Origin of the sequence: Pseudoalteromonas apostichopi (assembly GCF_030297135.1) — a bacterium.
In the GTDB taxonomy this organism is placed as follows: domain Bacteria; phylum Pseudomonadota; class Gammaproteobacteria; order Enterobacterales; family Alteromonadaceae; genus Pseudoalteromonas; species Pseudoalteromonas apostichopi.
Map to the genome: position 1 here is coordinate 115,343 of NZ_AP028065.1, position 57,671 is coordinate 173,013.

Genomic DNA, 57,671 nt, shown 5'->3' on the forward strand with positions numbered 1-57,671 from the left:
CTAAATGCTCGCTATAAACGTCATCAGCCACTTTATCGATTGTAGTAATCCCTGGCATAATGTTATGACTAAACACGCCTAATGCCATGGCTAATTGATCACCACTGGCTGGAGCAATAGTATGCCCAACATACGCTTTAGGAGCTGCAATCTTCCAATTATCAATAGCAAATGTCTGTGCTACCTTATGGTAAATTAATGATTCTGTTACGCGGTTTTGAGGCGTGCTTGAGCCGTGAGCCAATATAAAGCTACGTTTTTGTACCGCTTCTTGACCAACAATACCACTAGCTAGTGCAACAGATTTTGCCATTGTAATATAGTTACCAGGGCCCGGTGCTGTGATTGATTTTTTTATACCATCAGCATTTACGAACACATCCGCAACGCTACCTAACACATCAGCACCTAACTCTAATGCCAATGCATCATCCATTAAGATAGCAACCTGTGCACCTTCACCAATTGTAAAGCCACAGTTTTCACCAAATGGACGGCTTGTACGGCGATGATCAACGACTTCTGAATTATCAAGGCGCTTTAGGCCCTCTTCATTTGCAAGTGCGCTCATATTACCAAAGCCTTCAACAATTTCTGGTGTAATAGCACACTCTACTGATGCCACAATCGCTACTCGCGTGCGACCTGCTTGAATATCGTTTACTGCTGCACGTAGGTTATATAAAAACGTGGCACACGCGCCCGATGTGGTAAAGGTCGTACCCACGTTACCTGTTACATAAGCATTGATAAAGTCGGTCGACATGGTGTTTAAGCCAAGTGCAAGCTGTTTTGTACTAACGCGATCACCTTGTTGACGCGCACGAATCAAACCACCAAAACCTTCATCATCAACTTGGCCAGCAACAGAGGCTGAGTAAGTACCAATTTGATCAGGCTCAACACTGTTCATTACCTGCTGCCACGGCAGACCAGTCGAACGAATTGCATCAGTTGCAGCAAAGATAGTTGCTTGTAGACCTCTAGGCTGGTAGCGGCTGTTATACATAGCTGAAGGTTCGAAACCTGTCGGTAGTTGACCCGCCGCTTTAATTGGATTATCGCGGGTACTGTCATGTTTAATAGCAAGATCAGCACTAATAGTTACTTTTACTTTTTTATCGCTCAACTCCTCAATGTGCCAGCTACTAGGCACAGGGGTTGGTAAATCACGGCGACGCGTTTCAAAAACTATTTGTTGTTCATCTGACGCTGTTAACGTCATTTTTTGCTGCCACGGAGTCGCATCAACATCGAAGTGATTTTTTTCAATTTTACGAATAAGTGTGCCAGCTAAAATTTGTTCACCGAACTTAGCTTCGATATCTTTTTCAGCAACTGTATTGCCTTGAGCATCTTTAAGTACACCTTCAGTAAGGGTGACTAAGTTCATTAAAGTCGCTAAGCCTAAAAATGTCTCCTGACGGGCTTTAGCGTCCAAGCTGTCTAACACGATACGACGATAACCTTGATGAAAAGAAGTGCGGCCAGCGGCATTAATACCACCCATACCAACAATAACGGGTAATGCTGTCATAAAAAACCTTGAGAAAACGTGTTATGAGAATTAAACCAAGTTTAAATGGATTAACTAATACACTTTGTGCTTAAATAGCCAAATAACCTGCATAAAAGGCCAAAAACAACTGGTCGGAGCAATTTCAGTGACGAAACTTCAACATCAAAAAGCCATAGAAATTAGTATTTTGGTTTATCCACACTTACTAATAACTAGTTTAACCTTACCTATAGAAATGCTTAGAGCCGGCGAGGCCTTTGCCAAAAGCCATCATCAGCATAACGAATTTAAACCTCTCAACATCAACTTAGTAGCAACTAGCATAAAAGCGATCCCCAACCGCACGGGGCTAGCAATAATGCCCGATTGCGAAACTGCCTCAGCGCCAGCTAGTGAGTTAATTATTGTCCCTGGTATTTGGCGCAACCCGCGACCTGTAGTAAGCAAACAGCAAAGCTTGGTTGACTGGCTTGGCGATTCTTGGCGGCAAGGCAGTCATATCATTGGTGTAGGTACTGGCAACTGTTTAGTTGCTGAGGCTGGATTACTTGATGGTCACCCTGCTACCACCCACTGGCATTACGCAGAGCAATTTAAACGTGACTACCCTAAAGTGCAGCTTAAACCTGACTTTTTTATTACTCAATCTGAGCGTATGTATACAGTTGCCAGTTTAAATGCCCTTGCAGACGTTATAGTCCATATTATTAGCCAATATTATGGTCGAGCAGCAGCGCAACATGTTGAACGTAATTTCTCTCATGAGATTCGTAAGCCCTATGAAGATCAACGTTATCTAGAAGGTGCGGTTGATAAGCACCCTGATGAACTTATTGCGCAAATTCAATTTTGGCTGAAAAACAATTTAACCTCCGAACTGACCCTGCAAGAAATTGCGGCGCAATTTAGTTTAAGCTACCGCACCTTTACACGCCGCTTTCGTCAAGCCACCAGCCAAACACCCGTTGAATATTGGCAACAGCTGCGTGTTCAAACGGCAAAAGAGTTATTAGCCTCATCAAATTTATCTATTCAAGAGGTAGCACTAGAAGTCGGATATAACGACCAAGGTCATTTAACAAGGGTATTTAAGAAAGTGCTTTCACAAACACCAAGTGAATATCGCACAGTAGTTAGGCGTAAACTGTTTGGTTAATTAATAAGAAATTACTGATTGAAGAACAATAAAATCTGATATGGAGCATTTATGTTGCTCAATTAGAATTTGTTACTAAGCTATCACTTAGTAGTATTTGTATTTAATTGAGTTCAAATAATGTATCAGCCTGATTATGATGAATTAGTTGAGAGTTGGAATAAAACCCTTGAAGTATTAGCACTGTTTGCCGATGTGCCTGTCGCTTTAGTAATGAAGGTCGAAAATAATATTATTAGTGTATTTTCTAAAAATGCAAACCAATTAAACCCATACGAAATAGGCGACAGTGAAAAGTTTAAGAATTCAGGCCTTTATTGCGAGCATGTTGTAAAAAACCAGAAACTGCTGAATATACCTAATGCACTTATTGATGATGATTGGAAAGAAAACCCTGATATCAAGCTCAATATGGTTTCCTACTTAGGTTTGCCCATTTCTGCTGGCGATACAACGCCATTTGGTACAATATGTATCCTTGATAGCAAGCCCCATGAATACAACGAGCCAGTGATAAAACTACTCGAAACAATAAAACAAAGCTTTGAGACCCAACTAAAATTACTTTACCAACAGAAACAATCGCTTGAACAAAACCAATTTACTGAACTTGCCACTTTAATTCGTGGCATTGCCCATGAGGTCAATACTCCTTTAGGTAACTGCATAACAGCCGTTGATTTCACTCAACAAACAGTGACAGAAACTCAAAATAGGCTTACACAGAAATGCTTGAGTCAGCAAACACTGCAAAATACACTAAACACTTTGTTAGACACTCATGAACTAGTAAGTCGCAATTTAACTACTTGCGCCTATAAGATAAGAATTTTACAGGATTTGCTCTATACAAAATCACAATCAACTAAAACAATCATGACGTTAACTCAGCTTTCGGAGTCATTGTATAAGCATTTAGAAGAGCAAATAAAACATCGTGGTATCAAATTAGATATTAATTATCAAAACCCTCATAGCCAATTCGAAGTTGAAATAGACTTGCTAAAACAAGTACTTTTTATTTTGCAGCAAAACTCAATTGAGCATGCGTTCAACAACATCGAAAACCCTGCTATAGAAATTGATATTTATGATTTTGATGAGGTATTAAAAATTCACTACTCCGATAATGGCACCGGTATCAGCATAAGTGAACAAAACTCCATTTTCACCCCATTTTATAAAGGTAAAAACAACCAATCAGGTATTGGGCTTGGCCTCAGCATTGCGAAGAAAATAGTTACTCAACAACTACAAGGTGAAATCTGTGTTCAAGAAAGTAACAACGGCGCTCACTTTTTAATTAGTTTGCCGAAGTAAGTTGGTTTAAATGTCTTTTGTAAACATAATCTTGCTATTTTGTGGGCTACCTCTGTCCTCATAACCCACTATTGCATAACCATTTTTGATAAGCATATTCAGCATTGCAGGAAAACGGTTCATAGACTTAACCATTATAACTCGGTAATTATTGGTCTTAACCCAAGCTTCTTGCGCGTTTAATAATGATTGAGCTATGCCCTGCCCTCTACATTTTGGCGCAACTGCACCAAGCCAGCTATAAAAGGTGTTTGAATCTAGCTCATAACCCAGTTTGTAGGCTACAGGCTCATTTTCGATATAAGCAACTAAAGCTAGATGCTCAACATCTGCACACCGTGCTTGTAATTTACTGAGGCTATTTCGGCCATCAAACTCAGGAATTTGACTATCAACAAGTAACAAATCTTCTAAACAGGACGGCTTTATTGTGTAACAAGGCTCCATGAATCACTCTAATCTAACTTCTATTATCTAACTTCACTTTTCTTTTCGATAATACAACTTTGAATAGCGTTTTACACGAACATGCACACCGCGACCTAAGCTCTTAAATTTAGCTTCAAGTACATCTACGCCATATAAAATAACGACCACTAATACCGAAAGTTTAATTGCAGCTAACAAGTTATCAGTGGCAATCACAACACCTATAGAGGCTAATACCCAAATAGTTGCTGCGGAAGTTACTCCAACAACCGCACCATCTTTCGCAAGCATCACACCCGCACCTAAAAAGCCGATACCGGTAATAATTTGGCCTACAACACGTGAATGGTCTATCACATCGCCATGTAACATAAATGCTGTAGCAAGAAATAAATAAGTACCTAACACAATCAATGCGGAGGTACGAATACCAACAGGCTTACCTCGTAATTGACGCTCCATACCAATAATTGCGCCGCAAAATGCGGCGCTACCAATTGCTGACCAAGAATAAGGGGCAATATCAAATAAACTACTCAGAGTCACTGTACTTCCAAATCAAACTAACAATTAAAATTATAAATAAAAGGCCATCGCAGTGCTGAGTCTTGATGAACCAAAACTAGCCATTTTGTTAAAATCGGCTTTGGTTATTGGGACATGCTGACAATCAATCGCCAATTGTTTTTCGTTTTCACAAAACGGGTCATGCACGTACAAGCAATGCTCATCAATATGCGTTACACACACCCAGTGCGGTGACTTTTTACCATCAAATCGATAGGTACTGATCAATAACACCACCGCTTTACCCTCCGCAAGCCAATCTTCAATGGAGGCCAAGGTTAACTCTTGATACCTCACAGGCAGTTTTGCAGCGATTGCTTCAGCCACAAACTGATTGTGTACGGTATGCAAAATGGCTTTTTTCTTTTCGCTTCTTACCCCGTCAATAAACAAAGTATCACGGGTATTTAAAACTACATCAGCTTTAAAACCACGTTTCATTGCAGCAAGCGCTAACCCTAGAGGGTGACAACCGCCATGCCCTGAAGTCATGAAGATAGTCGTGGCTTCACGCCATATATCCAGCTCTTTGAGTTGGCTCATTGCGGTATCATTCAAGGATGACATTGCCATTAATAGCGCCGCAGGACCACAGGTAAACTCGGTTGTTTGCTGATACCAAGGCGTGTGTTTATCGGCATTAAACTCGATATTACGTCGAATGTTTTTTTGCATTCGATGGGCATCACTATGGTCATCATAATAATCACTGTAATGACCAAACACCTGGTAACCCAGTTTTTCATATAAGCAAATTGCCGATAGGTTGTTTACCGCAACTTCTAGACGCATATATAAACGGCCGCGTTTAGCTGTTTCGTTTTCAAGCGCAAGCAGTAACTTTGAAGCAATGCCTTTGCCTTGCTGAGATTGCAAAACCGCCAGTGAATATAGCCGAGCAAGACGCGTCCCCTTGTGACACCAAACCAAGCCATAACCAACTAGTTGGTTCTCGATCTCGGCCACCATCAGTAAGCCATGCGTTGCGCTGATCCAACGTTTTAAACTACGACTACTTAATCTATCTTGACTAAAGCTTTGTTCTTCAATGGCAACAAGGGCCGCCAAATCCGTTGCCTGAGCAAAACGGATTTGACAAACAGAGGCGTTCATTAACCACGGCCTCGTGCTTCTAAGCGTTGTTTAAACTCATCCATAATGATCATATAAAGCTCGTCACCTAAATAGGCATCTTCGACTTTATGGTCGATACTTGGGTTGTCATTCACTTCTAACACGTATGCTTTACCTTGATGTTCTTTAACGTCAACACCATACAAACCTTTACCTACCGTTTTGCAGGCTTTTAACGCCGCATCGAGTACCACTTTAGGTAATTCAAATGTTGGCAAGGTTTCAAAGCCACCAGAAAAGAAACGTTTTGCATCATGGTTATAAATTTGCCAGTGATTACGCGCCATTAAATAACGACACGCATAAATTGCACGGCCATTTAACACCCCGACACGCCAGTCGTATTCGGTGTACATGTACTCTTGTGCAAGCACAAGTGCACTGAACTCAAACAACTCTGTTAATTTAGCAACTAACTCATCACGATTAGCAACTTTAAATACGCCTTTTGAGAAAGAGCCTTCTGGCATTTTTAATACCAGTGGGTAGCTGAAGTTTGCTTCTAAACTTTCAATTGTCTCTTCACTTGTATCAGCCACAACGTGAGTTTTTAAACTCGGCACTTTTTGATAATTAAAAGCATCGTGCAAATACACTTTATTACAGCAGCGCAGTATCGACTCTGCATCATCAATCACCACTAACCCTAAGCTTTGTGCTTTACTCGCTAAACGATAGGTTGGATGGTCGATGGCCGTTGTTTGACGAATAAACAACGCATCAAATTGTGCAATATTGGTAATTTCATCAAATGTAAGTGCTTGAGCATAAATACCATGTTTAGCGGCTGCTTTAATAAATTTAGCAATGGCATCTTTATCACTTGGCGGCACTTTTTCTTGGTGATCAACCAATATGGCCATATCCCAACGGTAACGACGTTTTTTATCGTGAATGCGCCATACTGACATCGTAAAGCTACTGAGTTGCTTTACAAACTCTGTAAAGCCCGTGTCATCTAATGATGCAATCGCACCTTGCTTCACAACACCTTGTTCATCACACACCAAAATAGGCGCAGGATATTGCGAGAATAATGCTTTAGTTGCTTTGCTTTGCTGCTCTTGATCTGTGTGACCAAAAAATACAGTACAACCAGCAAGCTCTTTATGACGCGTGCTATGCTCATCGCTACGTAGCGCATTAATTGTTTTTACACTCGGTAATACCTGATGCTTTCTTGCTTCAGCAAGCAAAGAACAATAATAACCTTTACTTAAATACTGCCCTGTATCACACAAGTTTAAAATGCGTGTTTTTGGCTCATTATGTTTTGGGTAATCACGTAAGTAGGTGTCAAAGGTAATGACATTTTCGAAATTTTGAGCAATACGTTGCTCATTGTTATCAACCACAATCAAGGTTTTAAACACGACTTTTCCTAAATTAAGTCTTATGAAAAAAATGAAAACACCCAGCCGATTAAGTGAACGCATGAGGCTAAACTTCACTTAACTAGATGGGTGCTTATAAGCATTAAGCTTGATGTGATTTATAGAGGTTTTTTTACTTTGTGACCAACGAGTTATTTTTTACTTGAAGATGAAATTTACTGATTAATAAATTTTCTTGATCAGACTATTTCTGTAACGCTATAAAACTGTGCGTTACCTGCAATTGTCAGTGTTACTTCGTCATCAATTTGCTTGCCAATCAGCTGTTTACCTAACGGCGCTTCACGGGTTACAACATATATAGGCTGTTCTTTTACGTTGACTACTAAGCCACCTACACTTGGGCCCATAAAAAACCACTTTGAGTTATCTTGTTCATCGACAAGACACACTAATGCACCTTCACGAACCTTATTAAATTCGCTTTCTTTAAACACTGTATTGAATGCTTGTATGTCACGGTAGCACTCATTAACTCGTTCAGCTTGCCCTTGCGCTAAATAAGCGGCTTCTAAACCCAAGGTATCGTATTGAGTTTCAGCAACACTTTCTTCGTGGGTTGCTGCATCATGAGCCGCTTTTGCCGCTGCTTTGGCGTTTTGCAGTTGTGCCTCTAGCGCAAAGCGTAAATGTTCAATTACGTGTGTTTTATTCATATCAAAGCAGTTAAAACAGAAAAGCCGCTATTCTATGGAAAAATAGCGGCTGATGAAAGTAAGTTATAAAACTGACTTATGGCATATCCATATAGGCTTTGGTTTTATCATCCAGTGTTTGGGTGTAATTGTCTGAACTTAACCCTAATAATTGCGGTAAGGTGGCGGCGATACAAATCGATGAGAAGGTGCCCACCACAATGCCTGCAAATAACGCGATAGCAAAACCCGTTAATGCAGCGCCAGCAAGCAGCCAAATACAAGCAATGGTCGCAAGTGTTGTGCCTGAGGTGATCAATGTACGCGTTAACGTAGAGCCAATTGCATCATTAATCACAACATGGGTATTAATGCGTTGATTGTCTGGCTGAATACGTAAAAGCTCTCTAACTCTGTCGCCAACAATAATTGAGTCATTTAATGAATAACCAATAATAGCCAGTAAACTCGCCAGCACGGTTAAATTAAACATAAGCCCTAGTAACGAAAACAAGCCTAGCACTAAGATTAAATCATGTAACAGTGCAACCACTGAGCCTACCGCGAGTCGCCATTCAAAACGTACAGCTAAATAAACCATAATGGCAATCAGTGCTGCAAATAATGCTAAACAGCCTTGCTCAAAAAGCTCATCACCGACTTGTGAACCTAAAAAAGAACTTGAAAGCACGGTAAATTCTACACCTTGCTCATTCAGCTCTGATTGCCAATTGCTGGCTTCACTAAGCTCTGGCGCTTCTCTTAAAACAAAGTGGTATTCACCCGCTTTAGTTATGGTTAATTTGTTTGCAATTTCAGGACTTAACTTTGCCTTTAAATCAGCAATAGTTGTTACTGACGTTGTGTTTATCTCAGTGATGTAGCCACCTGTAAAATCAAGGCCAAAGTTTAGCCCTTTGACAGATAAAACACCTAAGCTCGCGATGACTAAAACACAGCTTAGCAATAACCCTAAAACGCGCGATTTACTCGCTGCAGTTAATGTTGACCAACTCATTCTTTAGCCCCCGATAAATTTGTCAGTTTAATGTAAAGTGTTTGGCTAAGCGCTTTTGAAATGTAAACACCGGTGAATACGCTGGTTAATAGTCCGAGCGCTAATGTAATTGCAAAACCTTTCACAGGCCCATAACCAATGGCGTATAGAATGATAGCTGTGATCATGGTGGTCACATTGGCATCAAAAATGGTCGTAAATGCTTGGTTATAGCCTTGCTCTATTGCTTGATAGGTAGGTCGACCTTTACGTTTTTCCTCTTTTATTCGCTCAAAGATAATTACATTAGTATCAACTGCCATGCCTATTGTTAATACAAGCCCTGCGATGCCCGGTAATGTCAACACCACGCCAGGTAATAACGACATTAAGCCGACTAAAGCGGTTAAATTAAGTAACAACGCAATGTTGGCAATCAGGCCTAAACGACGATACCAAAGCGCCATAAATGCAAGGGTAATACCGATACCAAGCATTAAAGCAGCTAATCCGTGTTCAATGTTTTCACTACCTAAGCTTGGACCTATGGTTTGTTCTTGAACGATTGTCACTGGTGCAGTTAGCGACCCTGCACGAAGTAAAAGCGCTAAATCGTAAGCTGCTTGTGGGCTTTTCATATTCGTAATACTAAAACGAGAACTTAAATGCTGTGCAATGTTTGCCACATTGATCACTTCGCTTTTTTTCACAACGTCGCCATTTGCATTCCGGGAGTATTCAGAATACACCGTGGCCATTGGCTTACCTATATTGTGCTTTGAAAAAGCAGACATTGCATCGCCACCTTGAGAGTCTAAGCTAAGCTGGACTAAAGGCTTGCCCCATTCATCTTTACCAACACTGGCATTATTGATGTGATCACCTGAAAAAATCGCCACAGGATTTAAATTAACAACACCACCACCTTGCACATTAAACGCTTTACCACCCACTTCGACGACCTGATAAAAATCTAGGGTCGCTGTTGCACCAATAATGCGTTTAGCTTCTGATGGATCTTGTACCCCTGGTAACTCGATTCGAATTCGTTGTTTACCTTGCCTTTGCGTCACCGCTTCTGTGATGCCAAGCTCTTCAATACGTCCACGCAGGGTTGTTAAGCTTTGTGCCATGACTTGTTTATTGAATTCGCTTTGGCTTTGCTCATTAAAATGCAGTAATACTGTGGTTAGGTTATTACTCGTTGATTTAGTTTGCATCAGGCCTTTGAATTGACCTTGTAAGGTTGAGATGAGTCCTGGGAGTTGCCCTTCACCGCTTGGTAAAATTTGCAGCTCAACCCCTTCTTTTACTTCACTGGCTCTAATACCACGAATTTTGTCTTTTCGAAGCGTCAATTTAGTTTGTTGATACACACTGTTTAAGTGCTCTTGCATTGCTTTATCTAGGTCAACATCAAGCACAAATAGCACCCCACCATTTAAGTCAAGTCCTAACTTAATCGGTGAAAGACCAAGCTGCTGAAGCCATTGTGGGCTTGTCGCATGCTCAACAATTTTAGCTTCCAGCTGTGGGTATTGAGTTTTTATAAAACTCAGTGCATTGGCACTTTGAGTAGGCTCAGCTAATAAAATAGCCAGTTGTGCTTGGCTATCATTAGCTTCAGACACTTCAAAACCATGTTGATTTAGTGAAGTTGTCACACTTTGCAGCGTCACAGTTTGATCTGGCAAGCTAATGTGCAACCAAGATTTGTTAGGGTAAAGATTAGGTAGTGCGCTAACCGCTAATAAAATACACGCCGCTATCATAGCGACATAACTCATTTTTAGACGACGCCATAGCGCCGGCTTTGATTTATGTGACATACATGACTTCCTTCCAGCATTTTCAGCCGGTAAAAAATTAATTCCAAAAATAAAAAAGTAACGAAGGAAGTCGTTTAGCTATGGTAGGTCGTATTCGCTTTGTACAAGAGATTAGCGTCTTTCCAGCCACTAATGCGGGATTTACGTTGCGTGGCTAACGCAAACCATGGGATCATGCGCACAGCACTTGGTGGCGCTAAAAAGTGCTCTTTTCTCCAATCTTCAGCAAAGAATTCAATTAATAGCTCGTAATCAGGGTCAACCTGACTATGGTAAAGAAACAATGATGAATTACTGGCAGTTAAACGCGGCACAAGGGTATCAAACCCCGATGGTTCTACCGGTTTAGGATGCTTAGCTGTATGAGTTTGAGAAATAACTGGGGTTTTAGTCAGCTCGACTTGGAACAATTTAGTGGCAGCATAGTGTGAGTGAGTGTCAGGCATAGCCATGCTCTGTGCACTAAAGAACACAGTAAATAGCAAGATAATGACTGAGAAAAACCGTAACAAGAACTGACCAATAAATTAAGTGGATAACACAGCTATAATGAGGGTAAAAAAATAAAACACAAGTTATTACTTAAATAAAAGTAACTAAAATAAAGCGAGCCTAACTCGACCCGCTTATTAATTTAACTTTGTTAAACAAGTTAAACTTCTAATGATGACATGTCGATAACAAAGCGTGAGGCCATATCACCTTGCTTTAATTTATCGAAAGCGTCATTAATTTGTTCCATTTTGATCATTTCAACTTCTGGCAGAATATTATGTAACGCACAGAAATCGAGGATCTCTTGGGTTTGTGCTATACCACCTATCAATGAGCCAGCAACACGGCGACGTCCAAGCAGAAGTGGAACAGAGTTTGATTCTGCAAGTTCACCAACTTGGCCAACTAGCACTTGGGTACCATCTATATCAAGTAGTGGCATATAAGGTGTAAAGTCATGTTTAACGGGTATGGTATTAATAATTAGATCGAATTGATTAGCATGTGCTTGCATCACTTGTTCATCACTTGAGACTAATAAGTCTTTCGCACCATAATCTAAAACCTGTTGTTTTTTCTTATCACTGCGGCTAATTGCCGTAACATGTGCACCCATTGCAGCTGCGATTTTAATTGCCATGTGACCCAAACCACCTAGACCAATTACCGCAACACGGCTGCCTGGGCCAACATTCCACGTGCGTAGTGGTGAATAAGTTGTGATACCTGCACATAGAATTGGCGCACATTTCGCTAGGTCTAAACCTTTAGGTACATTGAGTACGAACTCTTCACGAACCACAATGTGTTTTGAATACCCACCTTGAGTAAGTTCGCCACTGATACGATCTTGCCCTGAGTATGTACCCACCATTCCTTCGCGACAAAACTGCTCTTCACCATGATGACACTGGTCACAGCTCAAACAGCTATCTACCATACAACCAACAGCGACATTATCGCCCACTTTGTATTTAGTAACGCCGCTACCCACTTCAAGAACGCGGCCAACAATTTCATGACCCGGTACTACTGGGTACTGAGTCCAGCCCCAATCGTTTTTTGCTGTGTGTAAGTCTGAATGACACACGCCACAATAAAGAATTTCAATTGATACATCTTCATCACGAAGTGCACGGCGTTCAAAATGATACGGCTCTAATGGTTTTTCTGAATCATGTGCTGCATAACCGACGGTTTTCATGCTTACTCCTTAATTTTCTTCGTGTTTAACTCATGCAATTAACAAATTTGCTAATGCGCTGGTGTATACTGCACTCAGTATAGAGGTAAATTTGCAAATTACACTTGCCTAAAACACGAAAGCTTTTGCCTATTTTTATCAAATTGATTTAAGAGACCCCCATGCGTGGAATGAGCCGCAAAGAACAGGTGACGAGATCGCCTGATGCAATGAACCTATCACAAAGCATCAAAACACTCTGGCCCTATTTAATGACCTTTAAAGGCCGAGTTATTTTGGCTGTACTAGCTCTTATTGCAGCCAAGGGGGCCACATTGCTGATGCCTTGGGCACTAAAAGAAATAATCGACGCAGTAGATTCTAGTATCAACCCGATATTAAGCGTTCCTATTGCCCTGCTCATCGGCTATGGTTTGCTGCGCTTTGCCAGTGTGTTTTTTGGTGAAGTTCGCGATGCATTGTTTGGCCGTGTTACTGAGCACGCTATGCGCCATATTGGTTTAAAAATATTTAAACACTTACATAGTTTAGAATTAGCCTTTCACCTTGATAGGCAAACAGGCGGTATTAGTCGCGATATAGAGCGTGGTACAAATGGCCTCAGCTTTTTGATGCGCTTTTTGATGTTTAACATCGTGCCAACCCTATTTGAAATAATCACAGTCGCCATTATTTTTGCGACCTTGTTTTCACCTTGGTTTGCATTAGTCACTGTTATCGCTGTCGCTATTTACATTGCTTTTACTGTAATAGTAACTCAGTGGCGTAACCGATTTATACGTGAAGCAAATACTGCCGATAACAACTCAAATACTCGTGCTATCGACAGCTTACTAAATTACGAAACCGTTAAGTACTTCAACAATGAACATTATGAAGCAAACACCTACGACAGCTTTTTAGCTAAGTGGGAACAAGCGAGGCTAAAAAATCGTTTATCGTTACTTGCGCTAAATTCAGGGCAAGCACTTATTATCGCCGCAGCTATTACAGCACTAATGTGGCTAGGTGCCAGTTCAGTGGTCAATAAAGAGCTGACCATAGGTGAGCTTGTGATGATCAATGCTTACATGATCCAGCTATTTCTTCCTCTTAATTTTTTAGGCTTTGTGTATCGTGAAATACGCCGTGCACTAACTGATCTTGAAAACATGCTCGGCTTATTAAATCGAAAAGCCGCTATTAGCGATGACAAAGATGCAAAACCATTAACTACAACAAAAGCAGCTATTCGATTTGAGAATGTCTCTTTTAGTTACGACAAACAACGGCCTATTTTAAATAATTTAAGTTTTGAGGTTACTTCAGGCAGTAAAGTAGCGATTGTCGGTGCCAGTGGCGCAGGTAAAAGTACCTTAAGCCGCCTGCTTTACCGCTTTTATGATGTGGATGCGGGCAAAATTTATATTGATGAGCAAGCAATCAACACAGTTACACTTGAAAGTTTGCGCCAAGCTATTGCCATCGTACCGCAAGATACCGTGCTATTTAACACCAGCATTCGCGAAAACATCGCCTACGGAAATCCAACGGCAAGCGAAGATGATATTGATAAAGCTATAAGCCTTGCCCACTTAGATGGGTTTATTGCAAGCCTAGATAAAGGCGATAAAACCCTTGTTGGTGAGCGCGGTTTAAAAGTGTCGGGCGGCGAAAAGCAACGTATAGCAATTGCCAGAGCCATTTTAAAGGGTTCACCTATTTTATTATTTGATGAGGCAACATCAGCGCTTGATTCGCATTCAGAGCAAGCTATTTTAAGTGCTATGCGTGAAGTCGCGCAAAAGCACACCAGCATAGTCATTGCTCATCGTTTATCAACAATCACCGACGCAGACAAAATTATTGTTATGAAACAAGGACAAGTTGTTGAACAAGGTCAGCACCAACAGCTACTTGCGGCGAATGGCGAATATGCTCGAATGTGGCAGTTACAGCAAAGCGACGAATAAACACTGTTAACTACTAGGTTAAATGATTAGAATAACGGCTTTATTTTTATCTATAACAAAAAGGCAACACGCAGATGGGCAGAGCTTATCAAAACAAAAAAGACTCAATGGCAAAAACTGCGGGTGCAAAAACCAAAGTTTATTCAAAGTACGGAAAAGAAATTTATATCTGCGCTAAGAATGGTGGTGTTGATCCCGATGGCAACTTAGCACTTCGTCGCTTAATTGAGCGTGCTAAGAAAGACCAAGTACCTACGCATGTAATCGAGCGTGCAATCGATAAAGCCAAAGGTGGTGGCGGCGAAGATTACGTAGCAACTCGCTATGAAGGTTACGGCCCGGGCAACTGTATGATCATTGTTGACTGCTTAACCGACAACAACAAACGTACCTTCGCTGACGTACGTGTTTGTTTTACTAAAGCAAATGCAAAAATTGGTGCGCAAAATTCAGTATCACACTTATTTGATCACCTCGCTATTTTTGTTTTTGACGGTGATGATGACGAAGCTGTATTAGAAGCATTGATGATGGCAGATGTCGATGTAACAGATGTAGAAGTTGAAGACGGTAAAATCACCGTATTTGCTCCACACACAGAATACAACAACACCCGTACAGCACTTGAAGAAATGGGAATTACTGATTTCCACGAAGATTTAATTGCCTTTGTGCCGCAAGTAGAAGCACCCATTGAAGGTGAAGACGTTGAAGTCATGGAACGCTTTTTAGCCATGCTAGAAGACTGTGATGACGTACAAAACGTTTACCATAACGCACAGTTTTAATTAAAAAGGCCAACCAAGTTGGCCTTTTACCTTTTAGCACAAAGGAATCAACATTGAATACCCTCGAAGAGTTAAAAGCCGGTTCTCTACAAGGTAGTACACGGCTTCAGCTTGTTGCAGAACTAACTGAATTCCCAAAAGAAATTTATACCCTAGCCGATACGTTAGAAACCCTTGATTTATCTAATAACCAGCTAAGTGATTTACCTGACGATTTTTACAAATTAAAAAATCTAAAACGACTGTTTTTATCATTTAATCAGTTTAAACACATACCTGACGTGCTAAGACAATGCCCAAACTTAATCATGGTGGCATTTAAAAGTAATCAAATTACTGAATTTAAAGCACACTGTTTGCCAACGAAAATTGAATGGCTGATCTTAACTGATAATCAAATCCCCGCTTTGCCGGATACATTTGGTGAGTACAGTCAGCTTAAAAAGCTGGCACTGGCCGGCAATCAGTTAACACATTTGCCAGGGTCAATGGCTAATTGTAAAGAGCTTGAGCTAATACGTTTAAGCGCCAATAAGCTTACAAAAGTTGAAGATTGGCTTTTAGCCTTACCGAAACTTGCTTGGCTTGCCTTCTCTGGTAACGATTTAAATCGTTCAACCAGCTTACATTGTGAGCTGTTTAGCCAAATAGCACTGGATGAAATCGATGTTAAAAAGCAGATTGGCCAAGGCGCATCTGGGGTTATTCACTTCGCAAACTGGCATCAACGACCTGTTGCCCTTAAGTTATTTAAAGGCGAGATCACCAGTGATGGCTACCCACTCGATGAGCTTAATTGCTGTTTACAAGCAAGTGAGCACCCAAACCTAATTAAAGCGTTGGGCTATGTTGATGAAGAGTCACAACTGGGTTTAGTAATGGAGCTGATCAATAAAGAGTTTACGAACCTTGGTTTACCACCATCACTTGCAAGTTGTACCCGTGACACATTCGAAGACAACTGCCAGTACACGCCTGAAATGGTGTTAAAAATCGTTCAACAAATGACAAGTACCCTCGCCCATTTGCATAAAAAGCAAGTTAGCCATGGTGACATTTATGCCCATAACAGCATGATCAATTCACAAGGCGATTTATTGTTTGGTGACTTTGGTGCCGCAACCGATTTATCGATGCTAATGCCAACTCAACAACAGCTATTAGAAGGCATTGAAGTACGTGCCCTCGGTTATTTTATCGATGATTTACTGACTGTTGTGACTGAACAAAACAACATTACAAAGATGCTTGCCGACATAGCCCAAGAGTGCTTGGTACTCAACTCAGAAAAACGACCTCGCTTTTCTGAGCTGCTTGCGCGATTATGATTTAATACTAATTTGCCTATAAACAAAGCCTCACTGAGGCTTTATTTTTGCCTGTTAAACGGAAACAGCTGCTGCTTTAACATTCCTTCGGGCATGTAATCGCCAACCACACCATATTTATCGGGCCACTCTGCTTGACCTTTTACAGCGGTGCCAAATAGATAATCTAAAAAAGAAAAATGCGCTGCATAGTTACGGTCAATGGCCGCTTTATCAGATGAATGGTGCCAATGATGAAACTGAGGAGTAACCAGAAAATACTTTAACCAACCAAAATTTACGCGAACATTGGCATGGTTAAACACAGCCTGAAAGCCAACAATAATCACATAAAGGCTAATGACTTCAGATGGAAAGCCCAGTACAAAAATAGGCGTAAGTACTAAGCTACGCGTCACTAATATTTCTAAAATATGCTGACGTGAGCCTGCGAGCCAATCCATTTCTTTTGCACTATGATGCACGGCATGAAAACGCCAAAGCAGAGGTACTTCGTGATAAGCCCTATGCACAAAGTATTGCATTAAATCGGCCACTAAAATAATTAAAAAGAGCTGGAGTAAAAATGGCATTTGTATAATAAAGCCTTGCACAGTATCAGATACAGCCCAGCCAAATGCGTGATGCACAAACTGATTGGTTGCAAGAAGCACAAAACCGATAATTAAATGATTTACAAAGAAATGATTTAAATCGCCTTGCCACTCAGAGCGGAGAATTTTTTGCTCTTTGCGGTGCGGTAGCAGCTTCTCAATTAAAATAAAAATCAGTGTGGAGCCAAGTAAATCAAGAATGAACCAATCAAGCCCTAGGTATGGCGTATTATCTCTAAAATCGCCCACTTGAACATTCGGGCCACCAAATGCAATAGCAAGAAGTATCAGCACCCAAGCTGTTGCACCGAGTCGTTTGTTAGTGTTACGAACAAAGTTCAACAAGCCTAAACTGCCTGAAATAATTAGTGCCACGAACATTAGCTGACGCAAAAACTCAACGCTGTAGTTTTGTCGAAGCTCTGGCGTCGTTAAGTACTCAGGAAAGTGAAAAGCTAATACTCCTAAACAGGATAAAATCGCTAAGAAGCAGGCAATATAGCCACTGATATTTCCTTCACCCACTTGAAACTGCTCAGCCCGAAATAACCGATGATAAAGACGAGTCATGATATAAAAATCCATTTATCAATTTTTTGCAGCATAACACAGAAGAATTTAGGAACAAATATACGCTAAGCCATCACTATCATGTGTACACAACAAATTGATACTAAGCTAATAAAACCTAAAACTAGGCTGCGTTCAGGTAGGAAATGAATAATCAACGCAGGCATTTCAATAATGTGTGAAGTCATTGGCCTATAGCATAAACTATGTTTTTCAAAGTTCATGAAAGCGTTTTTTAGCCTTTCAAGGTAGAGCATTAATCCAGCTAAATGAATAAGCACAAATGTCGATGGACCTAAAAACTCTAGTAGTGCCATAAGCTCATACCCCATCATTAACTCAGGTCCTGCAATGAGAATTACTAAAACCAGCGCGATTGTTTTATACAGCTTATTAGCGAATAACTGTCTAATTTTATTAAACATCCATATCCTTATGAAACGATTTAGGCTTATAAAAGAATAAGCCTTTTAAATATTATTGGAATGCTTTATCAAACTTATCTTGATCAAGGTATTTATCAAATGCACCTAAAGCATTACCAACACTTGGCTCAGCCATTAACTCTTGCATTGCAACTTCACCCACAATACCGAATGCGTTTTCCATTGCTCCCTGACCGCCGACTTCAATCGCCGCCCTTGCTTGCTTTGGACAGTCTTCGGTTAATAAACGCGTAACTAACGCACCAACATAGCGATTAGTTTCATCCATATCTTGTTCTGTCACGTTCGAGAAAGGCTTAATTATACTGTGCGTCGACATACCTAGATAAATCCACTTAGCGAGGTTCTTTCGTTCTTTGCCATTTAGTGAATCAGTTAAACACACTGCAAGTTGCTGTGCTTCTTGCGATGCGGATACATAACTAGGCAGTATCGACGATAAAAAGAGTGACGTAGTTAATAAGATTTTTTTCATTATCTTTCCTTGAAAACAATTACGCACAATAAAGTAATGTGAATCCAAATTAATTTCCAGTAAAAACCAAAAAAGCCACGATAAACGTGGCTTTGTTGGATAAAGCTTAAACTTTTACTGTTCTATTATAAGAACTGACCTAGCGCTTTAACTTGGTCTAACATGCGGTTTGAGAAACCCCACTCGTTATCGTACCAAGCCATCACTTTAACAAGCTTACCATCTACTTTAGTTTGGGTAGAGTCGAAGATTGAAGACGCTGGGTTGTGGTTAAAGTCGATAGAAACAAGCGGTAGTTCGTTGTATTCAAGAATACCTTGCATTGCACCTTCTGATGCTGCTTTAACTACTTCGTTGATTTCTGCTGCAGTTGTTTCACGCTTAGCAACGAACGTTAAGTCTACTAAAGAAACGTTGATTGTTGGTACACGTACTGCCATGCCGTCTAGTTTACCCGCAAGTTCAGGAAGTACTAAGCCAACTGCTTTAGCAGCACCTGTTTTAGTTGGGATCATTGACTGAGTTGCGCTACGTGCACGATATAAATCTGGGTGATAAACGTCAGATAAGTTTTGATCGTTTGTGTATGCATGAATTGTCGTCATGCTACCTTGCTCGATACCTACTGTGTCGTTGATTGCTTTTGCAATCGGCGCTAAACAGTTTGTTGTACACGATGCATTTGAGATAATGTTGCTGTCAGCGTTTAATACTTCACTATTAACACCATGAACAACAGTTGCATCCATATCAGTACCAGGAGCAGAAACGATTACTTTTTTAGCACCTGCTTCAATGTGTTTAGCCGCTGCCTCACGTGAAGTGAATAAACCAGTACATTCTAGAACGATATCTACGTTTAGAGCTTTCCAAGGAAGGTTTGCAGGATCACGCTCTTGCGTAAGGGTAATTTCGTCATTACCAATTAGCATGGTGTTTTCAGCAAGTGTTACTTTTTGAGAAAATTGACCGTGAACTGAGTCAAATTGAGTTAAATGCGCGTTAACATTTGCTGGTGCTAAATCGTTAATTGCAACGATTTTGATTTCGTTGTTTTGAGCTGACTCATAAAGGGCACGTAATACGTTACGACCGATACGTCCATAGCCATTAATTGCAACATTAATCATTCTAATATCTCCCGTTAATTATTTTACTTCACTTGCTTGGCGAGCAAGCGCTTCAATGGCTTGCCAGTCTTTGTTTTCAATAAGTTGTTTGTCTAACATCCACGTACCACCCACACAGATAACGTTTTTAAGTGCGAGGTAGTTAGGTGCTGTTTCTAGGCTAATGCCGCCTGTTGGACAAAATGTTACTTGTGGTAAAGGGCCACCAATTGATTTCAGCATTGCAGTGCCACCCGCTGCTTCTGCAGGGAAGAACTTTAGAAACTTAAAGCCTTGGCTTGCTAATTTCATTACTTCACTTGGTGTCGCAGCACCTGGTAAAAATGGAATATCAGACTCTTTAGCCAGTGCTAATAATTCGTCGTTTACGCCAGGGCTAACCATAAAGTCAGCACCGGCTTCAACTGATGCATTAAATGTCGCTTTATCAACCACAGTACCTGTGCCAACGTATGCTTCTGGTACGGCTTCTTTCATTAGCTTCACTGCTTCTGCCGCAATTGGCGTACGCAAAGTAATTTCTAATGCTTTTAAGCCACCGTTATAAAGCGCACGTGCAAGGGGTGCTGCATCTTCAAGTTTTTCGATAACAACAACCGGTACCACAGGTGCCGATGATAAAATTTTCTCAATGCTCATTGTTTGTTCCTCATAGCCCAGTAACGGCGTATTATTATTCTAAACCAAAGGCGCTAGCGCCTAGGTCTGCACTACTTACTATATTTCTGAAACCTGCAAATAACTCTCGACCTGTGCCGTATGTTTGGCTTGGTTGGCTAAGTTGTAATTCACGTTTTGCTAATTCTTCATCGCTTACATGTACTTTCAATACACCTGCTGGTGCGTCAAGCGTCACTAAATCACCTTCGTGAATTTTAGCGATTACACCACCTTCAACAGCTTCTGGTGCTAAGTGGATTGCAGCAGGAACTTTACCAGATGCACCCGACATACGACCGTCTGTGACAATCGCCACTTTGTAGCCTTGGTCTTGCAGTGTTGCCATTACTGGCGTCAACTTATGAAGTTCAGGCATGCCTTTCGCTTTCGGACCTTGCTCTTTAATTACAGCAATAAAGTCTGTGTTTAATTCACCGCGGCTATACGCTTCTTGTAATTCACCTTGTGAGCTAAATACTTTAGCTGGTGCAGAAACAACTTGGTGTGACTCTGCCACTGCTGATACTTTAATAACTGCTTTACCAAGGTTACCAGTAAGAAGCTGTAAACCACCCTGCTTACTAAACGGGTTATCAATTGGGCGCAATACTTCTTCGTCGTGTGACTTTTCAGGACACGACACCCATTTAACTTTGCTTGGGCCTGTGCTGTTAGTCATAATCACTGATGAATCTTTATCTAACATTGGCTCCGTGGTGTAAGCTTCTAGGCCATCACCGACAATCGTTTTCACATCGTTATGTAAGTAACCTTTGCTAAGTAGTTGCTTCATTAAGAAGCCCATACCGCCAGCTGCTTGGAAGTGGTTCACATCAGCTGAGCCGTTCGGGTAGATACGCGTAAGAAGTGGCACAACTTCAGATAAGTCAGCCATGTCTTTCCACGTTAGGATCACACCTGCAGCTTTCGCAATAGCCACTAAGTGGATTGCGTGGTTTGTTGAGCCGCCTGTTGATAACAAGCCAACTAAACCATTAATAATTGTTTTTTCACTTACTACATCTGCAAGGCAGTTAGCATCTTTTGTTTCGATTAACTGCTTTAACATAGTTTCTACAGCATGACCTGTTAAACCATCACGTAGTTCTGTGTAAGGGTTAATGAAAGAGCTACCTGGTAAATGTAGACCCATGATTTCCATTAACATTTGATTCGAGTTTGCCGTACCGTAGAAAGTACATGTACCGGCACTGTGATAAGATGCGCTTTCAGCTTCAAGAAGCTCTTCACGACTTACTAAGCCTTGTGCAAATTTTTGACGAACACGAGCTTTTTCTTTATTCGGGATACCCGATTGCATTGGACCTGCTGGTAAAAAATACGTTGGTAAATGACCAAATGATAAAGCACCAATTAAAAGTCCTGGGACGATTTTGTCACAAACACCTAAACAGAAAACACCGTCGAATACATCATGCGATAAAGAAACCGCAGTAGACATTGCAATCACGTCACGTGAGAACAATGATAACTCCATACCGTCACGGCCTTGTGTTACGCCATCACACATTGCTGGTACGCCGCCAGCAACTTGTGCTGTTGCATCGTACTTAGTCGCAAGGTTTTTGATGATTTCTGGGTAATCTTTGTAAGGGACATGCGCAGAAAGCATGTCGTTATAAGCGTTGATGATAGCTAGATTTGGTTGCTCGTCTGCTTTTAAACGATCTTTGTCATCGCTGCTACAAGCAGCCATAACATGTGCAATATTACCACAGCCTAAACCTGCACGAACTCTTGTTTGTTTTTTTGCGTGCGAGATTCGCTCTAAATAAGCTTGGCGGGTCTCTTTACTGCGTTCGATAACGCGTTCGGTGACTTCTTGAATACGAGGATGCAACATATAAATTCGACTCATCTCTATAGTTAGAGGATAAAGGCTCAGTAACAATTACAGACTCCACGAAAATAATTGTACTGAGCATCTTTGATTTACCCGTTCAAAGGTACGCTGACAGGCTGTCTCTCACAACCAACCTGACACCGGTGTCACTGTATTAACTCATGACTGTGACACCGGTGTCAACCTTATCTGTTAAATTTAGTTTAATTTTTTTAAATGACCAAATAATGAACAACTTTATTTTAGTAGAATCTGAGCAGAATTCATATGAAGTACTACTATCAAAGGCGTACCCTCTAGCCTAAGTTTGTAGTTAGTTCTATTTTAAAACAATGAGTTAAAGTGTTGTTATCCATTTTACCCATCTGAAATAAAAAAGCCCGAGAACGCGTCACTCATTCTCGGGCTACTGTGAAAAAACAAGATGAAATTTATTTAATTGCAGCTGTCGACTCACGAGTAATGAGTTTTGCTTCAAGGGTTACTTGATAAGGCGACTCTTGTGGGTCACTAATATGAGTAATCAATTGCCTGACTGCTTGCTGAGTCATTTCTTCAACTGGTTGAGCAATGGTAGTTAACCCTGGCCAGATATGACGAGCAATTGGAGCGTTATCAAATCCAGCGATAGAAATATCATCTGGCACTCTTAACTGCATTTGCGTAGCAAGTTTTAACACCGCTGCTGCCATGTAATCATTTGAAGCAAATACCGCCGTTGGCCGAGGATTTAAATCTAGAATAGTACGGGCACTGTCAACACCTGAGTGATAACTGAAGTTACCTTCTTCAACTAAGCGCTCATCAAACTCAATGCCGTTTGAAGCAAGTGCTCTTCGGTAACCTTTAAAACGTTGCTCTGTAGCACTGTGATCAGGGTGACCTTTAATGAAAGCGATTTCTTTATGACCAAGCTTAATAAGATGCTCAGTTATTTCAAAAGCTCCCTGCTCATCATTACTTCTTACAGAAATAGAGTCGTCTTCAAGTACCGCTGATGCGACGCGAGCATACGGGATCTTTTTCGATTTTAAAAAGCTTACAAGTTCAGGAAAATCTGAAAATGGGGGGGTCAGTACAATACCGTCTAAACGCGAGGTTTGAATCAACTGCTCAATATTACTAATTAATTCGTCGCCACGTAACTCACAAGGATGGATCAATAAGTTGTAATTAAGCTCATGACAGGCAGCTAAGGCACCAGTTTGGACACGGGTAATATAGCTTTTACTAGGATTATCGTATAAGCAACCAATAATAAAACTACGGTTTTGTGCCAAACCTCGTGCAATTGGGTTTGGCGTGTAATCAAGCTCTTTAAATACTTTAAGTACTTTTTCGCGCGTTGCATCACTCACGTTTGGCTCGTTGTTGAGAACGCGAGATACTGTTTTTTTCGATACACCGGCATAGCTGGCGACACTGTTGATGGTTACTTTCTTCATCCGCTCTACATCCAACTGCTAATTACGCGTTACTTTTAACATGTATACACGCAGCAGCACCAATGAATGGAATGTTGTCTTGTGTTACAAGCGTAACAGGGATCTGTGAAGTATATTGCGACATTATGCCTTTGTCTGCAAAACGTTCAACAAATCGACTAGATAATAGACGTTGTTGCATGCGAGGTAAAATACCACCACCAATAAATACGCCACCTAATGCGCCAAATGTTAGGGCTAAATCCCCTGCTACGCTACCAATCCAATCACAAAATTGATTTAGCGTTGCATCACACACTTCACATTGACCTGTAGTTGCCAACTCACTGATTTGTGCTGCATCTAAATTCTTAGCTTCAACGCCTTTTACTGCAGCCATAGCACGATATAAATGCGCTATACCAGGGCCTGAGAACACAGTCTCTACAGACACATGATTTAATTGCTTTTTAAGTTCAGTCATTAGAAACCGGTCTAATTCAGTTACTGCTGCAAGAGTAATATGGCCTGCTTCGCAGCTAAGAACAGCGCTGCCTTGAGATGTTCGAACTAAACACGCAGCACCAAAACCTGTACCAGGTCCCATTACGGCAATATTAGCATTTTCATCAGCTTGGCCTGCTTTAACGGCCATATTTTGTGAATCATCTAAATAAGGAGCCGCATAAGCAAATGCAGCAAAATCGTTGATTACTTCAAGTTGCTCAAATGCGAATTCAACTTTTAAGTCTGCAACATTAAAGTGCCAGCCAAGGTTTGTTAAATGTACTTGACCTGCTTTAATCGGACCCGCTACCGCTAAACATGCACGGTTTGGCTTTGGAAATGAAATTTGGCTGAAATACTGAGTAATTGCACTTTCTAAAGAGCCAAAGTCAGCACTTGGGAATGTTAAATTATGCTCGATAACAAACTGGTTAGTTTGTGCATTAAAGTCAGTGATTAAAGCGAAACGAGCGTTAGTGCCGCCAATATCGGCAACAAGAATAGGAGCGAATTCTGTCGTTGTCTGTGTGTTCATGTTGTTTTCTCTATTTGTCTAAGCTAGTTGCCGCTTATTTTTCTAGTTTTCAATGGCAAAGCCATTGTGTCTGCTAAACTTTGGGTCATTGCCTCAAGGAAGCTATCTTTTGTATTAAAAAAATGCTGCCCAATTGAATGGGCAGCCAAATACGTTTTGACAACAAAATGATAAAACAGTGACATTATGACACCGGTGTCAGATTGGGATCAATAAAAATTTTCATTATTTGTGCATGCATACGTATTTATTAAGAAAACCTGCGTATTAAGTATCGAAAAAGCATATATATACGCATAAAAAATGCCTAGCTGTGTACAGAACAGTCACACACACGCCGCTTGTCACAAATAGCTTGAAAAAAATATTAAATAGCCGAAAATGGAAATACTTCTTCTGTTATTTGGTAACCATATGAAAGGTAAGGCGACATCATTTGACATTGCACATTATGCGGGTGTGTCACAGTCAACCGTGTCTCGCGCGCTGCGAAATAGCCCTTTGGTCAACGAAGAAACGCGTCGACGTGTTCACGAGGTAGCAAAGCAGCTCAACTATAAAGTTGATAAAAATGCCAGTAACTTAAGAACACAACAAAGTAGCACCCTGGCACTTTTATTATTTGAAGATCCAACCTCGGATGAATCACAAATAAATCCTTTCTTCTTAGCAATGCTAGGCAGTATTACAAGAGCCTGTGCAAAAGAAGGCTACGATTTACTCGTATCGTTTCAGTCTAGCAGCTCTGATTGGCAAGCTGATTACGAAGACAGCCACCGTGCAGATGGCCTAATTTTGCTTGGTTATGGTGATTACCTCGATTATCAACCTAAGTTTAAAACCTTAATTGACCAAAACACTAAGTTTGTATGTTGGGGTGCAAGCGTAGATAACCGCCCAGATTTAACTGTCAGCTGTGATAACTACGGCGGTGGTAAATTAGCTGCTGAGCATTTACTCGCAACCGGAAGAACTGATTGTGCATTTATTGGTGATGCCTCTGATCATAGCCCTGAGTTTTTTGCTCGCTACCAAGGTTTTAAAGATGCATTCTTAGCCAAAGGCGTGGCTTTAAACGAGCGTAAGATGGCTAATGCTATTTCAACAGAAGAATCTGGCTATCACGCGACTCGTTCCCTCATAGCAAATAACATTCGTTTTAACTCATTATTTGCGGCCAGCGACTTGATTGCTATTGGTGCTATTCGCGCGTTAAAAGAAGCAAAAATCAAGGTCCCCGATGATGTACATGTTGTTGGTTTTGATAACATTGCGGTTGCCAGCTTTGTAAACCCACCACTTACCACTGTTCAACAAGACACTACCCTCGCCGGACAAATGTTGGTAGATAACCTGCTCAAACTCATTCGGGGTGAAGATGTAGAGAATACCCTTTTACCACCACGGTTAATTATTCGTGGTTCGAGTGTTTAATTTTTAGCGATAACAGCTTTGTTATCGCCTACTCCCTTCCCAACCAGAAACTTATTGCATTAAAATTAGTTTTTTTTCGATTTACCCAAGACTATTACTTCGAAAAAGCAGATAATTACACCTATTATGATGAAAACGCTTATCTGGCACACAAAGCTTAGATAGCAACGCGCACAAAGGTGGAATTTTTTAATGGAAATTAAAGTTAATTTTCTCGACAACCTCAGGCTTGAAGCTAAGTTTGATGATTTCTCTGTCATTGCAGACCAACCTATACGCTATAAGGGTGATGGCACTGCACCAAGTCCATTCGATTACTTCTTAGCTTCATCTGCATTGTGTGCGGCTTACTTTATTAAAGTGTATTGTAATTCACGCGATATCCCGACAGATGGTATTCGTGTTGCACAAAACAATATCGTTGACCCAGAAGACCGCTATAACCAAATTTTCCAAATTCAGGTTGAATTACCAGAAAGCCTTTCTGAGAAAGACCGCACGGGTATTTTACGCTCTGTTGAACGCTGTACAGTAAAACGTGTTATTCAAACCGGCCCTGAATTTAAAATCGATACTGTTGAAAGCATTGAAGCTGATGCGCAAGCAATGCTGATGGCAAAACCAGGTGATGACAGCAACACGTTTATTTTAGGTAAAGATTTACCGCTTGAAGAAACCATCGCAAATATGACGACCATCCTTGAAGAGTTAGGGATGAAAATCGAAATCTCTTCTTGGCGTAATATTGTGCCAAATGTGTGGTCTTTACATATCCGTGACGCTGCGTCGCCAATGTGTTTTACCAATGGTAAAGGTGCAACTAAAGAAAGCGCGCTATGTTCTGCTTTAGGTGAGTTTATTGAGCGCTTAAACTGTAACTTCTTCTATAACGACCAGTTCTTAGGCGAAGACATTGCCAATAGCGAGTTTGTTCATTACCCAAATGAAAAGTGGTTTGCACTAACTGACGATGACTCGCTACCAGAGGGTATTTTAGATAATTACACCCGTGAAATTTATAATCCAGATGGTGAACTTTGTGGCTCACACCTAATCGATACCAACTCTGGTAATAAAGATCGTGGTATTTGCTCTATTCCTTATGTTCGCCATTCAGACGGTGAAACTGTTTACTTTCCTTCAAACCTGATCGAAAACTTATTCTTAAGTAATGGTATGAGCGCAGGTAACAATTTTGCCGAGGCAAAAGTACAATGTTTATCTGAAATTTTCGAGCGTGCCGTTAAGCGTCAAATCATTGAACAAGAAATTGTTTTACCAGACGTACCACAGGAAGTATTAAATAAATATCCAGGTATTGTTGCGGGTATTAATGGTCTTGAAGAACAAGGTTTCCCTGTTGTAGTAAAAGATGCCTCGCTAGGTGGTCAGTTCCCAGTGATGTGCGTAACACTCATGAACCCTAAAACAGGAGGGGTATTTGCCTCTTTTGGTGCGCACCCAAGCTTTGAAGTTGCGTTAGAGCGCAGTTTAACTGAGTTATTACAAGGCAGAAGCTTTGAAGGCTTAAACGATGTACCTAAGCCAACGTTCAATAGCATGGCGGTTTCTGAGCCTGAAAACTTTGTAGAGCACTTTATTGACTCAACGGGCGTGATCTCATGGCGTTTCTTCAGCGCTAAACACGATTATGATTTTGTTGAATGGGATTTCTCTGGCAGCAATGAGGAAGAAACAGCGAGCTTATTCGGAATTTTAGAAAGCTTAGGTAAAGAAGCTTACATTGCTGAGTTCTCTGACCTTGGTACTGCTTGCCGCATTTTGGTGCCCGATTACTCAGAAGTTTATCCTGTAGAAGACTTAATCTGGGACAATACCAATAAAGCACTGAACTTCCGCGAAGATATCTTAAACCTACACCGTTTATCAGAAGATCAACTTGCCGATTTAGTTGAACGCCTAGAACAAAGTGAACTAGATAACTACATTGATATCATCACCTTAATCGGCATTGAGTTTGATGAAAACACAGTGTGGGGTCAGTTAACGATTCTTGAGCTTAAACTACTTATTTACTTAGCACTTGGTGATTTAGAAGCAGCAATGGAGCTTGTTGAAGCTTTCTTACAATATAACGACAATACCATTGTTGAACGTGGCCTATTCTACCAGGCAATGCACGCAACGTTAGAAGTAGCACTAAGCGATGACCTTGAGATTGAAGATTACATTCACAGCTTCACTCGTATGTTTGGTCAAGAAACCATGGATGCTGTAGTTGGCTCAATTAATGGCGATGTGATGTTTTATGGCTTGACAGAAACCAGCATGAAGCTTGAAGGTTTAGATAGACACCTTCGTTTAATCGAAAGTTACAAAAAGCTACACGCTGCTCGCGCGAAAAAAGCGGGCTTATAGACAAGTATCTAGAGCTGTAAGTAACCAACTTACAGCTTCAACTTTATGTTTAATAAAAGAATTAGTTTATTTCTCAATAAAACGCTAACATTTTTTGTATTCACTCCACCACATAGCTCCACCTTGTCCCGTTGTTTTTAAACTGGTAAATTTAGCCGAAATTTCACTCTACCAGTAAGTTAAATGGATTTAAAAAGCTCTATTACTGCCGTTCTTATCCTACTTGCAATGCTTTGTTGTTATTCTTGCTTTGCAAAAATAACAATTGGTGTATCAAGTGAAAATGGCGAGTCGTTAAAGTACTCACGTAAACAATTTCAGGGTGAATTAAAATCAGCCTATAGCTGTGTGATCAATCAACTTGATAGCAACTACGACGTAATCACTGTACCGCAAGCACGACTTATCAAAATGCTGAAAAACAATGAAGTAGATATTGCTATGCCACTTTTATTGTTGCCAACGAGGGATCAATTTGCGACCCGCTCAGCGACAATTTATCAGGTTGGATATGAGCTGATTAGCCACAGTACTGACCCAGATTTGAGTATCGAGAATTTACGCAGGCAGGCTAACTTGCATGGTATCGTGTATAAACGCGGCACCGGGGCACGTACCTTAATGCTTAAATATTTAGGAATTAATGAAAATGAATTTCTAAGTCATGAACACCAAGTCAGTACATGGCAACAAGCCGTTGATTTTGTAGGTAAGAACAGAGCTGCTATTACAGCCCTTCCTTCAGTGATAGCAAAAGATATCGAGCCTCACCACTTTGATGGCGTTACACGTATTAAAATGCCAGACCACCAATTAGGGCTATATATATCATCACATTTTGCCAAAAGCGCTGAAGCATCGATAATCAATGATGCATCAAAAACCTGTAAAGAGTTTAGATAATAATGAGTTATTTACTTTGATTTGTATTAAATTCAGACAAACGATTTTCAACTTGCAAACGCTCTTGCTCGGTTAGTTCACCATAAAACTTAGGGTACGGCCAGCCATAGCCCCAACGAAAACTGGTAGGTAAAAAAGGTGTACCACCTACTCTGACACCAGCAAGCATCAATACCGCAACTTCTTGCTCACCTACTTTTGCAACACACTCTTTTAAATCTATATCAGCTTGCTCACGTTGTTTAAAGGTTCCACCTTGCCAATAAGCGAGATCATGGGCAGTGCAGCAAGCTAACCATAAGTTTTTATGTTCTATTGTTCCATCAGGAAAAGAGCTGCAACCATCTGTAGTGAAGGGTTTTAGTTCAGCACTACTCGTATTAGAAACATGAAAAAGTAAGAACAAACCTAGCATAACATTAAGATAATTAGCCAAAGTTCTGACCTCAAGAAACTAGATTGCAATAGTAAAAATTTTCAATATTCAACTTGGTACGCAAACCCTTCACAACTAAGCGCTTTTTGGCAATCGGTATCTGCATGAGCACTGATATAACACTGCCCATAGACAATCGCGTTGCCCCCCCTTTGCTGTACTTTACTTTTAAGGGTTTCTTGGAGTTTACCTCTAGAACCATCAATATCATCAAACGGACCAGCTTGTGGTAAATGCATATCACTTTCTAATTGGCAATAATAGCTCGAAACTTGGCCAAGAAATGTTGCTCTGTGACTCACTAATTGGCGATCGGTAAATACTTCAACATTGTGGCCTCGTACTGATGTTTCAACATCACCAAGCACATACTCACCCACGTTTGTATTTATTGCACATGAACACAATAAGCCAACACTCAACAAAGTAGATAAAAACCTGAACATATTTGCACCTTCCCTGAATTTATTGATCAGCTACAAATTACGCCAAATATAAATGGCTCTTGTTTACTGAGCTAAAGATAAGCCATCTTAACGTACCCATGTAAGGAAAACATACTTAAATTGTAAAAAAGTGCAATACAAAAAAAACCGCCGAGATTAATCGGCGGTATTTTTTAAATTCCATTACTTCAATGCATCTTCAACAACTGGGTAATGATCCCATACTTGTTTATCGCTCACTGAACGAAGTAACTTGATGTATTCAGCATGAGTCCAAGCAAGCGGTGTTGCCGAGTTTGTGCCCTCACCTAGCTGATAACCAGCTTTATTGTTACCTACGCCATCCCAAACTTGTTCAGGTAACATCATGCCTTCATTGGCAAAAGCTTCCATTCCTTTTACGTAGGTGTCTTTAATCGCTTGTTGCTTCATTGCATCTGGGCTATTGGTTGCGTTTGCCGCAGCGATTTCATAGTGACCACGCTCACCTGTGAAAAACGGCCATACACGCCCACGTTGACCAGGGGTGTTGTTACCACCTTCAGCGTAGTTGTTACCTGTCATTTGGTCTTCACCGTAACCATCGTTACCATAGCGGCGGTAGCCTGGGAATGAGCCCGAACCATCAGCAAAGTTAAAGGTATAGCGTACTTGAAGGTTATCAACTAAAGTTTCGTCATCATACTCTGGTAATGTTTTTACAATGCTCGGAGCAAGTGCATCACGTACACCATAGCGTACAAGCTCTAAGAAACCACCATCAAGGATTTGCTTTTTGTCAAAGCCTTCACGACCGTTATTGGCGTTAAGTGTAGTTGATGAGTTTGGATCTTTGTCTTGACCGATACGAATGAAATATTCACCATCGCTGTTTTCAGACTTAAGGTTACCTTGGGTCGTAAACATCGTGCTTTCAATTTCACTGTTGTAGGTTTTAGCCGTTGCTAGGTAACGCTCTGCATTTTTAGTGTCACCTGCTTTTTTAGCAATATCAGCAGCTGTCACTAGACCTGCAACAACCGCAGCTGTTGTTGATGGAGAAAAACCATTTTGTTCTTCCCAGCGCTCTTGTTGCGTTGCTGGAGGTGTAATTTGCGTGTCGTTCCAAAGAATTTTGGCAAGGCCACCATCAACCAAGAAATCAGCAGCTGGTTTTAACATTTTGCCATACCAATCTGTCAGCTCTTGATCGCTAAGTACGCCTGCTTGATGAAGTTTCCAAGCTAACATAATTGGCATTGCTGTTTGGTCAAGCTGTACACCTACCCACTCAAGTTCACCATCAACATGTGTCTTTTGTAAGAACCAGCCAGTGTCACCACCATTGCCTGGTGTGTTATCTGTTACTTGTACTTTTTCTAGATACTCAAACGCCGTTTTAGCAGTACGTGCATCACCCATGGCCATAAATGCCATTGCAACTTGATAGAAATCACGAACCCAAACCGCTTTATAACCGGTAGAACCTGTTTTAGCCGAAACCGTTTCACCCCAAGGGTTAGAAAGTGACGCAATTAAAGCACCTGCATGAGTTTTATCTTCTTGCGCTTTTAACACCATAGCACTGGTATAGAGCAGCTTACCATTATCAGTAGTGCTGTTAGTTAATGTGCTCAAAGGTTCAAGGCTTGTTAAGTAGTCTTGCCAACCAATGGCAGCACCTTCACCGTTATATGCAGCAAGCACTTTTTGATAGCCTTGGTTTAAACTTGCTTGACCTTCTTTTAGGCTTGCAGCTTCAGATTTACCAAAGCTTAAAGCTAAATCAAAGGTGGTGTTTTTTGATACTTCGCCCAGCTCTGCAAGTAAGCTTACATTACCCGACTTATCACCGGTATTTTGGTAAGTAGTTGGTAATGATTGCGATGCTCTCAACTCTTTTAAGCCATCACTTACACCCGTAAAGCCAACGCTTGCTTGTTTGAATGGTTGAGCGGCTTGTAAAGATAAAAAGTTATCATCTTGCCAAGCAACTAGACCCTTGTCAGTCACTTTTGCAAAATCATCTAAGCCATTGTTATCGATATAAGGGTTCACATTAACGTAGGCTTTCACATCTTCAAGGTCTGTATTAAATACACTACGAACAAACAGTGTTTGCCCGTTAGGATCTGTAAAGATATGTTTTTCTAGGGTGAAACGACCTTGCTTGTCTTTACTTACTACTTTGTACGCAAGCGATAATGGGCGACCTGCGTCATCTTTATATAAATAATCAATGCTTACATCCAGATCATCGTTCTCTGTTACGGTAAAATCTTTACCAACGACAACAAATTGCATATCTTTGATTTGTGCTTGGTGAATTAAACCAAACATGGTTTCTGTGATCATGCCTTTAGCAATTGAAAACCAAACTTTTGATACTTTGCCGGTAGCAGCTGCGTCGCTATAGTGACCGTCTTGGTATTGCTCATAAGAGGTACCAATACCTGTTTTACCAGAGTATGCCCAAAAAGGCTCAACACCCGGTGCACCCGGTGCAGAAACTTGGTCTACCGCTAGATTTGCTGATTGTTCTGAACTACAAGCTGTTAAACCTAATGCTAAAAAGCTTGCTGTAATTAGATTAAATTTTTTCATTGTGTGTCCTTATTATTGTTGCTTAACGCGCAGTACGGCGACCGCTGCTAGTACGAATGACACTGCACCTAGCACTAACGCATAAATCGGTTGATTATCAAAAAGGTGGCGTAAAATTAGGCCTAATACGCTTGCCGCTAAAAGCTGCGGGATAACAATAAAGAAGTTAAAGATACCCATGTACACACCCATTTTCTTACTTGGTACTGAGGTACTTAACATTGCGTATGGTAAAGAGAGAATTGACGCCCAAGCAAAACCGACCCCAATCATTGGCCAGATCAGTAAACTTGGATCTTTAATAACAATAAAGCTGACCAGCCCTAATGCACCTAACACTAGGTTGATAGCATGGGCCATTTTTAGTCCCACTTTTTTAACGACAATCGGAATACACAGTGCTGCAATGGCAGCAAAGCCATTGTAAGCGGCAAATAACACACCAACCCAATCCGCACCATTGTTGTATGCAAGTGAGCTTGTATCACTGCTGCCATAGTGGAAACTTGTTACCGCCGAGGTGGTATAAATCCACATTGCAAACAATGAGAACCAGCTAAAAAATTGTACCCAAGCCAATTGTTTCATTGTTTCTGGCATAGTGAATACATCATTCACAACTTGATAAAAGCCACCACTGGTTGCATTTTTAGCTTTTAGAGCACCGGCTATAAATTGAATAACACCAAAACTAATCAAACCACCAGCAAGCAAATAAAGCTCTTTTTCAAGAGATAGACCTGTAACAATTCCAAGAACGACAAGGCCAAGAACCGTAAAAATTGCTGCCCCTTTGTTAAAATTCACATCGCTTTGAACATCGCTCGAGTCATTGCTTTGCTCTTGCTCATGAAAACTTTCTAGCTCTTCTGGGGAATATTCTTTAGTGGTAAACACAGTCCAAAACACTGCAATAATTAAAACTACTGCACCAAAATAAAACGAAAATTTTACAGAATCTGGGATTTGTCCAGCTGGTGCTGTATTGGCAATATCGAACCAGTTAGTCATCATCCAAGGTAATGCCGACGCGACAACCGCACCGATACCAATGAAGAAGCTTTGCATTGCATAACCAGTTGCACGTTGCTTTTTAGGCAGGTTATCACTAACAAGTGCACGGAATGGCTCCATGGTCACGTTAATTGACGCATCCATGATCCATAGCATACCCGCTGCAATCCAAAGGCTTGGTGAGTTAGGCATAATGAATAACGATAACGTTGTTAGAATAGCCCCATAAAAAAAGAACGGACGACGGCGACCTAACTTATTCCAAGTTTTATCGCTCCAATAACCGATGATCGGTTGTACAATAAGACCTGTAAGCGGCGCTGCAACCCAAAGGATTGGAATGTCATCAACATTGGCACCTAAGGTTTGAAATATACGGCTCACATTACCGTTTTGTAATGCAAAGCCAAATTGGATCCCTAAGAATCCAAAACACATATTCCATATTTGCCAAAAGCTTAGCGTTGGTTTGTTATTATTCATAATCAGCCTTTAGAGTAAATACTGCACTGCTTAAACCATTCATTTGTAATTGAATTGGCCCATTCGTTGTTGCCTCAGAAATCACAATGTCGGCATGATTTTCTAGGTTATCAGTTAACGTTAAATCACTGTGGTTAAGCTTAGGTAACAACGCTTGGTTAAGGTTAAGCTCAACATTTTGTGGGTTCTCTGAAAAATTACTTACTACAAGCACCAGTTGTTGGCCAAGCTTACGCGTAAAGGCAATGACTTGCTCTGAACCCGTCAATTCAACCGCTTGCATGTCACCACCAACAATGGCAGGAAGCGTGTTTAACGACATTAACTTAGTGTAGTAAGCGCGTAGATCTGCTTGCTGCTTTGAAAGCGCACCACCATCGAATTTACCATTATTCATCCACGCTTGATGCGCAGGTACACCCATGTAATCGAAGATACTTGTGCGGGTTGGGTCGCCAAAGCCACCATCTTCAGAGCCATCTTCACCGACAGCTTGACCAAAATAAAGTAATGTTGGCGAACGCGACATTAATGTAGAAACCACCATAGCCGGCTTACCTTTTTCACTGCTGCCCGCGAAATCTGGGCTAGCAATACGTTGCTCATCATGGTTTTCTAAAAAGTGCAGCATGTGCTCTTCAATATCAGCCACTTGGCTTTGGATATCGAAAATAGTATCCGCTGATTGCTTGCCTTGCATCACAGCTTTAACTGTGTCGTAAAAACCGACTTTGTCGTAAAGGTAATCCATCTTACCTTGCTGGATATATGGGCGGTAAAGCGTTGGGTTATAAACCTCAGCCAAAATAAAGGCATCGCTTTTTTGCATCTTGATTGATGAATTTAAAAAGCTCCAGAACTCAACAGGCACCATCTCTGCCATATCATAACGAAAACCATCGACACCTTTATCTAACCAATAAAGCGCGATATCGCGGAATTTATACCAGCTATTTGGTAGCTCTTTATCTTGCCAAAATGCGTAGTGCGCACGGTAATCTTTATCAGCGTAATCAGCAGGTAGCGTCGGGAAATCGTAGCTGCCATCTGGTTTCACGCCGTAATTAATTTTAACTGTTTCGTACCAATCATTGATGTCAGGTTTAGCGGCACGTGCCCCATTACCCGTCCATTTTGCCGGTGTTTCAGCAAACTGATTATCTGCTAGAGGATGGGGGTTACCACCTAACACTTGGTAGCTATCGCTGGTAGGAACTTGAAATGACTGCCCTGTTACATAGTAAAAGTTATTATCGCGAGCATAAGTTTTCGTCGTGTCATCTTCAGCACCAAAATCTTTAACACCTTCAGGCTTTGCGACCGACTCATAGTTACGCGCTACGTGGTTTGGCACAATATCAATAACAACTTTCATACCGTGCTCATGAGTGCGATTGATTAGCTCTTCGAACTCTTCTAAGCGGCGCTCAGGGTTAATTGCTAAATCAGGATTAACATCGTAATAGTCTTTCACTGCATAAGGTGAGCCTGCACGGCCTTTTACAACATCGGGGTCATCTTGTGACAAACCGTATTCGGTATAGTCAGTTACTAAAGCATGACGCGGTACACCTGTGTACCAAACATGTGTTGTACCTAGCTCTTTAATGCCTTGTAATGCAGCATCATTAAAATCAGCGAATTTACCTACCCCATTTTCTTCTAATGTACCCCACGGTTTATTGGTGGTATTTGTATTACCAAATAATCGAGTGAATACTTGATAAACCACAGGCTTAGAGATAGCTGCTTGGCTCGATTCTGATTGCTGCTTTTGCGTGTTCTGCTGTACTGGCGCATCGTTACCACAGGCAGTTAAACCTAAAACCGAAGCCACTACTAACGCAGTTAGTTTGTATGTTGTCATCATTACTTCATTTTTCTGTAAATATCAGTTAATACTAATGTTAAGGGCTGCATACGGACAGTAAATGCATACGTATTCAGCCTATTAGTTGCAATTATTCAAGCTCGATTAAGCGTGCTTGCATAGCTTTTAAGCGGATTGGCGCTGCAAGTTCAACGCGTTTTTTGCTGATTAAATCTCGTCCTTTATTATTGCCTTTCAGCACTTCTTGCATGTAGCTTAAATCCCAATCAATAGCTTGTTGGTTTTTGTTAAGAACGACCAATACAGTTTGGCCATTATGCTCTCTCACATAGCTGTAAACGCCTTGCTTTGGTGAAAAATGCATTAAACGACCTTCACTTAGCGCTGGTTTTTCTTGGCGCAGCTTAAGCAGTTTTTTAATAGTACTTAACATCTCTTGCTGATCAGTTGAAAGGCCTTTGCCTGTGAATGCATTTGTTTTTTGACCCGTAAACCCACCAGGGAAGTCAATGCGAATATCACCGTGGTCATTACTTGGCGTGTTATCAAGCAAAAGCTCTGTACCGTAATAGATTTGTGGAATACCGCGAGTTGTTAACAGCAGCGTCATGGCTAATTTAGTTTTTGCAAGGTCTTGACCAAGCTCAGTGTAAACACGGCTCATGTCATGGTTATCAGCAAACACTAAAATGTTATCTGTATCAGCATATAAAAAGTCATTCGCCAGCGATTGATACACTTTTATCCAACCTGTATTCCAGCTTTCTTCTTCGTTAAGTGCTTGGATCAACGCCTCTTGTAATGAAAAGTCCATCACACTTGGTAAATCAGAGGTATATCCATCTTGATTGACTTTGCCGCGCTGCCAATAAGATGCAATTGCCGGGTTGGTTGTCCACTCTTCGCCAACAATATTAAAGTTTGGATACTCGGTCATAATCGCTTTAGTCCAATCGGCTAAAAACGCTTTATCTGAGTATGAATAGGTATCAACACGAATGCCGCTTAAGTTGGCGTATTCAATCCACCAAATGGCATTTTGAATCAAATAAGTTGAGAGTAACGGCTGGCGCTGATTTAAATCAGGCATCGACTCAACAAACCACCCATCATTAAATTGACGTTTATCGTATTGGCTGGCATGAGGGTCTTGAATTGTTTGTCTGGCGTGGCTTGTGGCATTTTTACCGTTTTCAAACTTGCCATCAAAGTTAACCCAATCTGCTGTTGGCATGTCAGCCATCCACTGATGCGATGAACCAAAGTGGTTAAGTACCATGTCCATCACTAAGCCGATGCCATGCTCTTTCGCTTCTGCGGATAAGGTTTTGTAAAGTGCATTACTGCCCATACGCGGATCAACCTTGTAGAAGTCAGTAATGGCATAACCATGATAAGAATAACTTGGCATGTCATTTTCAAGCACAGGTGTTAACCAAAGTTGCGTTACACCTAAGTCCTCAAGATAATCTAAGCTATTAATAACACCTTGAATATCACCCCCATGACGACCTCCTTTGAAGCTCGGATTTGCAGCCTCCTGCATACCTGCAACGCTGTCGTTACTTGGGTCACCATTTACAAAGCGATCAGGATTGATTAAATACAGCGTATCTTTGTTTGTAAAGCCATCGCGGTTGGCACTTTGCTTATCTCGAGCATTTAATGGGTAAGTAAAGGTTGTGCCATCTTCAGCTTTAAAAATCAGTTTTCCCGGCTTTGTATTATCGCTGATGTTTAAATCTAAAAAAGCGTAGTTAGGGTTATTTGTTGTTGTCACCCCTTTAAACTCAACGCCCTTGTAAGGCATCATTTGCCACGCTTTGTTAGCAATATTGTTATCGTAAAGCATTACTTGCAAAGAATCGTTTTGCATTCCAACCCACCAATTTTCTGGTGAAGCGGTAAGTGCAAAACTCGCTGTCGAGTTAAAAAGTGTAAATGCGGTCGTTAACGCTAAAAATGTCTGTGTTTTTTTCATAATTAATTTTGTACTTTTTCTAAAAATTGACTGTGACTCGGTAGCTGCTCTACGGTGTTATTAATCAACGTTTTTAAATTACTAAATAACTCATTTAACTGCTCATCAGATAAGGCATCAGTTAATGGATGATGATCGTCTGCAATAAGACCTTGCCCTATCATGACTTGCTGCCAAGCAACTTCAGCAAATAGCTCTTCGTCTTCTCTTACGAGCTTGCCGCTGGATTTAAATAGCTCAATTTTATTTTTGAGGCTGCTTGGAATATCCATGCCTTTACAAAAACGCCAAAATGCAGTGTCATCACGTTCAGTTAGCTTGTAATGAAGGATAATAAAGTCACGAATTCGCTCAAATTCTGTTTTACTTTGTTTATTAAATTCATCAACTAAGCTTTGCTTAATACCTTGATGAGGAAAAAACTTAATTAAACGAATGGCTGCACTTTGAATTAAATGAATACTGGTCGATTCTAAAGGCTCTAAAAAACCACTCGATAAGCCAACCGATACCACATTTTTATGCCACTGCTTTAAACGACGCCCTGTTTTAAATTTAATAATACGTGGCTCTGTCAATGGCTTAGCTGGTAAGTTGTCCAGAAGCTGTTGTTTAGCTGATTCATCAGATAAGAAACGAGACGAATATACAAGGCCGTTTCCTACACGATGCTGTAATGGAATTTGCCATTGCCAACCAGAGTCTTTTGCAATTGACCGTGTATAAGGAATTGCATCCGTAGCGGATTCACTTTGCACTGCAACAGCACTATCACAAGGTAGCCAGTGTGACCAATCTTCAAAACCTGTATTGAGTGTTTGTTCTATCAATAAGGCACGCAGGCCTGTGCAATCAATAAATAAGTCGCCATCTATTTGCTTGCCATTTTGCATCAGCAAAGAAGAAATATATCCGCTTTGATGGCATTGATTAATCGATTCAATTTTGCCTTCGATACGTTTTACGCCCCGTGATTGCGCTAATTCTTTTAAGAACTCGCCATATCGTGTGGCATCAAAGTGATAAGCATAATGTAAGCCTGCTAATTGGGTATTAGGAATATGACTAAGGTGGGAAAATTTATGTGCTTTTGCAGCTTGGTAATTAAGTGAGAAATCCCAAAAATCAGGCGCGTTTTGTGTTTGATTTGCTTTTAGCCAAAAATGATAAAACTCACAAAACGGAAAGTCTTTACCTATCTCACCAAAGGCATGCATATAGCTATGGCCTTGGCTGCGCCAATTTTCAAACTCGATACCTAGTTTAATCGTTGCGCCAGTGGCCTTTATAAATTCTTTTTCAGAAATGCCAAGCGCACCATTTAGATGCAAGATAGGTGGAATGCTCGCTTCGCCTACACCGACAGTGCCGATCTCTGCTGATTCAATAAGCGTGATATCAAGCACTTTCCCAAGCACTTTATTAAGTAACGCAGCGGTTATCCAACCAGCGGTACCACCACCGGCAATCACTACCTTTGTAATTTTTTTTGATTCCATAGTACACCTAACGCCAAATTCAATTCATTGAGTGTAGCTCACTGATATAAAAAAGCCCTTGTAAAACAAATCACAAGGGCAATTTTCTATCGCTGTTTTAGCTAATTACAGCTTATAGCTGAAGCCTAACAGGAATGTACGACCGTAGTCTTGGTAATCACGTACTTGAAGTGAGTTATCACCTTGTAGTGATGTAAACGGCTCTTCAGTGATGTTTTGCACTTGGAAGGTGACAGATAAACCGTCAAGGCTCTCTACACCACCTTCGCTGAAGTCGTAACCAATTTGAGCATCCCAAATTGTTTCGCCTTTAATATCAACTTGTGTAGTAGCAAAACCTAAACCGTATACGTCACCTTTAAAGTCGCTACGCTTACGCATGCTGGTACGCGCTTGGAAACCATTACGCTCAAAGTAAACTGTTAAGCTATCGATTTGATCAGATAGGCCAGGTAGCTCATAGTCGTTACCATTTTGGTCAGTTAAGTCTTGCTCAACACCTGTATGGCTTGCGATTAGGCCAAAACCGTCTAAAGATTCGCTGAACATTGTGAACGGTAGTGTTAATGAAAGCTCATAACCCCAAAGGTCACCAGAACCACCATTTACTTTACCAGAACCAGTACCAGTTGAAGTCGCAGGGATTTCACCAGTAGACGGGTCAGCTACACCACTCATATCAATTTCATAAGTACCATCGAAAATCCACTGAGTGATATCTTTGTAGAATACAGCTGCAGCGAAATAACCTTCTTCATGGAAGTAATTTTCGTAGCTTAAATCAAAACCAGTTGCTTCTTTAGGCTCAAGCTCTGGGTTACCACCAGATACACTCCAGTAGTTACCGTTTTCATCTGGTTGTTGATTATAAGATGCATTAACTGATGAGTTCATTTCGTCTAAGCGAGCACGAGAAATCGTTTTCGCTGCGCCGAAGCGTACAGTTTGCTCTTCATCAATTGCAAACGATAAATTGATGCTTGGTAAGAAGTGGCTGTAGTCATGGCTTACATCGGTCTCTGATACAACAACTAAACCATCAACAGTGTTTGCAGCAAAACCCTGTGAAGACTGTTCAGTTTTCACATAACGAACACCAATATTACCTGTTACAGGGATTGAACCCAGCTCAGCATTGATATCAGCTTGAGCAAAGAATGCTGTTACTTCTTCTTGTACAGTCCAAGATTGTGTTTTGTGCTTTGAATCAGTAAGGCTTTCTTGAAGAAGGTTATAATAACCATCATTTACTAAACCATTGGTATCATAAGCAACCATGTTACCCATGCCGATGAAATCAAGACTCGCTGTACCTAAGCGGTATTGCTCCGGGATTGATACCATGCCAGGGTTTGATAAAGAGAAGTCTTTTAATGTCATGAAGTAACCTTCCGACAACTTACTCTTTTCACGGTCACGGTATGACATACCAAATGACACTCGGCTGATGTAAGCATTATCAAGTACTTTGCTTGCAGCAAGTTTTAATGTGCTTAGTTCATCATTAATTTCTGGCGCATTAATAAAGCCATCTTGCGCTGTATTTTGATACTCAGTACCTGTTAAACCATACTTGTCATTAAGTGCAGCACTTGCACCCCAAGATAATGGGCCACCAAGTTGAATTAAGTCGTAGTCACTGTAATCAAGGTTGTGGCTGAATTGTGCGCCAGTGTTACCACCGTCAAACTCATAGCCGATTGTATCAGCAACACCATTCGCGTCACCTCGACCTGTACCTGAGTAGCTTTCGATACTCCAAATTTGACGTTCAACCTCAGAACGGCTTACGTCAAATTCTACTGACCAATCATCGCTAATGTCATATTTTGCATTAAAACCAAACTGAGTAAGCTCAGCATTACGCTCTTCGTAGTCATTACGAACAACAACACGTTGGCCTTCTGTTATTGCACTAGTAATGAAACCAGTGTCAGCGTCAACAACTGCTGAACTTGGGTCGATTGAACCTTGGCCCCATGCGAATGGAACTTCTATACCACGTAGGATTTTTTCATCTGAGAAATCTACATATAAGGCATCAAATGTCATGTTTAAGCGATCAGTCGGCGCAGCTTCAATTACAAGCATTGCTGTATCACGCTCAAGAGTCGATGAACGTACAAATGGCTTAGCACCACCTAAAATTGAGTATGTATTGCCATCTTCACCCGTAAACTCAGGATAACCCCACGAGTTCCAACGTTTTTCTTGGTTTGGTGAGCTCATCGTGTTGTATGCAAATGCAACACCGATTGTGTCATCAGCAAATTGGTCAATGTATGAGAACGTACCGCGGAAACCTTGGTCGTCACCGTCTGGATTTAATTTATCAAAACCTGTTTGCTCATATTGACCGTTGAACATGATAACTTGTTCACCTTTACTTAAAGGTTTCACAGTTTGCATGTCGATTACACCAGCAATACCTTCAGCTTCAATACCTGCACTTGGTGTTTTGTATACCGTTACGCCACTCATAATTTCTGATGGATAAAGGTCAAATTCTACACCACGGTTGTCACCGATTGATACTTGCTCACGACCGTTGAATGTCGTTGCACTTTCGTTTTCACTGAAACCACGAACACTTACACGGCTAGCTCGACCGTCTAGGCGTTGTGCTGTTAAACCAGGAAGGCGTGCGATTGATTCTGCAATTGATGAATCAGGTAATTTACCGATATCTTCTGCAGAGATTGACTCAACAACTTCAGGAGTGAAGCGTTTAGTATTAATAGATTCTACAACACTGCCACGAAAACCTTTAACTTCGATAACTTCAACGTTATCGTTTTTCGCTTTTTGGTCTTCTTCTGCAGCATACGCTACAAAGCTATTTAAACCTGCGGCTGTTAAAGCCAGAGTTAATATACTTGGTTTGAACATAGACATGATGTTTTCCCATTACCCAAATTGTAATGCCAACGTGTTGCAGTTATTCATTAACATAATAGCTGAAATTCGCTGACTGATTTTGTTGTCGAATTGAATATTAACGCTCTGATTATTTTCTTAACAAATTTATGCATACGTATTCAGCGTAGCTCACCCTCACAAAAATTAACAACATTTTTACAAAACCAACCTTCAAGCCACTGAATTTAAAGTGTTTAATGATTTTTACGTCTTAGTTAATAGTAATGAAACATTTTTGCTATATTTAAGAACCTAATTTGGTTACAGAAATGGATACTAAGCCATTTATCTCGCTTAAATAGCGACATGACGCAATTATATTAGGAACAGACCTGCACCAATGATAATTGGTCTTACCAATTGTGATGGTGCACCATTCTGGTGTAATCCAGCTATTTTATGCACCAAGCTGGAGTTTTCATTTGTTGATAAGAGAAGGAATATCTAATTGGTAAGTTTTATTAATTGATATTCGAGTTGTTTACTTTTAAATCAAGTTAATGAATTTTACTGAGCACATAGATGAATTTGGCGTGCATACGTATGCAGAGTTTTTACAGTATCTCACCCTTCACGTATGCTTTTGACATTCCGGCAACATATTGCATTAACGGTTGCCTAACAGTTTACATACACTGAGTGTCACGATGGAGAAAAACATGGCTCAAAAGCAGTGGTATAAAGGTGCGGTTATTTATCAAGTTTACCCGCGCAGTTTCCAAGACACCAATGGCGATGGCATTGGTGATATCAAAGGTATCATTGATCGCATTGATTACATTAAAAGCCTAGGTGTTGATGCTATTTGGGTTTCACCTTTCTTTAAATCGCCAATGAAAGACTTTGGTTATGACATCAGTGACTACCGTGATATCGACCCATTGTTTGGTAACCTTGATGATTTTGATGAACTCATTGCACAAGCGCACCAACGTGATATTAAAATCATTATAGATCAGGTATTGAGCCATACCTCAGATCAACATCAATGGTTCCTAGATAGCCGTGAAGATAAAACTAACGACAAAGCTGATTGGTATGTATGGGCTGATGCAAAGCCGGACGGTACACAACCAAATAACTGGTTATCTATTTTTGGTGGCCCTGCATGGCAGTGGGAACCGCGTCGTGGTCAATATTACTTACATAACTTCTTTGCTGAGCAGCCAGATTTAAACTTCCATAATCCTGAAGTACGTAAAGCGGTATTAGACAATGTTGAGTTTTGGCTTAAGAAAGGTGTTGATGGTTTCCGCTTAGATGCCATTAACTTTTGCTATCACGATGCTCAATTACGGGATAACCCTGCTAAGCCACCAGAGAAGCGTCAAGGCCGTGGCTTTAGCGAAGACAACCCATATGCGTTCCAGTATCACTACTACAATAATACGCAACCTGAGAACCTGAGTTTTATGCAAGACATTCGTGCCCTATTAAACAAATACCCTGGCACAGTTGCATTAGGCGAAATCTCATCTGAAGATTCACTTGCAACCATGGCTGAGTACACATCAGGTGGTGACAAACTCCATATGGGTTATAGCTTTGAGCTGCTTACCAATGACTATAGCGCTGAGTATATTCGTACAACTGTAAGCACCCTAGAGCAGCGCATGACTGAAGGCTGGCCGTGCTGGGCTTTTAGCAATCACGACGTAGAACGCGTTGCTAGTCGCTGGAGTAAAGGCGATACGATTGAGCCACAACAATGTAAGATGCTAACAGCCCTACTAGCCTCTTTACGTGGCAGCGTATGTATGTACCAAGGTGAAGAGCTTGGCCTAGGTGAAGCTGAAGTCGCTTTTGAAGACCTACAAGACCCATATGGCATCACATTCTGGCCAAACTTTAAAGGCCGTGACGGTTGTCGTACACCGATGCCTTGGGATGCAACGGATGCAGAGCAAGCTGGCTTCTCATCAGTAAAACCTTGGTTACCTGTGGGCGATGCGCACAAATCAGTTGCGGTAAATACGCAAGATCAAGATAAAGATTCGATTTTGAATGCCTACCGTGAATTTATGGCATGGCGTAAAGATAAAAACGTTCTCTTAGAAGGCGATATTGAATTTATAGATACGCAAGAGCCTGTGCTTGCTTTTTATCGAACGCTTAACGACACTAAAATGCTTTGTGCATTTAACTTGGCTGCGCAAAGTAGTGAACTGACAATCTCTGACTCTGTGTCTTCACAGCATACTGAGATCTCTCATCACACAGCTGAATTAAACAATAATACAGTCACTCTGCCCGGGTTCGGTTGCTTTTACGCAACCCTGAATTAAGAATCAGTTGTTAAAAACCAAGCCCTGCTATTGCAGGGCTTTTTTATGGAAGATTGCTATCAATGGTTCATGGTTTTACTATTTATGTAATCCGTTAGCGCAAATAACACCCCCGACACCACAAAAGTAACATGAATTAACACCTTCCAGAGTAACTCATCTGTGGAATGATTGTTTGAGCTGATAAACACTTTTAAAAGCTCGACAGCCGATATAGCAACAATTGCACTGATCAATTTCATCTTAAGACCCGAGAAACCAACCTTACCCATCCAAACAGGTCGATCTTCGTGATTTTCTATATTTAACTTTGAAACAAAGTTTTCGTAACCACTGAAAATGATAATAAGCAAAAGCCCTGCTAGTAGCGCAGTGTCAACTAAAGTCAAAATGCCCACCAAAAGCTCTTGGTTTGACGCAGTGAAAGTATTTAAGGCCATACTGTATAAGTATTTAAAGAACTTTAGCAGCAGTAATACCACAGCGACTAATAAGCCAATAAAGAATGGCGCTAATAACCAACGCGAGCGAAAAATAAAACTCTCAACAACGTGTTCTAGCTTGCTTGGTACTTTCTTTATTTTTGAATGAGTCACTTGTTCAGACATAACTTAATTCACTTTTCTTTTTAAAATTAGCGCGATAATACGTGTATTAGCCTCACCATTGCTAGCCTTAGAGGTAAAAAGAGTGGTTATTTTTTGCTTATCTTTACGATAAAAAAATTTCGTTATCTTTTTTTGAAATTTAGTTTATAAATTCACTCAAGCAAAGTGAGATACACATTGCGCACCATTACTGTGCAATTGAGCCGGTAATAATTACTTTTGTTGATTAGGAATAATTAAATGAAAAAAGCATTGCTAGCACTAATTTTGGCACCTGTTTTAAGCGTGTCAGCAACGAATGCAATCGCTAATGAAGCACCAGAAGCATCAGCTGAAATGATCAAAGAATACACCGAAATGTGTTTAAACTGGGCAAAAGATGATGACATCAGCAACGAAGAATTAAAGCCATACGTATTAAAGTGTGTGAACGATGAGCTTGAAGCTGAAGGCTATAAAAAAGTAAAAGACGTACAAATCTAATTTTACGCCAGCTTAGAATATGGAAAACCGGAATGACACAAAGATGTGCGCTCCGGTTTTTTGTTATTAATGGCTGTAATAATCAGCGAATGCACTTAATAAAAATAATAACGAACCTATCATGAATAACACCACCCCCAATGTGGCATATTCTATAAATGCAGGTAAAAATAAGGTACTACCAAAGAAAAAGGCGCATGCTGATAATATATTTACCAACGCATTAACCCTAGGTGCGAGTGTAAACTTCATGATTATTCTCTACTCCGTTAACTCAGGGATAAAGTGAAACGCTTTAACGATACGGTTCCAACTATTAATCTCTAACACAATTGCCGTCAGTGCCACGACATCTTTTTCAGTAAATATTAAAGACACTTGGTTGTACACATTGTCTTCAACATGCTTATCAATGATATTTGTTAATGCTTCTGCCCAGGCTAATGCTGAAACTTCTTCCTCTGAGAACACTGGAACTTCACGCCAAGCAGCCAATACATCTAATCGTTGCTGATGCTCTCCATGGCGTCTTAACTCTGCTGAGTGCATATGCTGACAAAATCCACAGCCATTTATTTGCGACACTCTGAGTCTTACTAGATCTACAATCCTACTAGTTATTTTTGAATCTTCTGGTAGTGTGCTCAGTCCAGTTAAATGTTCAACAAGTCCTGGGTTAAGTGAATATACCTGCTGTTGGGATAAACGAGTTTGCATTATAAATCTCCTATCTTAATAATGGAGACAGGATAGCAACTGATTAAAAGCAGAGATTGGTAAAAAACGACATTAGCAAATGTCATAAAAGAACAAAAAAAAGGATTGCAACAGCAATCCCTTTTTATGATCTAAATAGATGTAAACTTACTTTTTAGTCGCCGCTTTTTTCTTAGGCGCTTTCTTTTTACTCTCTTCTACCCATTTTCCATTTTGGTAGTGAGCAGTCCAGCCTGTGGCTTTGCCATCTACTTCACTCATTACATACTGCTCTTTATTTTTACGGCTGTAACGTACAATTGAAGGATTGCCATCAGGGTCTTGTGCCGGCGCATCGGCAAGATAGTAAAACTTTTCAGAAATTCGGTCTCTGAAGCGTTTTAACTCTTCAACTTTAGGCGCACGCGTTTCACGTGATTTAGGGAAGGTATTTGCAGCTAAGAAAATACCCGATGCACCATCACGCAGTACAAAATAAGCTTCTGATTTTTCACACTCTAGCTCTGGTAAATGAACCGGATCTTCCTTCGGCGGTGCAGCTTCACCATTTTTAAGTAATTTACGAGTATTTTTACACTCTTCATTACTACAGCCAAAGTACTTACCAAAACGACCTGATTTTAACTGCATATCTGAACCACATTTATCACATTCGATAATGGGGCCGTCGTAACCTTTAATTTTAAAGGTACCTTGCTCAACGACATATCCTTTACACGCAGGGTTGTTACCACATACATGTAATTTGCGTGTTTCATCGATTAAGTATGAATCCATTGCCGTTTCACAGATTGGACAACGCTTCATTTGCATCAGTGATTCTGTTTCGACGTCTTCAACATCTGCAGCAATTGCTTCATCGCCTGGTACCAAGTTCATAGTTGTTGTGCAACGCTCTTTTGGTGGCAGGTTGTAACCCGTACAGCCTAAGAACACACCGGTTGATGCAGTTCGGATACCCATCTTGCGACCACAGGTTGGACAATCGATGTCGGTTTCAACCATTTGATTTTGGCGCATACCGCCGTGCTCTTCATCACCTGAGGCAACTTCAAGCTGGGTTGAAAAATCCGCATAAAACTTATCTAGTACTTGTGTCCAGACACGTTCACCTTCTGCGATATCATCCAGACGACCTTCCATCTTAGCGGTAAAATCAAAGTTCATTAGATCTTCGAAGTTTTCAACTAACCGGTCCGTAACAATCTCACCCATTTTTTCAGCGAAGAAACGACGGTTCTCAACACGCACATAACCACGGTCTTGAATTGTTGAGATGATAGATGCATACGTAGAAGGACGACCGATACCACGCTTTTCTAATTCTTTAACTAAGCTTGCTTCACTAAAGCGCGCTGGTGGCTTTGTAAAATGTTGTTTAGGGTCTAACTCTACTAGCGTGAGTACATCACCTTCTTTAACTGCAGGCAGTGACTGATCTTCTTCGTTTTTCTTACGAACAGCTGGCTGAACTTTTGTCCAACCGTCAAAGCGAAGCACACGGCCTTTTGCTTTTAATTGATAATCACCCGCGCCAACCGTTAAAGTTGTTAAATCGTATTCTGCAGGGACCATTTGGCAAGCAACAAACTGACGCCAAATTAGTTCATATAACTTTTTAGCATCGGCCTCAACACCATCTAAATGACCAGATAACACAGTGACACTCGAAGGACGAATCGCTTCGTGCGCCTCTTGTGCATTGCCTTTAGAACTATAGCTGATAGGTGCTTTAGGTAAATACTTTTCACCAAATTGCTCAGTCACGTAATCACGACACATTTCAACGGCATCTTTCGATAAGTTAGTTGAGTCGGTACGCATGTAAGTAATGTGGCCAGCTTCATACAAGCGTTGAGCCAACATCATCGTCTTCTTAACACCATAACCTAGGCGCGTACTTGCTGCCTGTTGCATGGTTGAAGTAATAAATGGTGCACTCGGTTTACTCTTGCTTGGCTTTTCTTCAACACTAATGACCTTGTAGTCAGCTTTTTCAAGTTGACTAACGGCAGACATCGCCTGCTCTTCATTAACTGGCTTAAAAGGCTTGTCAGCGTGTTTGGTAACTTCTAACCTTAAAGCTGCTTCAGTATTTTTTACATCAGCGTGGACATCCCAAAACTCTTCAGGAATGAATGCTTTAATCTCACGTTCGCGCTCAACGAGTAGACGCACCGCGACAGATTGAACACGACCAGCTGATAAGCCACGAGCAACTTTTGCCCATAATAGCGGCGACACCATAAAACCTACAACACGGTCAAGGAAACGACGTGCTTGCTGCGCATACACCATATCAGTGTTTAGTTCGCCCGGTGTTTCGAATGCCTGTTGAATAGCATTTTTCGTAATTTCGTTAAAAACAACTCGCTTATATTTTTCAGGCTCGCCACCAATAATCTGTTCGAGGTGCCATGCAATGGCTTCCCCTTCTCTATCCAAATCGGTTGCGAGATAGATTTTATCTGCATTTTCAGCAAGTTTTTTTAATTCTTGAACAACTTTCTCTTTGCCGGGTAAGACTTCGTAATGTGGCTCCCAGCCTTTTTCAGGATCAATACCCATGCGGGCAACAAGATTTTTATAATCGCGTTGCTTTTTGTAGGCAGCTTTTTCTTCTGGTGACATTTTTCGAACTTCAGCAGGCGTTTTCGTCGCTGCAGTTTTCGTTTTGCCTGAACCTGAAGTTGGTAGATCACGCACATGCCCAACACTGGACTTTACGATGAAATCGTTACCTAAGTATTTATTAATTGTTTTTGCCTTTGCTGGAGACTCTACAATTACAAGTGATTTGCCCATAGCTGCCTATTTCTGACCGAATATTTTAAAAGTTTTTTGCCCTTATAAATGTATATCCATCACATTAAACAAATAAGTATGATTTTTAACATTGGAGCACGAATATTTATAGGTATATCTACAAACACCAATTGTTACAAGCTTTTAATCGAAACTTTTCTTCATTGACTGAATAATTAAACAATTTTTGTTGCTAATTTAGTCAATGTGGCGTTTTGCGGTAATTTCAAGGGGAATATATAGAACAGCAACAAAAATGCCAACCTTCTGGTTGGCATTTTTTTAAATTTAAACAAATAACTACTTATTAGCCATCATCAGTAATTGCAATTCGAGCAGTTGAAATGTTGCCTTTTCCAGTTGTAAATTCAACAGTTAAAAAGCCTTCAGTTTTATCATTTCCTTCTGACTCTCGACTTATTGATAAAACTTCTCCAAACGCTGCTGTCGCAGCTGAATTTCGAAGCTCAAAGCCATCAGTGCCGCTGTATTCTCCATTATCTGCAGTTACTGAAACACTAGTCCCTGCAGGCATTGGATTATTAAAAATATCAGAGTAATAAACTGCAAAAGTTAATGCGGCTAATTGATTACCTGAATCTGCAGTAGTTATGTTAATCGAACCAACATCACAGTAATCTGTATTATCTGTTGGCTCTAAACTTAGAATAATTGCCCCAGATTGTGTATCAGCTTGGCGGTAAATGTTATTACATTCTTCGATATCTTGCGCTAGTTGCATTGCATTATCTGTGAAAACTGTAGGATCATCTTCAGTCGTTTCAGCAAGAGCAGCTGCAAATCGACTACGCAGCTCATTTTTTGTAACTACAAATCGACTGTACGCAGTACTACCAGACATAATAATTTCAAACGAATCTCGAATATCAACTAATTCTTTAGTACATAGGCTTTCAAAAGTATCACCATCTGTTGGCGTTGTTGCCTCTGACTTACATACTAAACCATTATATTTTCCATCCGCTAGTGTATGCATGCCATTAAGGTCAATATCCCAGCTTTCTTCGAAGTGTCCGGCATTCGTATTTTCTGGACTACACGGATCATCAGTAGCACCTTCTTGACAATTTTCAGCAGCCTTTGTCACTGATGCAGTAACTGGGTCGTAAATTGCTGCTAAACCATCATAAAAACCATTTTCATTATGATCGATAAATGCTTCTGTCAGGTCATAGCCACTGTAATACTCGTTGGTGTCAAAACGGCCGTTACCATTAATGTCGATGAATGACTCTTGACCTTTTGCAGTTACAAGTACTGTGGCACGGCCTCCTAGCGGTACGCCATTTTCATTGAATGCAGCGTTTAAAATACCTGCCATACAAGGGGCTGCGGCTCCAAAGTAAAGATCACAGTTAATTGCATCAGTTTTTGGATTAATGCTGTTGATTCTGTTACCCCACTTAGCTTCTGTAAATGGTTTTGGATTTTGTGAACGCCACTGGGCAACACATTGTCCATCAACTGTATTACACTCAAGCTGAGGGTTAAACTCTGTGCCATCAATTGTTCCTATAGCACCGCCTTCTGTTGTTAAATATACAGATGTGCCATCAGGTACAGGATTATTAAAATGATCTGCAAGATAAACGTTAATTTCCTCAAGATCACCGTTATAATTTAATGCTTCGACATTAAAGTTTGTTGGGGCAGCCGTAAAACTATTACCATCAGGTAAACCTGAACTAATTGAAACAAGATCAGATACGGTTGTTACTTGCTCATCTAATGAAACTAAAGAAAGCTGACCTGTTGGACATGAAACATTGTTATCTCGCTCAGATTCATCAAGAAGGCATTCGTCATAAAGCTCTTTCCAACAAGTTACATTATCGTTTTGGTTTTCAGGAATCAGTTCATCTGGTATGTAGCATGCTTGTACGCGAACAGCTTGAGGTACAAAGCCTGAATTAACTTGAATTCTTGCTAAGCCCTCTGAATCTGTAGAGACACTTGCATGCGAATAACCTGTCGCATCAGTTACTTCAGAAAGTGAAATGCCACCATTAGTCGAGCTCAAACGAAAATCTAATCGCTTTTGTTTTGCCGTATTACCAATTTCGTCAGTTAACTTAAATGTAAGTTGACTAATTTCTTTGCGAGATACACCACCAGTCCCTTTTAGTGCAATTACATTCTCGGTAGCTTCAACAAACTCAATCGAACTTACAGCTGCGGCCGATACTGGCACATTCACTGAAACAACTTTTGGTGTTCCCCCGGTAAGGACTGTTGCTGTGACCGTATCACCTTGTGTTGTGTTACAGCCGTTACTTCTATATGTTGCAGTTGCAATACCGCTAATACTCGTTGCGGTGTCATCCATAACAGCGAGGTCAGATTCAACGCAACCAGATGTAAACTCAACATCTAATGGCGTTACAAACAGCTCACCGTCAGCATCATAAATACTAACTGTAATAACCGTTGTTGCACCCGCTGCAAGTGGCACAAATTCGTCATCAATTACATTACCGGCGTCATCTAACTTGTTATATAAGCCATTTGAAATTTCTACACTTAACTCAGCAGTTGCAATTTCGAATGCTTTCGATGCAGTCACCGATTTAGCAGTTACAGATACTTCACCTGCACCACTATTTGCGCCAGGTTGTAGTTTTAAAATTGCAAAACCAAAGTTGTCAGTAAGCGCTTTTCCTGATTCTGGTAATAAAGCGCCAAGATCAGTCGAAAGCTCAGCGATAATACCGTCGATACCATCACCCGAACTTGTATCAGTTACTTTTACCATAACGTCGATGAGTTCGTCAGATGAAAACTGATTTACGACACTACATCCTGAAGCTAGGTAAGTTGTTTCAAGTGATGTTGTATTACGATTAGCCTCCCAGTTAGTTGCGCACCCTTGTAACAGCTTGATATCAAGTTCCGCTTCGGCACTTTCAACAGGGGCATCATCACCATTTGAAATAAAGCCTGCAATTTTAGTGATTGTGTTACCGCTTTCATCCGTGTATGTAGCAACAACTTGACCAGCCCCTTTAGAATCACCACTGCTTAACGTTACTGAAGCTTCACCATTTGCATCAGTTAATGCAGTGCCTAATACAGGAGTGATTTTGCCTGTATAATTTGTTGTAAAAGAAATTAGCTGCCCCTGTAAAGGCTGTTCTTCTTCTAATAAGGTTGCAGTAACTGTCCCTTTATTATCTTTGCTAACAGGGTTTTCAACTGTAAATGGCGAGCCTGTGCTGTCTAAAATTGACACATCAAGAGTAATACTGCCACTAACACTTGAGTCATCTGTTTCAGAGCCATCTGATGTAAAGCCAAAGGTATCACTGAATGTTTCATCACCAACAACATAAGTAGCAGTAATAATCCCTGCACCCGCAGTATCACCCGCAGTTAGTGTAATTGACGCGACACCACCAGCATTAGTCAGAGCAGTTCCAGAAACAGGGTCAAGCAAGCCAATGTCACCATCTAAACTAAAGCTTATAACTTCACTTGAAACCGCATCACCATTACTGGTCAGAGAAGCTAATATAGTTAATGGTGTATCAGATGTTACTGAGCTCGATTCTTGATCTGTGTCCTTTACGAAACCTTGAACAGCAACGACAAAACTTGGGTTATCGGTTGTACCATCCCCACCACCAAGTGAACCACTATCATTCTCTAATGACCCACCGCCGCCACAGGCAACTAACAATGAGCTGAAAACTATAATACTTAGCCATCGCAATAAAGGCATTGACCTCTCCCTAGTTAGCTATTTTAAAATTATTTATATATTTACCTAATATTAACCTAAAAATTAAACGAAGATCATAATTTTTTTCCTTTAAAGGCAACGAAATTCTTTAACTATTTATCGAATTTTTCTGTATAAAAATCTTCATGCTGGTAGTCTATGGCAAAATTTATAAAAAAATAGACTGGGTGTATGTCAAAAGTACGATCTTTAAGCCTTACATCTCGTATCATGGTAGGTATGGTACTGGGTGTAATCGTTGGTTTTATCTTTCAAGCCATTTTAGCGGGTGAAGACGATTTCCTTATTCCACTAGGGTTATTCTCTTTACCAATTAAAGCATTTTTCGTTGATGGAATTTTCCATGTTGGTGGTCAAATATTTATCGCAAGCTTGAAAATGCTTGTGGTACCACTGGTTTTTGTATCATTAGTCTGTGGTACTTGCAGCTTAAGCGACCCCAAGAAATTAGGACGTTTAGGTGGTAAATCAATTTTGCTTTATTTAGCGACTACTGCAATCGCTATTACCGTTGCTATTACCTTAGCGTTATTGGTAAATCCAGGAGAAGGTATCAATCTACCTTCAGATGCTAATTACAGTGCAAAAGAAGCGCCAACTCTCGCACAAGTTATCATTAGTATGTTCCCGACAAACCCTATTGATGCAATGGCAAGCGGTAATATGCTACAGGTTATTGTTTTTGCATTATTATTTGGCGTAGCGATGGCGCTTAGTGGTAAAGCGGGTCAACGAGTAGCAAATGTATTTGAAGACTTAAATACCGTTATTCTAAAACTAGTTACTTTGCTTATGAATATTGCACCCTATGGTGTTTTCTTTTTAATGGCAAAACTATTTACTACTATAGATTTAAAACTAATAAAGAGCCTTGCATTGTACTTTGGTGTAGTTGTTTTTGCCCTACTCTTCCACGGTATTGTTAACTACAGTGTGTTGTTAAAAATGTTTACAGGTCTTAACCCTATTACGTTTTTAAAGAAAATGAAAAATGCCTGCCTATTTGCATTTAGCACATCAAGCTCAAGTGCAACCATGCCTATTACCTTAGAAACTGCTAGCAAAAAATTAGGCGCACATAATTCAGTTGCCTCATTTACCGTGCCTTTAGGTGCAACCATTAACATGGACGGCACAGCAATTATGCAAGGTGTTGCTACCGTATTCATTGCACAAGTATTTTCTGTTGATTTAACAATTTCAGATTACTTAATGGTTATTTTAACCGCAACACTTGCATCTGTAGGTACTGCTGGTGTGCCTGGTGTTGGTCTTATTATGTTAGCGATGGTGTTAAACCAAGTAGGCTTACCTGTAGAAGGTATTGCTATCATTATTGGTGTAGACCGTTTACTTGATATGACACGTACTGCTGTCAACGTTACTGGTGACTGTATGGTGACTTGTGTAGTTGCGAAATCTGAAGGGGAATTTGATGAAGATGTATTTAACGACCCAAATGCCGCTAAAGATTTAGAAGACTACCATAAATCGATTAAGTAATTATTTACTGGCTATTTATAAGTAAAAAACCCGCTTGAACAGCGGGTTTTTTATTTTAATTTTATATTTAGCACAACCTAAGGGTTTAAGCCTTTTAAGCGAGACATTAAACTCACACCCGCTTTACTTACACCCGAACTTAAACCTATAGCTAATTTGTCACTTAAATTTTTCTTAATACGGTATTTCACTTTAAAGATTTGGCGCTCTTTAGCTTGGCTCAATAAAATGTCATCACTGGTATCAATCTTGTCAACTAAGCCTTTATCAAACGCTTGAGTTGCAAACCAGTGCTCACCTGTAGCAACAGTATCAATATCAAGAGATGGACGCTGCTTACTAACAAAGGATTTAAATAAATCGTGAGTTTGTTCAATTTCTTCTTTGAATTTTTCACGACCTTTATCGGTATTTTCACCAAAGATAGTTAAAGTACGTTTGTACTCACCCGCTGTGATTTGCTCAAAATCCACATCATTCTTTTTCAAGATTTTATTAAAGTTAGGAATTTGCGCAATAACACCGATTGAGCCTACAATTGCAAATGGTGCTGCGACAATCTCATTGGCAACACACGCCATCATATACCCTCCACTGGCTGCTACTTTATCTATGGCAACAGTTAAATGAATTTCGGCATTACGTAAGCGCTGTAACTGTGATGCTGCAAGACCATAACCGTGAACCACACCACCACCACTTTCTAGACGAATAAGCACGCGATCTTTTTCTTTATCAGCAATAGTTAAAATAGCCGTAATTTCTTCTCTTAGGCTTTCTACTTCATGAGCATCAACACTGCCGTTAAAATCTATGACATATAAGCGCGCTTTTGGCTCGTCGCTTTGCTGTTTTTTTGCCTCGAGTTTTTGCTGCTTGTGGTGTGCTTTAAGCTCTTTCTTTGAAAGGGTGTTTTCAATAAAACTTTGCTTTAAATCGTCAAGTTGTTCACTTAAGTCATCAATTGTTATCTCACCTTTTTTAGCTTTGGGTTTCACTGCAGCGCCCATAATAATGGCAACAATCACTGCAATTGCGATGACAAATGTGAGGGTCTTGGCAAAAAATAACCCATATTCGTATAAAAATTCCAATCAAACTCTCCATTTATTAATGATTCGCCACAATTTACCACGCTTTAAAGCAAAAAAAAGCCACATGAAGTGGCTTTTTACTTAATTGGTTATTACTTAATTAACAAGGTTTCGTTTATTCAGTGACAACATCTGAGTTTGTAACCTGAAGATACTGACCACGGCTTGCTAAGAAAGTCGCGATTTGCAATTGCATTTCAGCCGTTGCTGCAGCACTTTCTTCGGCCGTTGCGCCTGAGTCAGGTGTAGCAACAGGTGTTAAGACTGAGCTGTGGTGACCTTTGGTAAATTTAACAACATAGCTCATTGCGTCCGCTGTTGGGCCTTGTGTTTGTGCAACTGTTGTTAAACCCATTAGATTAGCAAGAGGTAAACTACCTGCAATTGGATTACTCGCTACCATTGGTGGAATAACCATATCAGCATTATTGTTCGCACCATCACCGACAACTACACTCATGTAAACTGGTGTGCCAAGAGCTGCAACTGATGCTGCATAGTTAGAAGGGTCGCCACTATCAAGCGCTGTTTGAGCTGCAAATGCAAACTGAGTTACCACACTTTGAATGTTAGCTAATTTTTCGGTTTCACCAGCTACTGTTAACGAACCTATGTACTCTTTATAAGCACATGTAACATAAGCTGTTTGATTTGAAGCAAGTGAACCACAGTTAGATAATGCTTCATTTTGAGTATAAGCGCCAAACTCTGCTGACTCTGCAGTACCAGCCGCAAGTAATACAGAACCTTGTACAAAAGGACCAAATGTATTTGATTCAATCAAGAAGTTTGCAATACCACCGCCACCACTGGCAAGAGCTACACTTTTAACGTTGAACATTGGGTCAACTTGAGCTGCTAAAGGTGCATTAGTCACAGCAACAAAAGCTGGTGCAACAACAGAGCCTAATGAATGTCCTAAGAATGATACATCTTGCGCATTTAAATCAGCAGCACCAGTAAAGTTCAAGCCTAAACGCAAACCAAGCAAATCAGCTACAGACTGACGTAAACTATCACGAGCTACCAATAAAGACTGTAAATTCATGTAACTTAGTACAGAACCTGTAGAGGCATTAAAGTCGTCAGTACCGTCACCGTCTACATCTACGCCACGCTCACCATGCATTGGGTGATCGATTGCAGCCGTTGCAAAACCTTGCATTGTTAATTGCGCTGTAATTGCTAGCATATCTTCTTTTTTAGAAGTAATGCCGTGCTGAAGAATAACAACAGGCCAGCCTGTCTCAGGCATGCTCAATGCGTCTAAGCCAAGCTGAGCTCGCACTGCATTAATAACAGGTAAAATTGGTTTAGTAATTTGTACTGGCACATTAGCAATGCTTTGTGTTTTTGGAATTGTGTTGTACTTAGTTAAGTGTTTTGTTTGATCTAAGCCTAAATCACGTAACTTGCCTCCACTTAACGCCATACAAAGGCCATCAGTTTCGCTAATAGGATCGGTTGGGAATGAATCACCCGCTGCAGCTGCATAGCCTAAAACAGCAACACCACTGTCACAAAGCCCTTGCCAATAAGTCGCAGATAAATCATCAA

At 40.6% G+C, this 57,671-nt stretch carries 44 protein-coding genes (2 of these 44 running past the window's edge); 11 read left to right on the top strand and 33 right to left on the bottom strand.

From position 1 onward, the window contains the following. Nucleotides 1–1,537, bottom strand: partial view of a beta-ketoacyl synthase gene (locus tag QUE86_RS00505; protein ID WP_286258567.1) — the 5' portion only. Its footprint begins 362 nt before the window's first position; only the first 1,537 of its 1,899 coding nucleotides appear in the window; the start codon lies at nt 1,535–1,537; the stop codon falls past the left edge of the window. Between the two features lie 127 nt (nt 1,538–1,664). On the opposite strand from QUE86_RS00505, the gene QUE86_RS00510 reads away from it, so the two are divergent. Both QUE86_RS00510 and QUE86_RS00515 read left to right on the top strand, forming a co-directional pair. After that, entirely contained in the window at nt 1,665–2,675 is a 1,011-nt protein-coding gene (locus QUE86_RS00510) for a GlxA family transcriptional regulator (RefSeq protein ID WP_130051366.1), read from the top strand. A 120-nt stretch (nt 2,676–2,795) separates the two neighbouring features. Next, nucleotides 2,796–3,995, top strand: coding sequence for a GAF domain-containing sensor histidine kinase (locus QUE86_RS00515; RefSeq protein ID WP_130051365.1), 1,200 nt, complete (start codon nt 2,796–2,798; stop codon nt 3,993–3,995). A gap of 6 nt (nt 3,996–4,001) precedes the next feature. Here QUE86_RS00515 and QUE86_RS00520 read toward each other — a convergent pair whose 3' ends face one another. From QUE86_RS00520 to QUE86_RS00560, 9 genes are all read right to left on the bottom strand, one after another. Then, nucleotides 4,002–4,442, bottom strand: a complete 441-nt coding sequence (locus QUE86_RS00520) for a GNAT family N-acetyltransferase (RefSeq protein WP_286258570.1) — start codon at nt 4,440–4,442, stop codon at nt 4,002–4,004. Between the two features lie 33 nt (nt 4,443–4,475). Beyond that, nucleotides 4,476–4,970 carry an MgtC/SapB family protein gene (locus QUE86_RS00525; protein ID WP_130051362.1) on the bottom strand — a complete coding sequence of 165 codons (495 nt, stop codon included), beginning with the start codon at nt 4,968–4,970 and terminating at the stop codon, nt 4,476–4,478. A 30-nt stretch (nt 4,971–5,000) separates the two neighbouring features. Then, the gene (locus tag QUE86_RS00530) at nt 5,001–6,104 is read right to left on the bottom strand and encodes a GNAT family N-acetyltransferase/peptidase C39 family protein (protein WP_130051361.1); all 1,104 of its coding nucleotides are present in this window, start codon (nt 6,102–6,104) and stop codon (nt 5,001–5,003) included. Beyond that, nucleotides 6,104–7,498: a RimK family ATP-grasp domain-containing protein gene (locus tag QUE86_RS00535; protein ID WP_250660954.1), complete on the bottom strand. Its 1,395-nt coding sequence runs from the start codon at nt 7,496–7,498 to the stop codon at nt 6,104–6,106. The genes QUE86_RS00530 and QUE86_RS00535 overlap by 1 nt, the downstream gene beginning before the upstream one ends. Nucleotides 7,499–7,698: 200 nt before the next feature. Then, complete coding sequence (locus QUE86_RS00540; protein ID WP_286258576.1) at nt 7,699–8,175, bottom strand: transcription elongation factor GreAB; 477 nt, start codon at nt 8,173–8,175, stop codon at nt 7,699–7,701. A 76-nt stretch (nt 8,176–8,251) separates the two neighbouring features. Continuing rightward, nucleotides 8,252–9,172, bottom strand: coding sequence for a protein translocase subunit SecF (gene secF / locus QUE86_RS00545; RefSeq protein WP_286258577.1), 921 nt, complete (start codon nt 9,170–9,172; stop codon nt 8,252–8,254). Next, the gene (gene secD / locus QUE86_RS00550) at nt 9,169–10,980 is read right to left on the bottom strand and encodes a protein translocase subunit SecD (protein WP_286258579.1); all 1,812 of its coding nucleotides are present in this window, start codon (nt 10,978–10,980) and stop codon (nt 9,169–9,171) included. Before secD ends, secF begins: the two co-directional genes overlap by 4 nt. Nucleotides 10,981–11,054: 74 nt before the next feature. Next, the gene (locus QUE86_RS00555; protein ID WP_286258581.1) at nt 11,055–11,426 is read right to left on the bottom strand and encodes a hypothetical protein; all 372 of its coding nucleotides are present in this window, start codon (nt 11,424–11,426) and stop codon (nt 11,055–11,057) included. 206 nt (nt 11,427–11,632) lie between these two features. Beyond that, nucleotides 11,633–12,679: an NAD(P)-dependent alcohol dehydrogenase gene (locus QUE86_RS00560; protein WP_130051355.1), complete on the bottom strand. Its 1,047-nt coding sequence runs from the start codon at nt 12,677–12,679 to the stop codon at nt 11,633–11,635. A 209-nt stretch (nt 12,680–12,888) separates the two neighbouring features. Between QUE86_RS00560 and QUE86_RS00565 the strand changes: the two genes are divergently transcribed. The 3 genes from QUE86_RS00565 to QUE86_RS00575 all read left to right on the top strand — a co-directional run bounded on the left by QUE86_RS00565 (nt 12,889) and on the right by QUE86_RS00575 (nt 16,747). Next, nucleotides 12,889–14,631, top strand: coding sequence for an ABCB family ABC transporter ATP-binding protein/permease (locus tag QUE86_RS00565; protein ID WP_434784482.1), 1,743 nt, complete (start codon nt 12,889–12,891; stop codon nt 14,629–14,631). A 74-nt stretch (nt 14,632–14,705) separates the two neighbouring features. After that, complete coding sequence (locus QUE86_RS00570; RefSeq protein ID WP_105180428.1) at nt 14,706–15,419, top strand: YebC/PmpR family DNA-binding transcriptional regulator; 714 nt, start codon at nt 14,706–14,708, stop codon at nt 15,417–15,419. A gap of 53 nt (nt 15,420–15,472) precedes the next feature. Continuing rightward, the gene (locus tag QUE86_RS00575) at nt 15,473–16,747 is read left to right on the top strand and encodes a leucine-rich repeat-containing protein kinase family protein (RefSeq protein ID WP_286258589.1); all 1,275 of its coding nucleotides are present in this window, start codon (nt 15,473–15,475) and stop codon (nt 16,745–16,747) included. A 41-nt stretch (nt 16,748–16,788) separates the two neighbouring features. Here the strand turns inward: QUE86_RS00575 and QUE86_RS00580 are convergent, their stop codons facing one another. The 8 genes from QUE86_RS00580 to glk all read right to left on the bottom strand — a co-directional run bounded on the left by QUE86_RS00580 (nt 16,789) and on the right by glk (nt 24,951). Then, complete coding sequence (locus QUE86_RS00580) at nt 16,789–17,910, bottom strand: sterol desaturase family protein (RefSeq protein ID WP_239977819.1); 1,122 nt, start codon at nt 17,908–17,910, stop codon at nt 16,789–16,791. A 65-nt stretch (nt 17,911–17,975) separates the two neighbouring features. Next, nucleotides 17,976–18,335, bottom strand: a complete 360-nt coding sequence (locus tag QUE86_RS00585; protein WP_239977820.1) for a hypothetical protein — start codon at nt 18,333–18,335, stop codon at nt 17,976–17,978. A gap of 52 nt (nt 18,336–18,387) precedes the next feature. Next, a complete protein-coding gene (locus QUE86_RS00590) occupies nt 18,388–18,831 on the bottom strand; it encodes a hypothetical protein (protein WP_130051351.1) in 444 nt (147 codons plus the stop codon). Between the two features lie 125 nt (nt 18,832–18,956). Further along, entirely contained in the window at nt 18,957–19,961 is a 1,005-nt protein-coding gene (gene gap / locus QUE86_RS00595) for a type I glyceraldehyde-3-phosphate dehydrogenase (RefSeq protein ID WP_063705673.1), read from the bottom strand. Between the two features lie 18 nt (nt 19,962–19,979). Continuing rightward, on the bottom strand, nt 19,980–20,600 hold the full coding sequence (eda, locus tag QUE86_RS00600) for a bifunctional 4-hydroxy-2-oxoglutarate aldolase/2-dehydro-3-deoxy-phosphogluconate aldolase (protein ID WP_130051350.1): 621 nt from the start codon (nt 20,598–20,600) through the stop codon (nt 19,980–19,982). A gap of 34 nt (nt 20,601–20,634) precedes the next feature. Continuing rightward, nucleotides 20,635–22,485: a phosphogluconate dehydratase gene (gene edd / locus QUE86_RS00605; protein ID WP_130052282.1), complete on the bottom strand. Its 1,851-nt coding sequence runs from the start codon at nt 22,483–22,485 to the stop codon at nt 20,635–20,637. 431 nt (nt 22,486–22,916) lie between these two features. After that, entirely contained in the window at nt 22,917–23,930 is a 1,014-nt protein-coding gene (locus tag QUE86_RS00610) for a LacI family DNA-binding transcriptional regulator (RefSeq protein ID WP_286258601.1), read from the bottom strand. 22 nt (nt 23,931–23,952) lie between these two features. After that, the gene (gene glk, locus QUE86_RS00615) at nt 23,953–24,951 is read right to left on the bottom strand and encodes a glucokinase (RefSeq protein ID WP_286258603.1); all 999 of its coding nucleotides are present in this window, start codon (nt 24,949–24,951) and stop codon (nt 23,953–23,955) included. Nucleotides 24,952–25,365: 414 nt separating this feature from the next. On the opposite strand from glk, the gene QUE86_RS00620 reads away from it, so the two are divergent. From QUE86_RS00620 to QUE86_RS00630, 3 genes are all read left to right on the top strand, one after another. Continuing rightward, nucleotides 25,366–26,385, top strand: a complete 1,020-nt coding sequence (locus tag QUE86_RS00620; RefSeq protein WP_130052281.1) for a LacI family DNA-binding transcriptional regulator — start codon at nt 25,366–25,368, stop codon at nt 26,383–26,385. A 192-nt stretch (nt 26,386–26,577) separates the two neighbouring features. Next, on the top strand, nt 26,578–28,764 hold the full coding sequence (locus tag QUE86_RS00625; protein WP_178927037.1) for an OsmC domain/YcaO domain-containing protein: 2,187 nt from the start codon (nt 26,578–26,580) through the stop codon (nt 28,762–28,764). Between the two features lie 183 nt (nt 28,765–28,947). After that, on the top strand, nt 28,948–29,667 hold the full coding sequence (locus QUE86_RS00630) for a hypothetical protein (protein WP_286258605.1): 720 nt from the start codon (nt 28,948–28,950) through the stop codon (nt 29,665–29,667). 7 nt (nt 29,668–29,674) lie between these two features. Here QUE86_RS00630 and QUE86_RS00635 read toward each other — a convergent pair whose 3' ends face one another. The 8 genes from QUE86_RS00635 to QUE86_RS00670 form a co-directional block, all read right to left on the bottom strand. Continuing rightward, complete coding sequence (locus QUE86_RS00635; RefSeq protein WP_353506589.1) at nt 29,675–30,103, bottom strand: hypothetical protein; 429 nt, start codon at nt 30,101–30,103, stop codon at nt 29,675–29,677. Between the two features lie 41 nt (nt 30,104–30,144). Beyond that, entirely contained in the window at nt 30,145–30,549 is a 405-nt protein-coding gene (locus tag QUE86_RS00640) for a hypothetical protein (protein WP_286258607.1), read from the bottom strand. Nucleotides 30,550–30,732: 183 nt separating this feature from the next. Then, a complete protein-coding gene (locus QUE86_RS00645) occupies nt 30,733–33,132 on the bottom strand; it encodes a glucan 1,4-alpha-glucosidase (RefSeq protein ID WP_286258609.1) in 2,400 nt (799 codons plus the stop codon). A gap of 12 nt (nt 33,133–33,144) precedes the next feature. Beyond that, the gene (locus QUE86_RS00650) at nt 33,145–34,629 is read right to left on the bottom strand and encodes an MFS transporter (RefSeq protein WP_130051342.1); all 1,485 of its coding nucleotides are present in this window, start codon (nt 34,627–34,629) and stop codon (nt 33,145–33,147) included. Further along, nucleotides 34,622–36,496 (bottom strand): alpha-amylase family glycosyl hydrolase, encoded by a 1,875-nt coding sequence (locus QUE86_RS00655; protein ID WP_434784483.1) that lies wholly within the window; start codon nt 36,494–36,496, stop codon nt 34,622–34,624. Before QUE86_RS00655 ends, QUE86_RS00650 begins: the two co-directional genes overlap by 8 nt. Nucleotides 36,497–36,590: 94 nt before the next feature. Continuing rightward, nucleotides 36,591–38,441, bottom strand: coding sequence for a glycoside hydrolase family 13 protein (locus QUE86_RS00660; protein WP_286258612.1), 1,851 nt, complete (start codon nt 38,439–38,441; stop codon nt 36,591–36,593). 2 nt (nt 38,442–38,443) lie between these two features. Continuing rightward, complete coding sequence (locus QUE86_RS00665; RefSeq protein WP_167657843.1) at nt 38,444–39,940, bottom strand: tryptophan halogenase family protein; 1,497 nt, start codon at nt 39,938–39,940, stop codon at nt 38,444–38,446. 105 nt (nt 39,941–40,045) lie between these two features. Further along, nucleotides 40,046–42,835, bottom strand: coding sequence for a TonB-dependent receptor (locus QUE86_RS00670; protein WP_286258614.1), 2,790 nt, complete (start codon nt 42,833–42,835; stop codon nt 40,046–40,048). Between the two features lie 683 nt (nt 42,836–43,518). On the opposite strand from QUE86_RS00670, the gene QUE86_RS00675 reads away from it, so the two are divergent. Next, nucleotides 43,519–45,144 (top strand): alpha-glucosidase family protein, encoded by a 1,626-nt coding sequence (locus QUE86_RS00675; protein ID WP_167657842.1) that lies wholly within the window; start codon nt 43,519–43,521, stop codon nt 45,142–45,144. Nucleotides 45,145–45,203: 59 nt separating this feature from the next. Here the strand turns inward: QUE86_RS00675 and QUE86_RS00680 are convergent, their stop codons facing one another. Further along, on the bottom strand, nt 45,204–45,752 hold the full coding sequence (locus QUE86_RS00680; RefSeq protein ID WP_130051336.1) for a TIGR00645 family protein: 549 nt from the start codon (nt 45,750–45,752) through the stop codon (nt 45,204–45,206). Between the two features lie 240 nt (nt 45,753–45,992). Between QUE86_RS00680 and QUE86_RS00685 the strand changes: the two genes are divergently transcribed. Continuing rightward, a complete protein-coding gene (locus QUE86_RS00685) occupies nt 45,993–46,235 on the top strand; it encodes a hypothetical protein (protein WP_054551458.1) in 243 nt (80 codons plus the stop codon). 66 nt (nt 46,236–46,301) lie between these two features. Here the strand turns inward: QUE86_RS00685 and QUE86_RS00690 are convergent, their stop codons facing one another. From QUE86_RS00690 to QUE86_RS00705, 4 genes are all read right to left on the bottom strand, one after another. After that, complete coding sequence (locus QUE86_RS00690; protein WP_130051335.1) at nt 46,302–46,487, bottom strand: YrhK family protein; 186 nt, start codon at nt 46,485–46,487, stop codon at nt 46,302–46,304. Nucleotides 46,488–46,496: 9 nt separating this feature from the next. Continuing rightward, nucleotides 46,497–46,952 (bottom strand): carboxymuconolactone decarboxylase family protein, encoded by a 456-nt coding sequence (locus QUE86_RS00695; RefSeq protein WP_130051334.1) that lies wholly within the window; start codon nt 46,950–46,952, stop codon nt 46,497–46,499. 147 nt (nt 46,953–47,099) lie between these two features. Then, complete coding sequence (gene topA / locus QUE86_RS00700) at nt 47,100–49,757, bottom strand: type I DNA topoisomerase (RefSeq protein WP_286258618.1); 2,658 nt, start codon at nt 49,755–49,757, stop codon at nt 47,100–47,102. 307 nt (nt 49,758–50,064) lie between these two features. Next, a complete protein-coding gene (locus tag QUE86_RS00705) occupies nt 50,065–53,496 on the bottom strand; it encodes an Ig-like domain-containing protein (protein ID WP_286258619.1) in 3,432 nt (1,143 codons plus the stop codon). A 192-nt stretch (nt 53,497–53,688) separates the two neighbouring features. On the opposite strand from QUE86_RS00705, the gene QUE86_RS00710 reads away from it, so the two are divergent. Further along, nucleotides 53,689–55,020 (top strand): dicarboxylate/amino acid:cation symporter, encoded by a 1,332-nt coding sequence (locus tag QUE86_RS00710; protein ID WP_178927047.1) that lies wholly within the window; start codon nt 53,689–53,691, stop codon nt 55,018–55,020. A gap of 77 nt (nt 55,021–55,097) precedes the next feature. Here QUE86_RS00710 and sohB read toward each other — a convergent pair whose 3' ends face one another. Both sohB and QUE86_RS00720 read right to left on the bottom strand, forming a co-directional pair. After that, a complete protein-coding gene (gene sohB / locus QUE86_RS00715) occupies nt 55,098–56,114 on the bottom strand; it encodes a protease SohB (protein ID WP_286258620.1) in 1,017 nt (338 codons plus the stop codon). A gap of 115 nt (nt 56,115–56,229) precedes the next feature. Further along, on the bottom strand, nt 56,230–57,671 hold the 3' portion of the coding sequence (locus QUE86_RS00720) for a VolA/Pla-1 family phospholipase (protein WP_286258621.1). The gene runs 991 nt beyond the window's last position; only the last 1,442 of its 2,433 coding nucleotides appear in the window; the start codon falls outside the window, past its right edge — the gene reads right to left on this strand; its stop codon occupies nt 56,230–56,232.

Bases quoted from the DNA above. Each gene is read 5' to 3' on its own strand.
- QUE86_RS00515 (WP_130051365.1), top strand. From the start codon at position 2,796: ATGTATCAGCCTGATTATGATGAATTAGTTGAGAGTTGGAATAAAACC.
- QUE86_RS00520 (WP_286258570.1), bottom strand. From the start codon at position 4,442: ATGGAGCCTTGTTACACAATAAAGCCGTCCTGTTTAGAAGATTTGTTA.
- QUE86_RS00530 (WP_130051361.1), bottom strand. From the start codon at position 6,104: ATGAACGCCTCTGTTTGTCAAATCCGTTTTGCTCAGGCAACGGATTTG.
- QUE86_RS00540 (WP_286258576.1), bottom strand. From the start codon at position 8,175: ATGAATAAAACACACGTAATTGAACATTTACGCTTTGCGCTAGAGGCA.
- secF (WP_286258577.1), bottom strand. From the start codon at position 9,172: ATGAGTTGGTCAACATTAACTGCAGCGAGTAAATCGCGCGTTTTAGGG.
- secD (WP_286258579.1), bottom strand. From the start codon at position 10,980: ATGTCACATAAATCAAAGCCGGCGCTATGGCGTCGTCTAAAAATGAGT.
- QUE86_RS00555 (WP_286258581.1), bottom strand. From the start codon at position 11,426: ATGCCTGACACTCACTCACACTATGCTGCCACTAAATTGTTCCAAGTC.
- QUE86_RS00560 (WP_130051355.1), bottom strand. From the start codon at position 12,679: ATGAAAACCGTCGGTTATGCAGCACATGATTCAGAAAAACCATTAGAG.
- QUE86_RS00565 (WP_434784482.1), top strand. From the start codon at position 12,889: ATGAACCTATCACAAAGCATCAAAACACTCTGGCCCTATTTAATGACC.
- QUE86_RS00570 (WP_105180428.1), top strand. From the start codon at position 14,706: ATGGGCAGAGCTTATCAAAACAAAAAAGACTCAATGGCAAAAACTGCG.
- QUE86_RS00580 (WP_239977819.1), bottom strand. From the start codon at position 17,910: ATGACTCGTCTTTATCATCGGTTATTTCGGGCTGAGCAGTTTCAAGTG.
- QUE86_RS00585 (WP_239977820.1), bottom strand. From the start codon at position 18,335: ATGTTTAATAAAATTAGACAGTTATTCGCTAATAAGCTGTATAAAACA.
- QUE86_RS00590 (WP_130051351.1), bottom strand. From the start codon at position 18,831: ATGAAAAAAATCTTATTAACTACGTCACTCTTTTTATCGTCGATACTG.
- gap (WP_063705673.1), bottom strand. From the start codon at position 19,961: ATGATTAATGTTGCAATTAATGGCTATGGACGTATCGGTCGTAACGTA.
- eda (WP_130051350.1), bottom strand. From the start codon at position 20,600: ATGAGCATTGAGAAAATTTTATCATCGGCACCTGTGGTACCGGTTGTT.
- edd (WP_130052282.1), bottom strand. From the start codon at position 22,485: ATGTTGCATCCTCGTATTCAAGAAGTCACCGAACGCGTTATCGAACGC.
- QUE86_RS00610 (WP_286258601.1), bottom strand. From the start codon at position 23,930: ATGAAGAAAGTAACCATCAACAGTGTCGCCAGCTATGCCGGTGTATCG.
- glk (WP_286258603.1), bottom strand. From the start codon at position 24,951: ATGAACACACAGACAACGACAGAATTCGCTCCTATTCTTGTTGCCGAT.
- QUE86_RS00620 (WP_130052281.1), top strand. From the start codon at position 25,366: ATGAAAGGTAAGGCGACATCATTTGACATTGCACATTATGCGGGTGTG.
- QUE86_RS00625 (WP_178927037.1), top strand. From the start codon at position 26,578: ATGGAAATTAAAGTTAATTTTCTCGACAACCTCAGGCTTGAAGCTAAG.
- QUE86_RS00630 (WP_286258605.1), top strand. From the start codon at position 28,948: ATGGATTTAAAAAGCTCTATTACTGCCGTTCTTATCCTACTTGCAATG.
- QUE86_RS00640 (WP_286258607.1), bottom strand. From the start codon at position 30,549: ATGTTCAGGTTTTTATCTACTTTGTTGAGTGTTGGCTTATTGTGTTCA.
- QUE86_RS00645 (WP_286258609.1), bottom strand. From the start codon at position 33,132: ATGAAAAAATTTAATCTAATTACAGCAAGCTTTTTAGCATTAGGTTTA.
- QUE86_RS00650 (WP_130051342.1), bottom strand. From the start codon at position 34,629: ATGAATAATAACAAACCAACGCTAAGCTTTTGGCAAATATGGAATATG.
- QUE86_RS00655 (WP_434784483.1), bottom strand. From the start codon at position 36,496: ATGACAACATACAAACTAACTGCGTTAGTAGTGGCTTCGGTTTTAGGT.
- QUE86_RS00660 (WP_286258612.1), bottom strand. From the start codon at position 38,441: ATGAAAAAAACACAGACATTTTTAGCGTTAACGACCGCATTTACACTT.
- QUE86_RS00665 (WP_167657843.1), bottom strand. From the start codon at position 39,940: ATGGAATCAAAAAAAATTACAAAGGTAGTGATTGCCGGTGGTGGTACC.
- QUE86_RS00670 (WP_286258614.1), bottom strand. From the start codon at position 42,835: ATGTCTATGTTCAAACCAAGTATATTAACTCTGGCTTTAACAGCCGCA.
- QUE86_RS00675 (WP_167657842.1), top strand. From the start codon at position 43,519: ATGGCTCAAAAGCAGTGGTATAAAGGTGCGGTTATTTATCAAGTTTAC.
- QUE86_RS00680 (WP_130051336.1), bottom strand. From the start codon at position 45,752: ATGTCTGAACAAGTGACTCATTCAAAAATAAAGAAAGTACCAAGCAAG.
- QUE86_RS00685 (WP_054551458.1), top strand. From the start codon at position 45,993: ATGAAAAAAGCATTGCTAGCACTAATTTTGGCACCTGTTTTAAGCGTG.
- QUE86_RS00690 (WP_130051335.1), bottom strand. From the start codon at position 46,487: ATGAAGTTTACACTCGCACCTAGGGTTAATGCGTTGGTAAATATATTA.
- QUE86_RS00695 (WP_130051334.1), bottom strand. From the start codon at position 46,952: ATGCAAACTCGTTTATCCCAACAGCAGGTATATTCACTTAACCCAGGA.
- topA (WP_286258618.1), bottom strand. From the start codon at position 49,757: ATGGGCAAATCACTTGTAATTGTAGAGTCTCCAGCAAAGGCAAAAACA.
- QUE86_RS00705 (WP_286258619.1), bottom strand. From the start codon at position 53,496: ATGCCTTTATTGCGATGGCTAAGTATTATAGTTTTCAGCTCATTGTTA.
- QUE86_RS00710 (WP_178927047.1), top strand. From the start codon at position 53,689: ATGTCAAAAGTACGATCTTTAAGCCTTACATCTCGTATCATGGTAGGT.